Annotated in this window: 51 protein-coding genes and 1 tRNA gene (2 of these 52 cut by a window edge); 20 read left to right on the top strand and 32 right to left on the bottom strand. The window is 68.4% G+C overall.

Annotated elements, in window-relative coordinates; genetic code table 11:
- Both MAY35_RS16500 and MAY35_RS16495 read left to right on the top strand, forming a co-directional pair.
- Window positions 1-163 carry the final stretch of a DUF5703 family protein gene (locus tag MAY35_RS16500; protein WP_238422386.1) on the top strand. 170 nt of this gene lie to the left of the window's left edge, so the window shows 163 of its 333 coding nt (coding positions 171-333); its start codon lies beyond the left edge, outside the window; the stop codon is at window positions 161-163.
- Entirely contained in the window at window positions 157-1,284 is a 1,128-nt protein-coding gene (locus MAY35_RS16495; RefSeq protein ID WP_238422385.1) for a quinone-dependent dihydroorotate dehydrogenase, read from the top strand. Before MAY35_RS16500 ends, MAY35_RS16495 begins: the two co-directional genes overlap by 7 nt.
- Before the next feature lie 18 nt (window positions 1,285-1,302).
- Here the strand turns inward: MAY35_RS16495 and MAY35_RS16490 are convergent, their stop codons facing one another.
- On the bottom strand, window positions 1,303-1,863 hold the full coding sequence (locus MAY35_RS16490) for a YbhB/YbcL family Raf kinase inhibitor-like protein (protein WP_238422384.1): 561 nt from the start codon (window positions 1,861-1,863) through the stop codon (window positions 1,303-1,305).
- A 103-nt stretch (window positions 1,864-1,966) separates the two neighbouring features.
- Window positions 1,967-3,301: a M20/M25/M40 family metallo-hydrolase gene (locus MAY35_RS16485; RefSeq protein ID WP_238422383.1), complete on the bottom strand. Its 1,335-nt coding sequence runs from the start codon at window positions 3,299-3,301 to the stop codon at window positions 1,967-1,969.
- Between the two features lie 121 nt (window positions 3,302-3,422).
- Here MAY35_RS16485 and MAY35_RS16480 point away from each other — a divergent pair.
- Window positions 3,423-3,511: transfer RNA gene (locus tag MAY35_RS16480), tRNA-Leu, on the top strand.
- Between the two features lie 71 nt (window positions 3,512-3,582).
- On the opposite strand, the gene MAY35_RS16475 is transcribed toward MAY35_RS16480, so the two are convergent.
- Together MAY35_RS16475 and MAY35_RS16470 are read right to left on the bottom strand one after the other, a co-directional pair.
- Window positions 3,583-4,512 (bottom strand): mechanosensitive ion channel family protein, encoded by a 930-nt coding sequence (locus MAY35_RS16475; protein WP_238422382.1) that lies wholly within the window; start codon window positions 4,510-4,512, stop codon window positions 3,583-3,585.
- A 93-nt stretch (window positions 4,513-4,605) separates the two neighbouring features.
- Window positions 4,606-5,868, bottom strand: coding sequence for a M23 family metallopeptidase (locus MAY35_RS16470; protein ID WP_238422381.1), 1,263 nt, complete (start codon window positions 5,866-5,868; stop codon window positions 4,606-4,608).
- 112 nt (window positions 5,869-5,980) lie between these two features.
- On the opposite strand from MAY35_RS16470, the gene MAY35_RS16465 reads away from it, so the two are divergent.
- Both MAY35_RS16465 and MAY35_RS16460 read left to right on the top strand, forming a co-directional pair.
- Window positions 5,981-7,051 carry a nucleoside hydrolase gene (locus tag MAY35_RS16465; protein ID WP_238422380.1) on the top strand — a complete coding sequence of 357 codons (1,071 nt, stop codon included), beginning with the start codon at window positions 5,981-5,983 and terminating at the stop codon, window positions 7,049-7,051.
- Window positions 7,052-7,055: 4 nt separating this feature from the next.
- Window positions 7,056-8,006, top strand: coding sequence for an LLM class F420-dependent oxidoreductase (locus MAY35_RS16460; RefSeq protein ID WP_238422379.1), 951 nt, complete (start codon window positions 7,056-7,058; stop codon window positions 8,004-8,006).
- A gap of 8 nt (window positions 8,007-8,014) precedes the next feature.
- Here the strand turns inward: MAY35_RS16460 and meaB are convergent, their stop codons facing one another.
- The 3 genes from meaB to MAY35_RS16445 are packed head-to-tail and all read right to left on the bottom strand — an operon-like array spanning window position 8,015 to window position 13,244.
- Window positions 8,015-9,013, bottom strand: coding sequence for a methylmalonyl Co-A mutase-associated GTPase MeaB (meaB, locus tag MAY35_RS16455; RefSeq protein WP_238422378.1), 999 nt, complete (start codon window positions 9,011-9,013; stop codon window positions 8,015-8,017).
- Window positions 9,013-11,313, bottom strand: a complete 2,301-nt coding sequence (scpA, locus tag MAY35_RS16450) for a methylmalonyl-CoA mutase (protein WP_238422377.1) — start codon at window positions 11,311-11,313, stop codon at window positions 9,013-9,015. Before scpA ends, meaB begins: the two co-directional genes overlap by 1 nt.
- Window positions 11,310-13,244 (bottom strand): methylmalonyl-CoA mutase family protein, encoded by a 1,935-nt coding sequence (locus MAY35_RS16445; RefSeq protein WP_238422376.1) that lies wholly within the window; start codon window positions 13,242-13,244, stop codon window positions 11,310-11,312. The genes scpA and MAY35_RS16445 overlap by 4 nt, the downstream gene beginning before the upstream one ends.
- A 145-nt stretch (window positions 13,245-13,389) precedes the next feature.
- Here MAY35_RS16445 and MAY35_RS16440 point away from each other — a divergent pair, with 145 nt between their 5' ends.
- The 3 genes from MAY35_RS16440 to MAY35_RS16430 all read left to right on the top strand — a co-directional run bounded on the left by MAY35_RS16440 (window position 13,390) and on the right by MAY35_RS16430 (window position 15,565).
- Window positions 13,390-14,169, top strand: a complete 780-nt coding sequence (locus MAY35_RS16440; protein WP_238422375.1) for a TVP38/TMEM64 family protein — start codon at window positions 13,390-13,392, stop codon at window positions 14,167-14,169.
- A gap of 83 nt (window positions 14,170-14,252) precedes the next feature.
- Window positions 14,253-14,888, top strand: a complete 636-nt coding sequence (locus tag MAY35_RS16435; protein ID WP_238422374.1) for a hypothetical protein — start codon at window positions 14,253-14,255, stop codon at window positions 14,886-14,888.
- Complete coding sequence (locus MAY35_RS16430) at window positions 14,885-15,565, top strand: hypothetical protein (protein WP_238422373.1); 681 nt, start codon at window positions 14,885-14,887, stop codon at window positions 15,563-15,565. The genes MAY35_RS16435 and MAY35_RS16430 overlap by 4 nt, the downstream gene beginning before the upstream one ends.
- A gap of 13 nt (window positions 15,566-15,578) precedes the next feature.
- On the opposite strand, the gene MAY35_RS16425 is transcribed toward MAY35_RS16430, so the two are convergent.
- The 3 genes from MAY35_RS16425 to MAY35_RS16415 all read right to left on the bottom strand — a co-directional run bounded on the left by MAY35_RS16425 (window position 15,579) and on the right by MAY35_RS16415 (window position 18,207).
- Entirely contained in the window at window positions 15,579-16,805 is a 1,227-nt protein-coding gene (locus MAY35_RS16425; RefSeq protein WP_238422372.1) for an SPFH domain-containing protein, read from the bottom strand.
- Between the two features lie 46 nt (window positions 16,806-16,851).
- The gene (locus MAY35_RS16420) at window positions 16,852-17,280 is read right to left on the bottom strand and encodes an NfeD family protein (protein ID WP_238422371.1); all 429 of its coding nucleotides are present in this window, start codon (window positions 17,278-17,280) and stop codon (window positions 16,852-16,854) included.
- A 99-nt stretch (window positions 17,281-17,379) separates the two neighbouring features.
- The gene (locus MAY35_RS16415; RefSeq protein WP_238422370.1) at window positions 17,380-18,207 is read right to left on the bottom strand and encodes a DUF3097 domain-containing protein; all 828 of its coding nucleotides are present in this window, start codon (window positions 18,205-18,207) and stop codon (window positions 17,380-17,382) included.
- Window positions 18,208-18,351: 144 nt separating this feature from the next.
- Here MAY35_RS16415 and MAY35_RS16410 point away from each other — a divergent pair, with 144 nt between their 5' ends.
- Window positions 18,352-19,218 (top strand): serine/threonine protein kinase, encoded by an 867-nt coding sequence (locus tag MAY35_RS16410; protein ID WP_238422369.1) that lies wholly within the window; start codon window positions 18,352-18,354, stop codon window positions 19,216-19,218.
- A gap of 1 nt (window position 19,219) precedes the next feature.
- On the opposite strand, the gene MAY35_RS16405 is transcribed toward MAY35_RS16410, so the two are convergent.
- From MAY35_RS16405 to MAY35_RS16365, 9 genes are all read right to left on the bottom strand, one after another.
- The gene (locus tag MAY35_RS16405; protein ID WP_238422368.1) at window positions 19,220-19,849 is read right to left on the bottom strand and encodes a hypothetical protein; all 630 of its coding nucleotides are present in this window, start codon (window positions 19,847-19,849) and stop codon (window positions 19,220-19,222) included.
- Window positions 19,850-20,162: 313 nt separating this feature from the next.
- Complete coding sequence (locus MAY35_RS16400; RefSeq protein ID WP_238422367.1) at window positions 20,163-21,290, bottom strand: ferrochelatase; 1,128 nt, start codon at window positions 21,288-21,290, stop codon at window positions 20,163-20,165.
- Window positions 21,287-22,126, bottom strand: a complete 840-nt coding sequence (inhA, locus tag MAY35_RS16395; protein WP_238422366.1) for an NADH-dependent enoyl-ACP reductase InhA — start codon at window positions 22,124-22,126, stop codon at window positions 21,287-21,289. Before inhA ends, MAY35_RS16400 begins: the two co-directional genes overlap by 4 nt.
- Before the next feature lie 61 nt (window positions 22,127-22,187).
- Window positions 22,188-22,922, bottom strand: coding sequence for a 3-oxoacyl-ACP reductase FabG1 (fabG1, locus tag MAY35_RS16390; RefSeq protein WP_238422365.1), 735 nt, complete (start codon window positions 22,920-22,922; stop codon window positions 22,188-22,190).
- 87 nt (window positions 22,923-23,009) lie between these two features.
- Window positions 23,010-23,978 carry a VWA domain-containing protein gene (locus MAY35_RS16385; RefSeq protein ID WP_238422364.1) on the bottom strand — a complete coding sequence of 323 codons (969 nt, stop codon included), beginning with the start codon at window positions 23,976-23,978 and terminating at the stop codon, window positions 23,010-23,012.
- A 3-nt stretch (window positions 23,979-23,981) separates the two neighbouring features.
- Window positions 23,982-24,920 (bottom strand): DUF58 domain-containing protein, encoded by a 939-nt coding sequence (locus tag MAY35_RS16380; protein WP_238422363.1) that lies wholly within the window; start codon window positions 24,918-24,920, stop codon window positions 23,982-23,984.
- Window positions 24,910-26,109 (bottom strand): MoxR family ATPase, encoded by a 1,200-nt coding sequence (locus tag MAY35_RS16375; protein WP_238422362.1) that lies wholly within the window; start codon window positions 26,107-26,109, stop codon window positions 24,910-24,912. Before MAY35_RS16375 ends, MAY35_RS16380 begins: the two co-directional genes overlap by 11 nt.
- Before the next feature lie 206 nt (window positions 26,110-26,315).
- Complete coding sequence (locus MAY35_RS16370; protein ID WP_238422361.1) at window positions 26,316-27,827, bottom strand: NlpC/P60 family protein; 1,512 nt, start codon at window positions 27,825-27,827, stop codon at window positions 26,316-26,318.
- A 376-nt stretch (window positions 27,828-28,203) separates the two neighbouring features.
- Window positions 28,204-28,821 carry a DUF6676 family protein gene (locus tag MAY35_RS16365; protein ID WP_238422360.1) on the bottom strand — a complete coding sequence of 206 codons (618 nt, stop codon included), beginning with the start codon at window positions 28,819-28,821 and terminating at the stop codon, window positions 28,204-28,206.
- A gap of 371 nt (window positions 28,822-29,192) precedes the next feature.
- Between MAY35_RS16365 and MAY35_RS16360 the strand changes: the two genes are divergently transcribed.
- Both MAY35_RS16360 and MAY35_RS16355 read left to right on the top strand, forming a co-directional pair.
- A complete protein-coding gene (locus MAY35_RS16360; RefSeq protein ID WP_238422359.1) occupies window positions 29,193-32,015 on the top strand; it encodes an aconitate hydratase in 2,823 nt (940 codons plus the stop codon).
- Window positions 32,016-32,030: 15 nt separating this feature from the next.
- Window positions 32,031-32,597 (top strand): TetR/AcrR family transcriptional regulator, encoded by a 567-nt coding sequence (locus MAY35_RS16355; RefSeq protein ID WP_058250388.1) that lies wholly within the window; start codon window positions 32,031-32,033, stop codon window positions 32,595-32,597.
- Window positions 32,598-32,601: 4 nt separating this feature from the next.
- Here the strand turns inward: MAY35_RS16355 and MAY35_RS16350 are convergent, their stop codons facing one another.
- On the bottom strand, window positions 32,602-33,465 hold the full coding sequence (locus MAY35_RS16350; protein ID WP_238422358.1) for a hypothetical protein: 864 nt from the start codon (window positions 33,463-33,465) through the stop codon (window positions 32,602-32,604).
- Between the two features lie 91 nt (window positions 33,466-33,556).
- Here MAY35_RS16350 and MAY35_RS16345 point away from each other — a divergent pair, with 91 nt between their 5' ends.
- Together MAY35_RS16345 and MAY35_RS16340 are read left to right on the top strand one after the other, a co-directional pair.
- Window positions 33,557-35,170, top strand: a complete 1,614-nt coding sequence (locus MAY35_RS16345; RefSeq protein ID WP_374237971.1) for a GMC oxidoreductase — start codon at window positions 33,557-33,559, stop codon at window positions 35,168-35,170.
- 112 nt (window positions 35,171-35,282) lie between these two features.
- Window positions 35,283-36,827, top strand: a complete 1,545-nt coding sequence (locus MAY35_RS16340; protein ID WP_238422357.1) for an acyl-CoA synthetase — start codon at window positions 35,283-35,285, stop codon at window positions 36,825-36,827.
- Window positions 36,828-36,860: 33 nt separating this feature from the next.
- Here the strand turns inward: MAY35_RS16340 and MAY35_RS16335 are convergent, their stop codons facing one another.
- Window positions 36,861-38,489: an ABC-F family ATP-binding cassette domain-containing protein gene (locus MAY35_RS16335; RefSeq protein ID WP_238422356.1), complete on the bottom strand. Its 1,629-nt coding sequence runs from the start codon at window positions 38,487-38,489 to the stop codon at window positions 36,861-36,863.
- Window positions 38,490-38,589: 100 nt separating this feature from the next.
- On the opposite strand from MAY35_RS16335, the gene MAY35_RS16330 reads away from it, so the two are divergent.
- Window positions 38,590-39,402, top strand: coding sequence for an SDR family oxidoreductase (locus MAY35_RS16330; protein WP_238422355.1), 813 nt, complete (start codon window positions 38,590-38,592; stop codon window positions 39,400-39,402).
- Between the two features lie 57 nt (window positions 39,403-39,459).
- Entirely contained in the window at window positions 39,460-40,587 is a 1,128-nt protein-coding gene (locus tag MAY35_RS16325; protein ID WP_238422354.1) for a lycopene cyclase family protein, read from the top strand.
- On the opposite strand, the gene MAY35_RS16320 is transcribed toward MAY35_RS16325, so the two are convergent.
- The 10 genes from MAY35_RS16320 to MAY35_RS16275 form a co-directional block, all read right to left on the bottom strand.
- Window positions 40,584-43,145 carry a polynucleotide kinase-phosphatase gene (locus MAY35_RS16320; protein WP_238422353.1) on the bottom strand — a complete coding sequence of 854 codons (2,562 nt, stop codon included), beginning with the start codon at window positions 43,143-43,145 and terminating at the stop codon, window positions 40,584-40,586. The two genes, MAY35_RS16325 and MAY35_RS16320, sit on opposite strands and share 4 nt — an antisense overlap.
- Window positions 43,142-44,485, bottom strand: a complete 1,344-nt coding sequence (locus tag MAY35_RS16315) for a 3' terminal RNA ribose 2'-O-methyltransferase Hen1 (protein WP_238422352.1) — start codon at window positions 44,483-44,485, stop codon at window positions 43,142-43,144. Before MAY35_RS16315 ends, MAY35_RS16320 begins: the two co-directional genes overlap by 4 nt.
- 54 nt (window positions 44,486-44,539) lie before the next feature.
- Window positions 44,540-44,935 (bottom strand): DUF1992 domain-containing protein, encoded by a 396-nt coding sequence (locus tag MAY35_RS16310; RefSeq protein WP_238422351.1) that lies wholly within the window; start codon window positions 44,933-44,935, stop codon window positions 44,540-44,542.
- A gap of 21 nt (window positions 44,936-44,956) precedes the next feature.
- Complete coding sequence (locus tag MAY35_RS16305; protein ID WP_238422350.1) at window positions 44,957-45,352, bottom strand: metal-sulfur cluster assembly factor; 396 nt, start codon at window positions 45,350-45,352, stop codon at window positions 44,957-44,959.
- Window positions 45,349-45,816 carry a Fe-S cluster assembly sulfur transfer protein SufU gene (gene sufU / locus MAY35_RS16300; protein ID WP_238422349.1) on the bottom strand — a complete coding sequence of 156 codons (468 nt, stop codon included), beginning with the start codon at window positions 45,814-45,816 and terminating at the stop codon, window positions 45,349-45,351. Before sufU ends, MAY35_RS16305 begins: the two co-directional genes overlap by 4 nt.
- Before the next feature lie 2 nt (window positions 45,817-45,818).
- Window positions 45,819-47,114: a cysteine desulfurase gene (locus tag MAY35_RS16295; RefSeq protein ID WP_238422348.1), complete on the bottom strand. Its 1,296-nt coding sequence runs from the start codon at window positions 47,112-47,114 to the stop codon at window positions 45,819-45,821.
- Window positions 47,115-47,204: 90 nt separating this feature from the next.
- Window positions 47,205-47,978 carry a Fe-S cluster assembly ATPase SufC gene (gene sufC, locus MAY35_RS16290; RefSeq protein WP_238422347.1) on the bottom strand — a complete coding sequence of 258 codons (774 nt, stop codon included), beginning with the start codon at window positions 47,976-47,978 and terminating at the stop codon, window positions 47,205-47,207.
- 52 nt (window positions 47,979-48,030) lie between these two features.
- Entirely contained in the window at window positions 48,031-49,218 is a 1,188-nt protein-coding gene (gene sufD / locus MAY35_RS16285; protein ID WP_238422346.1) for a Fe-S cluster assembly protein SufD, read from the bottom strand.
- A complete protein-coding gene (gene sufB / locus MAY35_RS16280; RefSeq protein ID WP_238422345.1) occupies window positions 49,218-50,672 on the bottom strand; it encodes a Fe-S cluster assembly protein SufB in 1,455 nt (484 codons plus the stop codon). Before sufB ends, sufD begins: the two co-directional genes overlap by 1 nt.
- Window positions 50,669-51,523 carry a metalloregulator ArsR/SmtB family transcription factor gene (locus MAY35_RS16275; RefSeq protein ID WP_238422344.1) on the bottom strand — a complete coding sequence of 285 codons (855 nt, stop codon included), beginning with the start codon at window positions 51,521-51,523 and terminating at the stop codon, window positions 50,669-50,671. Before MAY35_RS16275 ends, sufB begins: the two co-directional genes overlap by 4 nt.
- Before the next feature lie 175 nt (window positions 51,524-51,698).
- On the opposite strand from MAY35_RS16275, the gene mptB reads away from it, so the two are divergent.
- The 4 genes from mptB to MAY35_RS16255 all read left to right on the top strand — a co-directional run bounded on the left by mptB (window position 51,699) and on the right by MAY35_RS16255 (window position 56,499).
- A complete protein-coding gene (gene mptB / locus MAY35_RS16270; protein WP_374237973.1) occupies window positions 51,699-53,525 on the top strand; it encodes a polyprenol phosphomannose-dependent alpha 1,6 mannosyltransferase MptB in 1,827 nt (608 codons plus the stop codon).
- 66 nt (window positions 53,526-53,591) lie between these two features.
- On the top strand, window positions 53,592-54,623 hold the full coding sequence (locus MAY35_RS16265) for an ABC transporter ATP-binding protein (protein WP_238422342.1): 1,032 nt from the start codon (window positions 53,592-53,594) through the stop codon (window positions 54,621-54,623).
- On the top strand, window positions 54,620-55,456 hold the full coding sequence (locus MAY35_RS16260; protein WP_374237970.1) for an ABC transporter permease: 837 nt from the start codon (window positions 54,620-54,622) through the stop codon (window positions 55,454-55,456). Before MAY35_RS16265 ends, MAY35_RS16260 begins: the two co-directional genes overlap by 4 nt.
- Window positions 55,453-56,499, top strand: a complete 1,047-nt coding sequence (locus MAY35_RS16255) for a heme A synthase (RefSeq protein WP_238422341.1) — start codon at window positions 55,453-55,455, stop codon at window positions 56,497-56,499. Before MAY35_RS16260 ends, MAY35_RS16255 begins: the two co-directional genes overlap by 4 nt.
- Window positions 56,500-56,512: 13 nt before the next feature.
- Here the strand turns inward: MAY35_RS16255 and MAY35_RS16250 are convergent, their stop codons facing one another.
- Window positions 56,513-56,920, bottom strand: coding sequence for a hypothetical protein (locus MAY35_RS16250; protein WP_238422340.1), 408 nt, complete (start codon window positions 56,918-56,920; stop codon window positions 56,513-56,515).
- Window positions 56,921-56,992: 72 nt separating this feature from the next.
- Between MAY35_RS16250 and MAY35_RS16245 the strand changes: the two genes are divergently transcribed.
- Window positions 56,993-57,671, top strand: the 5' portion of a protein-coding gene (locus MAY35_RS16245) for a quinone oxidoreductase (RefSeq protein ID WP_238422339.1). It continues 293 nt past the right edge of the window; the window shows 679 of its 972 coding nt (coding positions 1-679); the start codon lies at window positions 56,993-56,995; the stop codon falls past the right edge of the window.

Here is a 57,671-nt window from a genome sequence, read left to right as displayed (position 1 = left end):
CGAGTTCGGCGGATGGGAGCTGTCCCGGGTGCGCCTCTATTCCGACGGGACCCGCAAGGTACTGCTCAAGCGTCGCCGCCCGCCGCGGGGCAGCCGCGGACCCGAGGATCACGAGTCCACCGATCCGACCGGACACGACCCCCGGAGCGCCCGCGCATGTTGACCGCTCGACGCTCCACCGCCGTGCTCGTCGCACTCAACCGGTGGTTGTACCCCCTGCTGCTCACCGTCATGTTCCGGGTGCCGCCGGAACGCATCCATCACATCGTCTTCACGGGCCTGCGCGCGATCGGACGGTTCGCACCGCTATCCTTCGTGTCGGCACGACTTCTCGCACAGCATGATCCGGTGTTGCGCTCCCAGGTGTTCGGCGTCGACTTCCCCGCCCCCATCGGGCTCGCCGCGGGCTTCGACAAGACGGCGGGTGCGGTCGACACGTGGGGGCAGATCGGATTCGGGTTCGCCGAGGTCGGCACGATCACCGGAGAGGGACAACCCGGTAACCCGCAACCACGGTTGTTCCGGCTGCCCGCCGACCGCGCGCTCATCAACCGCATGGGATTCAACAACCCCGGTGCACAGGTGGCCGCTCGGCATCTGTCGGCGCTGCGCCGCGGCTCGGTTCGGGTGCCGATCGGCGCCAACATCGGTAAGACGAAGGTCGTGCCGGTCGACGCGGCCGTGGGCGATTACACGCGATCGGCCCGCCTGCTGGGCCCGCTGTCGGACTTCGTCGTCGTCAACGTGAGTTCGCCGAACACCCCGGGGCTGCGGGATCTGCAGGCCGTCGACTCGCTCCGGCCGATCCTCTCCGCGGTACTCGCGGAGGTGGAGGTGCCGGTGCTGGTCAAGATCGCACCAGACCTCGTCGACGACGACATCGATGCCGTCGCCGATCTCGCCGTGGAACTCGGTCTGGCCGGCATCGTGGCCACCAACACGACGATCGGCCGGGAAGGTCTGCGGACCCCGCAGGACCGCGTCCGCGAGATCGGCGCGGGCGGGTTGTCCGGACCGCCCGTGGCCGATCGCTCGTTGACCGTCCTGCGTCGGCTCTACGGCCGCGTGGGTGGGCGGATCGCGCTGGTCAGCGTCGGCGGGATCGAGAGCGCCGACCAGGCCTGGGAACGCATCTGCGCCGGGGCGGATCTGCTGCAGGTGTACACGGGCTTCATCTACGGCGGGCCGGTGTGGCTGCACGAACTCCATGCCGGGCTGGCCCAGCGGGTGCGCGAGGGCGGATTCGCCTCGATCACCGACGCGGTCGGCTGCGCGGCCCGCTGAGCCCGGGCCCGGCGGGACTCAGACGTTCTCGGCGGCCTGCTCGTAGGTGCCGACCAGGGTCGCCCGCGCGATCGCGTGCGAGAAGAGGTTGAAGCCCAGGTAGGCCGGCGTCGCGTTCTCGGGGAGACCGAGTGACTCGGTGTCCACGGCGTGCACGACGACGTAGTAACGGTGCGGGCCGTGTCCGGGCGGCGGCGCGGCCCCGATGTAGCGGCGCAGGGATGCGTCGTTGGTGAGGGTGACCGCACCGTCGGGCAGGCCGGAACCGTCCTCGTCGCCCGCCCCTTCGGACAGACTCGTGACCGACGCGGGGATGTCGGCGACCGCCCAGTGCCAGAATCCCGATGCCGTCGGTGCATCCGGGTCGTAGACGGTGACGGCGAAACTCTTGGTCTCGGCGGGGAATCCGGACCAACTCAACTGCGGGGAGAGGTCCGCGCCACCCGCGCCCATGATCCCGCTGACCTGGCCGTCGGCGAGTCCGGCGCCGTCGGTGAGGCTTTCCGAGGTCAGGGTGAAGCCGGGCAGGCTCGGAAGCGCCGCGTACGGATCGGGAGTTCGGGCTCCTGGGGACGACATGTGGTCACCTTTCTCACGTTTCGCGCATCAGATCGGTCGGAGAACACGGCGACGGGTGCGGTTTTCATCCGCCTCGACGCCTGCCGCCACTCTATGTGAGTGGTCAGCAATGCCGCAGAAAGTGCTCGAAGACCTTGGTACCGAACAGAACCGACTCGACGGGCACACGCTCGTCCACGCCGTGGAACAGCGCGGCGAAGTCGAGCTCGGGAGGGAGTTGGAGCGGCGCGAAGCCGAAGCAGCGGATGCCGAGCTTGGCGAAGGCCTTCGCGTCGGTGCCACCGGACAGCATGTACGGCACCGTCTTTCCCTGCGGATCGTGTTCGAGGATGGCGGCGTTCATCGCCTCGACGAGGTCACCGTCGAACGTGGTCTCGTACGAATCGAGATGGGTGATCCACTCGCGCCGCACGTTGGGCCCGATGAGTTCGTCGATCTCCTTCTCGAAGGCGGCCTGGCGCCCGGGGAGCACGCGGCAGTCGATGACCGCCTCGGCCTTCTGCGGGATCACGTTGGCCTTGTAACCCGCCTTGAGCATCGTGGGATTCGCGGTGTCGCGCAGCGTCGCGCCGATGATCCGTGCCAGATTGCCCAGTTTGAACAACGACGTCTCGAGGTCGGGCGCGTCGGGACTCAGGTCCAGGCCGGTCTCCGCGCTGACCTCGGCAAGGAACTGGCTGACCGATTCGGTCATCACGAGCGGGAAGGTGTGGCGACCGATACGTGCCACCGCGTCGGCGACCTCGGTGACGGCGTTCTCGTCGTGCAGGAACGATCCGTGTCCGGCGCGCGCCTCGGCGGTCAGGCGCATCCAGGCCAGACCCTTCTCCGCGGTCTCCACGAGGTAGAGGCGCTTCTGTGTCCCGTCCGGCCGGTCGACGGTGAGCGAGAAGCCCCCGACCTCCCCGACCGCCTCGGTGATGCCCTCGAACAGGTCCGGCCGGTTCTCGACCAGCCAGTGCGATCCCCAGGCGCCACCGGCCTCCTCGTCGGCGAGGAACGCGAAGACGATCTCCCGGGGCGGCACCGTGCCGTCGCGCTTGAACTGCCGGGCGAGCGCGAGGGCCATCCCGGCCATGTCTTTCATGTCGACGGCGCCGCGACCCCAGATGTAGCCGTCCTTGATCGCGCCGGAGAACGGATGCACGCTCCAGTCGGCCGGCTCGGCCGGGACGACGTCGAGGTGGGCGTGCACGAGCAGGGCGCCTCGATCGGAGTCCGGCGGTCCGGCCAGCCGCGCGAAGACGTTCCCGCGGCCGGGGCGCCCCGACTCGACGTACTGGGTGGTGTACCCCACCTCCTCGAGCTGTTGGGCCACCCACTTGGCGCAATCCTCTTCGCCTCTGGTGGTCTCGGGTTCACCCGTGTTGGAGGTGTCGAACCGGATCAGCTGGCTGACCAGATCGACGACTTCGTCGGTCGCAGACTGTGAAGACACCCCTCACTCCTACGGGATTTGGGATACGCGGGCAACCTCGGTTAGGGTTATCCCGCTGCAGCGAGACGGGGTCGAGAGACCATCGGCGGGAGACCGGCGGAGAAGCGCGAGCGGCGAGCAGGTCCGAGTGGCGGAATGGCAGACGCGCTAGCTTGAGGTGCTAGTGTCCTATTAACGGACGTGGGGGTTCAAGTCCCCCCTCGGACACCACGATCAACGTAGAAGACCCCGGCTACGGCCGGGGTCTTCTGCATTGTGCGGCAGGCGCTTTCGTCGCCTGCTCAGTTCGCTATCGCGTCGGCGAGGGATCCCCATGCCCGCGAGTACGGCAGGTCGATCGAGTTCTCGACGAAGGCCCGCAGGATCGCGCGGCGCAGGCGCCGCTGCACCGCCCACTGACCGTTCGGCTTGGTTTTCACCGTCAGGCGCAGGACGACCTGGTCCGAGGAGACCTCCTGGACACCGAGCATCTCGATCGGACCCAGGATGTCGGTGGCGTCCTCGGCGACGGCCGCGCGTGCGGCCTCGTCGGCCACCCGCTGCGCCTTGTCGATGTCGGCACCCGGCGCGACCGGGACGTCGACCCGCGCGACAGCGAACTCCTGACTCATGTTGCCCACGCGGGCGATCTCGCCGTTGCGGACGTACCAGAGGGTGCCGTCGATGTCACGAAGGGTGGTGACCCGCAGTCCCACCGACTCGACCTCGCCCACGGCTTCCCCGAGGTCGACGATGTCGCCCACCCCGTACTGGTCCTCGAGCAGCATGAACACACCGGTCACGAAGTCGCGCACCAGGTTCTGCGCGCCGAAACCGACCGCGAGACCCACGATGCCCGCCGAGGCGATGAACGGCGCGATGTTGACGCCGAGGACGCTCAACACCGAGAGCACGACCCACACCAGCAGCACGATCGAGACGGTCGACTTCAGGACCGACCCGATCGTCGCGGCGCGCTGGGCACGCCGAGCCGCGATCGTCGCCGTCCGTTCGGCGGATGCGGACTTGGCGCGAAGGCCGCGCATCAGAGCCGACCCGCGACCGTCGCCCCCGTCACGGGTCCGTGGCCGGGTGGCGCGGTCGATGGCACGGTGGATCACGAAACGGACGATCAACGCGACGACCACATAGGCCACGATTCGAACGGGATTCTCGATCAGCCATTCGCGGTTCGTTTCCGTCCATTCAAAGGCAGAGTCCTGAATCGACATGGGTCCGACCGTACGGACGATGGCATCGTTGTCCAGTCGGGACGCACCCCGTGTCGGTCTCCGAGTCGCGTGTGACGGGGTCGAAAACCGTTGTCAGCCTGCGGGGAACGTGACGATGTTCTGATCGAGGATCATCTGGTCCTCATGTGTGCTCTGGGTCACGCCGGGAGTGAGACGCAGCGGTACCCCCGTCCCCTCCGAGGCGTCGAACGCCGCGGTGTCGGCCACCTGCCCGGTGATCGTGAAAGCCTCGGTCACACTGGGCACACCTTGCGAACCGAGGAACTCCGGCCCGTTCATGACGTGTACGTGCAGGTGCGGTGCCACCGAGTTCCCTGTGTTGCCGACTTTGCCGATGACCTCACCGCGACGCACCCGGTCGCCCGCCGCGAAGCGGACCGAACCCGGTTGCATGTGCGCATAGTTCACGTAGAAGCCGTCGCCGATGTCGAGAACGAGGTTGTTGCCGTCGGCATCGTCGATCGGCAGGCCCGCCGGATACGTCCCGGGCGTCTGTTCGGGCAGATCGTTGCGACTCGCGGCCACGGTCCCGTCGGCGACGGCGAGCACGTCGTCGCCGAAGATCCGGTAGTTCGCGGGGTCCTTCGCCTCACCGACGAAGATCCGTCCGTCGGCGTCGGCCTGCTCCCAGTCCACCGCGTAGCGCTGCGCGAGGACCGGTGACCCGTTCAACGGAAGGATCGCCCGGGTGTGCCGGACCGCGTCGCAGCAGGCGTCGGCGGCGATGTAGCGCTCGCCGGCGAGCGGCGGTCCGAGGACCGGGACGACCGCATCGGAGACGGTGACGGGCGCGATGCGTTCGTCGACGTCGCGCATGGCGGGAGGTGCCCCGTCGGCGCGTACCGAGACCTTGTGGACCAGGTGCCGAGGAGCATCACCCGACAGGATCACGTGGAGGAACAGGACGCCGTTCTGTCCCGACGCCAACACCTCCGAGAACCCCTCCGGTGCGGCGGGAGCCGGCGGCACCGACGGGGTGCCGGTCGGCTTGAGCCGGTTGCGGACCCCGTTCCCGTCGAGTGCGAGAAGCGGCGGGTCGTCGGTGTCGGCATCGAGCACCTCCACGCCGGCGATCGCGACGGGTGTGCGCATGTAGTTGGTCAGCGAGATCTCGTAGACGAGGTGGGTCTTGCCGTCGGAACCGTCGAACGGCGTCGGGGCGAACATCACCGATCCGACCACCGGTGTGACAACGGGCTCCGCGGGCGCACCGCCGGCGACGGCCGTGCCACTCGTCGAGGAGGTGTCCGATGGCGAGGAGCTCCCGCCGCACGCGCCGACCAGCAGAACCGCCGCGGCTCCGAGAGCGACCAGCGCGAGTCGTGTCGAGGCCATCGGTTCCTCCGGGGACTCGTCGGGGCGACGACGTTCGTCCCCGGTTGCTGCGAGCGTAGAGGCCGGTCGGGGTGGTGATGTGCGGTTCGGGCCGGACCGGCACAATTGTGGGGTGACCCAGCGCTTGTTCTTCGACTGCGACACCGGCATCGACGACTCACTCGCGCTGATCTATCTGCTCGCGCGCGCCGACGTCGATCTCGTCGGCATCGCATCGACGGCCGGCAACGTGCCCGTCGACGTGGTCACCGCCAACAACCTCGCCTGGCTCGAACTGTGTGGACGGCCCGAGGTCCCCGTCCACACAGGATCGGCCACTCCCCTGGTCGCCGACCTGATGACGACCGAGGACACGCACGGACCGCTCGGCGTGGGATACGCCGAGCTGCCCACCCCCACCATCGCCGCGAGCCCTGTCGATGCCGCCGACGCGTGGATCGAGGCAGCGCGCGCACACGACGGCGAGCTGGTGGGCCTCGTGACCGGCCCGCTCACCTCGCTGGCCACGGCGATCCGCCGCGACGCGACCCTGCCCGCACGCCTGCGACGGCTCGTGATCATGGGTGGCGCATTCCATACCCACGGCAACACGACGCCCACCTCCGAATGGAACGTCGCCGTCGACCCGGAGGCCGCCGCAGAGGTGTTCACCGCCTTCGGCACCGGCGGTGCTCCCGGACCCATCGTGTGCGCACTCGACCTCACCGAATCGGTCGTCCTGACACCCGACCACGTCGTACGACTCGCCGCGGCCGCCGGGAGCACGCCGGTCGAGTGCCCGGATCCGGCCGACGAACGGGGACTCCGGTCCGCCACCGGCAACGAGATCATCCGGCACCTGGTCGATGCACTGCGCTTCTATTTCGAGTTCCACGACGATCACGACGAGGGGTACATCGCCCACCTCCACGATCCGTTCGCCACGCTCGTCGCGCTCGCGCCGGACACGGTGATGACCCGCCCCGCCCGTGTGGCCGTCGAACTCACCGGCACGCTGACACGCGGGATGACGGTTGCCGACGAACGTTGGATGTCCCCGTCGGGTCCGAACGCGCGCATCGCGACGTCGACCGACATCGAGGCGGTCTTCGACGAGCTCATCGAGACGATCGGTACGTTCGCCCGCGGCCGCGCACTCGACATCGTCGGCACCGCGCCGGGAGAGTCTGCGGGACTAGTCTGAACAGGTGACTCGACTCGGTTACCAGATCCCGAACTTCACCTACCCCGGCGTCGCCGCCGACCGGTTGTTCCCCACGGTGGTCGCGCAGGCGCAAGAAGCCGAGAACTCCGGCTTCGACACCGTCTTCGTGATGGACCACTTCTATCAGCTGCCGATGCTCGGCGAGCCCGGCGATCCGATGATCGAGTGCTACACCCTGCTCGCGGCACTCGCCCAGCACACCTCGACCGTGCGCCTGTCGTCTCTGGTCACCGGCAACACCTATCGCAACCCGACCCTGCTCGCCAAGACGGTCACGGCACTCGACGTCGTCTCCGGCGGTCGGGCCCAACTCGGCATCGGCGCGGGATGGTATGAGCTGGAACATGATTCCCTCGGATACGAGTTCGGGACCTTCACCGACCGGTTCGAGCGTCTCGAGGAGGCGTTGCAGATCATCCTCGGCATGCTCGCCGGGGAGGCACCGAGCCTCGACGGCAAGCGCTACCGGGTAGCCGACGCCCTCAATGTGCCGGCGCCGCTGTCGAAGATCCCGGTGATGATCGGTGGCGGCGGCGAACGCAAGACCTTGCGGATGGTCGCGCAATACGCCGACGAATCGAACCTGCTGTGCGCACCCGCCGACATCCCCCGCAAACTCGACGCCCTCGCCGAACACTGCGAACGGCTCGGCCGGGACCGTTCGGAGATCACCGTGACCGTGCAGACGTCGGCGTGCGTGGCTCCCACCGCCGACGAGGCCGCGGCCGAGCTGGAGGCCTACCTGCAGCGCACACCGGCAGCCGAGGTGCGCCGCGGGTCAACGATCGTCGGCGACCCCGACGAGGTCGCCGCCCGCTATGCCGACATCCTCGCGACCGGGGTCGACGGCGTCACGGTGAACGCACCGGCCAACGGCCATGTGGCGGGACGTGTCTCGCTGCTCGGCGAGACGCTGGCACCGCTGCTGGCCTGAACGTCAGCTCAGCGCTCGTCGAACGCGTCCACGATGCGCTGGGCCGCGAGCGCCGGCGTCAGCGACCCGTCACGCAGCTGCTCCTCGACCTCGCCGCGGATGCCGCGCACGGCGGGCGAATCACCGAGTCGGGACAGCACGATGTCGTTGACCATCGCCCAGGTCCAGTCGATCTGCTGCTGGTTGCGGCGCGCGGTGAACTCCCCCGCCTCGGTGAGCGTTTCGTTGTGCCGCACGACGGTCTTCCAGAACTCGTCCACCCCGGTGTTCTCGATCGCGCTCATCGTGAGGACCGGCGGCATCCACAGCGCGTCGTGCGGATAGATCAGCTTCAGCGCGTTCTTGAGCTCGCGTGCCGCGCTCTTCGCCTCGGTGAGATGCTTGCCGTCGGCCTTGTTCACGACGACCACGTCGGCGAGCTCGAGGACGCCCTTCTTGATGCCCTGCAACGAATCTCCGGTGCGGGCGAGGGTGAGGAACGTGAACGTGTCGACCATGTTGGCGACCGTCACCTCGGACTGGCCGACGCCCACGGTCTCCACGAGCACGACGTCGAAGCCGGCCGCCTCGACGAGGACGATGCTCTCGCGGGTGGCCTTGGCCACGCCGCCGAGCGTGCCCGATGTCGGCGACGGGCGGATGTAGGCGTTCTCGGACATCGACAACCGGCCCATGCGGGTCTTGTCGCCGAGGATCGAGCCGCGGGTACGCGTCGAACTCGGATCGACGGCGAGCACCGCGACCTTGTGACCGAGCTCCAGCAGGTGCATGCCGAGTGCTTCGATCGTCGTCGACTTGCCGACGCCCGGCACACCGGTGATGCCGACCCGGAACGACTTGCCCGCGTGCGGGGTCAGCTTCAGGAGCAGTTCCTGCGCGGCCGCGCGATGGTCGGCGCGCTTGGACTCGACGAGCGTGATCGCGCGCGCCAGGTCGGCACGGCGATCCGCCAGCACGGCGTCGGCCAGCGCGTCGACGTCGATCGGACGCCGAGGTTGGACCGCCATCAGCTCGCGGTCGCCCCGGGCAGCTCCAGGCCGAGCGTGTCCGCCAGCTTGCCGATGAGTTCGACGGCCGAGTCGGCGATGACCGACCCGGGCGGGAAGATCGCGGCGGCGCCGGCCTCGTACAGCTCGGCGAAGTCACCGGGCGGGATCACACCGCCGACGACCACCATGATGTCCTCGCGGCCGACCTCTTTCAACGCCTCCCGCAGGGCGGGGACCAGCGTCAGGTGCCCGGCGGCCAGCGACGACACACCCACCACGTGCACGTCGTTGTCGGCGGCCTGGGCGGCCACCTCCTCCGGCGTGGCGAACAGCGGGCCCACGTCGACGTCGAAGCCGAGGTCGGCGAAGGCGGTCGCGATCACCTTCTGGCCGCGGTCGTGACCGTCCTGGCCCATCTTCGCGACGAGGACACGCGGCTGCCGGCCTTCGGCCTCGGCGAACTGTCGGACGGCCTCGATGGCCGCGTCGATGTTGCTCACCTCGCCCGCCTCATGTCGATACACCCCGCTGATCGTCTTGATCTCCGCCTGATGGCGACCATAGACCTTCTCGAGTGCCTCCGAGATCTCGCCGACGGTCGCCTGGTGACGCGCGGCCTCGATGGCCAGCGCCATGAGGTTGTTCTCCAGACCACCTTCGGATGACGCGGCAGCGCGGGTCAGATCGGCCAGGGCCGCATCGACTGCTGCCGAGTCACGCTCTGCGCGAAGCCGATCCAACTTCTCCAGCTGCTCGGCGCGCACCTTGGAGTTCTCGACCTTGAGGACCTCGATCTCCTCGTCGTCGGCGACCTGGTACTTGTTCACGCCGACCAGCGGCTGCTGGCCCGAGTCGATGCGCGCCTGGGTTCGTGCCGCGGCTTCCTCGATACGCAGCTTCGGCAGGCCCTCGTTGATGGCCTGCGTCATACCGCCGGCCTCTTCGACCTCGCGAATGTGCTTGCGCGCCTTCTGCGCCAGCTGATGGGTGAGCCACTCGACGTAGTTCGAACCGGCCCATGGATCGATCGGGCGCGTGGTCCCCGACTCCTGCTGCAGCAGCAGCTGCGTGTTGCGGGCGATACGCGCCGAGAAGTCGGTCGGCAGCGCGATCGCCTCGTCGAGGGCGTTGGTGTGCAGCGACTGGGTGTGCCCCTGGGTCGCGGCCATCGCCTCCACGCAGGTGCGGGCCACGTTGTTGAACACGTCCTGGGCGGTCAGCGACCATCCGGAGGTCTGCGAATGTGTGCGCAGCGACAGCGATTTCGAGTTCTTCGGCTCGAAGTCGGCGACGAGCTCACTCCACAGCAGACGCGCCGCCCGCAGCTTGGCGACCTCCATGAAGAAGTTCATGCCGATGCCCCAGAAGAACGACAGGCGCGGCGCGAACTTGTCGATGTCCAGACCCGCCTCGAGGCCCGCGCGGATGTATTCGACGCCGTCGGCGAGGGTGTAGGCCAGCTCCAGGTCGGCCGTCGCACCGGCTTCCTGGATGTGATAACCGGAGATGGAGATCGAGTTGAACTTCGGCATCTTCTGGCTGGTGTACTCGAAGATGTTCGAGATGATCCGCATCGACGGCTTCGGCGGATAGATGTAGGTGTTGCGGACCATGAACTCTTTGAGGATGTCGTTCTGGATGGTCCCGGCCAGCTTCTCCGGCGGCACACCCTGTTCCTCGGCGGCCACGACGTAGAGAGCGAGGATCGGCAGCACGGCGCCGTTCATCGTCATCGACACCGACACGCTGCCGAGGTCGATGCCGTCGAAGAGCTGACGCATGTCGAGGATCGAGTCGATGGCCACACCGGCCATGCCGACGTCGCCTGCGACGCGCGGGTGGTCCGAGTCGTACCCGCGGTGGGTCGCGAGGTCGAAGGCGACCGACAGTCCCTTCTGGCCGGCCGCGAGGTTACGGCGGTAGAAGGCGTTGGATTCGGCGGCGGTCGAGAAGCCGGCGTACTGGCGAATCGTCCACGGCTGATTGACATACATCGTCGGGTAGGGCCCGCGGATGAACGGCGCCGCGCCGGGGACCGAGTCGAGCGGGTACGGATGCTCGGCGTCGTCGAGCACGGCGTCGCGCTCGGCACGGGTGTACACCGGCGTGACGTCGATCTGCTCAGGGGTGTTCCAGGTGACCTGGTCCACCGAGTAGCCGTGCGCCGACGCGAGTTCTTCGGTGACCGTCGCGCCGGAGCCGGGCTCGGCGACCGGCGCGTCACCGGTCAGCGGGACCCCGGCGAAGTTCGGGATCGCCCGGGCGGGGTCGCCCTGGACCGATTCCGGTTGCGACAGAGTGGGTTCGGTCTGCGTCATGCCGTCGCTCCCGCCGTTGAGGTCAGCTGATCGAGGAGATCGTCCAGAGTGCTCACCGCGTCGATGCCGACTCGCAGTGATCCGTCCGGACGGTCGTCTGCGTCGGGCCATTCCTTGTCCGGCCCGGCGAGCAGGACCTTCGACAATCCCGCCGCCCGAGCGGCGGCGAGTGCCGCGGGGCCCTCCTCGGCGTAGCGCGCCTTGGTGCCGCAGAGCACCGCGATCGGGGTGCTCGCACCGGCCACCGCGTCACCGATCTTGTCGGCGGTCAGCGGTCCGGGGTTGACCACGGTGATGCCGCCGGCCCCCAGGAAGTTCGCGATGAACGTGGTGCGCCCGTTGTGCTCGGCGACGCTGCCCAACGGTATGAGCAGGACCGACGGCCGCGCGCCCTGTTCGGCGAGGACGACGTCGGAACGATCCCGCAGGGCTTCGAAGGCACGGCCGATGCGGGCCAGCCTCGGGGTGCCGGTCACGACGTCGGTGGCCGCGGAGGCGGGAGCCCCCGGCGTCTCCGAGAGCGCCCGTTCGTCGATGTTGGGGAACTCGTTGACGCCCGTCACCGAGATCCGGCGATGGGCGACCTCGGTGTCGCGGCGGGCGAGCGAGGCGTCGACCTTCTCGGCGATCCAGCCGGTGTCGAGGGCTGCGCGATACCCACCCGCAGCCTCCACCTCGGTGAACACCGTCCACGCATTGGTGGCCATCTCGTCGGTCAGCGATTCGACGAACCACGAACCACCGGCCGGATCGAGGACGCGTCCGATGTTGGACTCCTCGAGCAACAACAACTGGGTGTTGCGCGCGATGCGGCGCGAGAACGACGCACTCGAGGTGCGCTTGTCGGCCGGGATCGTCGCGTCGTAACCCAGGACGGTGAGCTGATCGGCACCGCCGACGCCTGCACCGAACGCCGCGATGGTGCTGCGCAGCATGTTCACCCACGGATCCCGCTGGGAGTACATCGACAGATCGGTGACGCCGTGCGTCAGCGCGCCGCCGGCCTCGGGTGCGCCGACCACCTCGGCGACCCGCGCCCAGATCTTGCGGAGCGCACGGAACTTCGCGATGGTGGCGAACTGGTCGTCGTCGGCCGACACACCGAAGGTGAGCTGGCCCAGGGCCGCCTCGGGCGACAAACCGGCTGCGGTGAGGTCGCGCAGATGGGTGACGGCCGCGGCGACGGTCAGCGCGAGTTCGAGTCCGTTGTCGGCGCCCGCGGTGGCGAAGTCGCTTCCGTCGACGCGGAACGTGCGCACCCCGACGGGCAGACCGGAGGCCGCGAGGGCGGTCGCCTCATCCGGATCGACGGTCGGACGGCCGGAGAACGCCGCGGTCAGCGGGGACAATCCGAAGGAGTGGACGGTGGCGGCCGTGGGTGCGGCGGCGACCGGCGCGGCCTGCGCCTTCTCCTTGAGAGCCACGAGTTCGCGCGCGGCGGCGATCCCCTCGGTGCCGGCATCGAGCGTCACCGGGACCAGATCGAGGTAGACACCGTTCAGCACGGTCGCGAGGTCGTCGATCCCGAGCCCGTCGGCGGGCCTGCTCACCGAGAGCCACAAACCGCTGGTGCCGTTGGCCATGGCCTCGAGGACGAGCTCGTTGAGGTCCGCCGGTGAGGTCGCGTCGTCGCCGAATCGTTCCGTGACACGCCACCCGGTGGTGACGTCCCGGGCGGGGTCGGCGCCGCGGACGAACGGGAACCGGCCGGGAAGGCCGGGCTCGGCGATCTCGTCGCGTCGGGTGTAGAGCGGCCGGATGGTCAGCCCGTCGGCGGTGTCGGTCGAGAGCAGCGCCTCGGGAGTATCGGGCAGCTCGTCGACGTCGACGCGTCGCGACTTCGCCAGAACGGCCGCGGCGGCCGCAGACCAGGCCTGGTAGGCATGATCGAGTTCTGACTCGGAATTGGGCTGGTCAGTTTGCTGTGGCATGTGGGGAAGCACACCTCCGTCAATGCACTGTGATGAGCGCGTACAAGACACTAGCCGATCGCTCGCTCGGCCCGGTGTCGAGGTGGGCGTGACGTGGGACACTCGCAGACCCTGACCGCCGCGGGGTCCAGAGTAGAGTGTCCGGGTGCCCGATCCATCCACAGTCAGCGAGAACATCGCCGACCCGATCGGGACCGAATCCCTCGACGAACCGGCTGCCGGCGCCGGCCGTCGCCGACGATTCGACCGTCGGGTCGTGCGTCGGGCCCTGCTGGGCATCGCGCTCGTCGCCGCAGTTCTGGCCGCGTCGTACTTCGTGCCGTTGCCGTCGGTCGCGAGTGTGCGGGCCTGGGGCGACGACCTCGGCCCGTCGTTCGTGTGGCTGTTCTTCCTCTCCTATGCGGTGATCACCATCGCGCCGATCCCACGGTCGACGTTCACCGTCATGTCCGGGATCTTCTTCGGCCCGCTCGTCGGGTTCGCCGGGGCGATGATCGCGTCCTCGATCGCGGCCGTCGCCGCCTTCGCCCTGGTCCGGGCCATCGGGCGGGACCGCGTCCAGCCGTACCTGAAGAAGCCGGTCGTGAAGTCGGTGGAGTACCGACTGGAACGTCGGGGGTGGCTTGCGGTCGGTTCGCTGCGTTTCATCGCCGCCTGTCCGTTCTCCGTGGCGAACTACTGCTCGGCGCTGTCGTCGGTGCGGCCGCTGCCCTATGCTGCCGCGAGCATCATCGGCATGGCCCCGGGGACCGCAGCCGTGGTCATGCTCGGGGATTCACTCACCGGAGACACCCACCCGTTGCAGTTGGTGGTCAGCGGCGCGTTGTTCGCCGTCGGGATCGCCGGACTGGTGCTCGATTCCAGGCTGCCGGTGTCCCGGGTGGGGCGTTCGGCAGCGGACGGTGCGACAAGTACAGAACCTTGATCTGCTGCTCATCAAGCCCCCACAGCTGATCCCATCTAGTTCTCAGCCTTGATTCTTGTGAATCAAGGCTTTAGGCTTTACCGATGTTCGTCATGACCGTCGATCAGCGAGGCAGTCGCCGCGACGTCGACCGCGTGGGCGCCGCGCTCGCCCTGCTCGACTCCGTCGACACCGTGCGCCGCTTCGAACGCACCGCAGGGGACGAGATCCAGGGCATCCTCGACGATCCCGCCGTGACGGCGCGGATCGCGTTGGAGCTGACCGCGGACGGACACTGGAGTGTCGGTATCGGGACCGGCGCGGTCGACGAGCCCCTGCCCGCATCGACGCGAGCGGGCCGCGGCGCCGCATTCATCCACGCGCGCGACGCGGTCGAGGCCGCCAAACGCCAACGTATCCCGCTCTGCGTCCGCGGCCCGCACGAGCGGTGGTGCCGCCACGCCCAGACCGCGGGGCGGCTCATCGCCGACGTGATGAGCGGCCGGAGCGCCGCGGGCGAGGAGGCGGTGGGGCTGATGCGACGCGGCCTCACGCAGGCCGAGGCCGCCGCCCGACTCGACATCACGCCCCAGGCGATGAGTCAGCGACTCCGCGCCGCGGGATGGGATCTCGAGTCCGACTCCCTGGACCTCGTCGCCGACGCACTCGCCGAGGCAGACCGTCGACCCCAGAACGGAAAGACACAGAACGGAAAAGAGCAGAACGGAAGAACGAAGTGACCACCGCCGCGCTCGCCTTCCTCATCGCCACCGCACTCGCAGCACCGCTCTGGATCGTCGTGACCCGACGGACACGCGACCGGGCGTCGGTCGAGGCCACCAGACGTCTGGGTCTGATCGCGGCCACCGGGCTCCTCGTGTTGGCCGGCACAACTGCCGTCCTGGCTGCCGCGGCGGGACCGATCACCGGGTTGCCGGCGTCGGCGGCTCCGGTCGTCGCCGCACTGGCGGCGATCACCGGTGGTGGCCCGGTCGTGCGAGCGGTGCTGGTGGCCGGCGGGGTCGGCACGGCCGGGCAGCCGGGCCCGGCCCCAGCTCCGGACTCCGCGGACGGTCCTGCTCCCGAGTCCGACTCCCCCAGCCCCGATTCCACCAGCCCCGACGACCCCGGGTCCGACGACCCGAACGGTCCCGGCACGGAACGCCCGGGCGACAACGGTGACGCCGGTCCCCTACGCGGCGGACGGGTGATCGGCTACCTCGAACGTCTCGCGGTCGTGACGACTCTGATGGCCGGATGGCCCGAGGGCCTCGCCATCATCCTGGCGGTGAAGAGCCTCGCCCGCTACCCGGAACTGCGTGCCGCGAATGCGGCCGAGCAGTTCATCATGGGCACCTTCGCCTCGGTGATGTGGGCGGTCGGGATGGCCGGCATCGAACACCTCCTCACCCACTGATCCGCCGCGTCGTTCAGGAGGGTTCGGTCGGCGCGGATTCCGGTTGCTCGGGCGGGACCCAGCCGGTGTCGGCGAGTTCGGCGGGCTCGGAGACGAGTGGTGACGCATGCCGGGACGCTCGCGCCGCGCGAGAGGTGATCTCGGGCGCCACCGGTGTGCGGGCAACGGCCTCGGCCTCGGCGACGGCTTGCGCGACCTTGGGATCGGACGCCAGTGAGAACCAATCCTCGGTCTCGGACTCGTCGATCTCCGACGGCGGCGAGTCGACCGGCTCGTACCGGAACACCCCGTCGTCGCCCTGGACTCCGAAGGACTTCGCGAAACCCTGGAGCGCCGAACCGAAGTCGGAGGGCACCACCCACACCTTGCTTCCCTCGCCCTTGGCCATCTCGGGTAGTTGCTGCAGGTACTGGTAGGCCAGGAGTTCCGGGGTCGGCTTGGCGGCCTTGATCGCGGCGAAGGTCTTCTCGATCGCCTTCGCCTCGCCCTGGGCGTTGAGATACGACGCCGCACGGTCACCCTGCGCGCGCAGGATGCGCGACTGGCGTTCGGCCTCGGCGGCGAGGATCGCGGCCTGCTTGGCACCCTCGGCGGCGAGGATCTGCGACTGCTTGTTGCCCTCGGCGGTCTTGATGGCCGACTCCCGCTGACCCTCGGCGGAGAGGATCGTCGCGCGCTTCTCGCGGTCGGCCTTCATCTGCTTCTCCATCGACTCCTGGATCGACGGCGGCGGCATGATCGATTTGAGCTCGACACGGGCGACCCGAAGGCCCCAACGACCGGTCGCCTCGTCGAGGACCCCGCGAAGCTGGCCGTTGATGGAATCGCGTGACGTCAGGGTCTCCTCGAGAGTCATGCCGCCGACCACGTTGCGCAGCGTGGTGATGGTGAGCTGTTCGACGCCGGCGATGTAGTCGTCGATCTCGTAGACGGCCGCACGCGGATTGGTCACCTGGAAGTACACGACGGTGTCGATCGACAGCGTCAGGTTGTCCTCGGTGATCACGGGCTGCGGCGGGAACGACACCACCCGCTCACGGACGTCGACACGCGCCCGGATCCGGTCGATGAACGGCAGCAGCAACGTCAACTGGCCGGAAACGGTACGGGTGTACCGGCCCAGCCGTTCGATGACCGCGGCCTCGGCCTGCGGGATGAGGGCGACCGATTTGACGACCACCACCACCACCAACAGCACGAGCAGCACCAAGACGATCAGACCGAAGATCTCGTACTCCATGGTCACCTTCCAGCTTCGTCGTTTCCGGTCTCCGGCGCGCGGATGCTCAGGCGCGCCAGACCACCGCGGTTGCGCCGTCGATCTCCACGACGGTCACATGGGTTCCGGGTTCGAGCACCTGGGTCGGGTCCATGGCTCGGGCCGACCACACGTCGCCGCCGATCTTGACCCGCCCGTCACGGGCGTCGACCTGCTCGGTCACCACCGCCGGACGACCCTCGAGTGCTTCGGTGTTCATGAGCACCGCCGGACGATTCAGCAAGTGCCGCCGCGCGATCGGCCGCACCGCCGCCAACAACAGCACCGACACCCCGGCGAAGACCAGCCCGTCCACCCACAGCGGCGGATCGAAGGCCACGTCGACTCCCGCGGCGGCGAGCGCGCCGCCGGCGAGCATCAGCAGGACGAGTTCGCCACCGAACATCTCCGCGACCACCAGGACGATCGCGGCCGCCAGCCACAGGAGGGCGCTCATGCGTCCAGTCTGCCAGAGATGACCGAACCGCAGGCCGCACCGCGGACGGGGTCGGGCCGTTATCGAGCTCGGGCCGTTATCGAGCTCGGGCCGACACCGTCACCTGGGCTCCTCGGCGGCGGTCACGAAGTCGATGAGTTCCTCCACGGACCGCAGCAGGTCGACCTCGAGATCGCGGAAGCTGCTGACCCCGCCCAGCACCCGCCGCCACCCGTCGCGTGGGTGACCCCAGCCGAGCTCCGCGCAGACGCCGGTCTTCCAGTCGGTCCCACGGGGGATACGCGGCCAGGCGTCGATCTTCACCGAGGCGGGCTTCACCGCCTCCCAGACGTCGATGTACGGATGCCCGCACACGAGGACGTGTTCGCCCACGGACGCGGTCAGGTTCGCTTCCTTCGAACCGGCGACCAGATGGTCCACGAGAACCCCGGCACGCCGGTGTGGGGCAGGTGCGAAGTCGGCGAGCGCCTCGTCGAGGTTGTCCAGACCGTCGAGACTGACCACGACCACGCCCTCGGCGCGCAGATCGTCGCCCCACACCCGCTCGAGCAGGGTCGCGTCGTGCACGCCCTCGACGAAGATGCGGCTCGCGCGCGCGGTCCGGGCCCTGGTGCGTGGCGCGGCCCGGGAACCCGATGCGGTCATCGCGGGCTGCTGGGGTCCTCGCGTCCGGGGACGGACGAGCGTCACCGGGCGGCCGTCGATCAGGAAGGCACCGGGGTGCATGAGGAAGACCCTGGTCTGACCTCGCCGGTCCTCGAGGCGGACGAGGTCCCCGGAGTAGCTCTTCTCCAGGCCGACGACGGCACCGCAGAATCCGGTCGCGGCATCTTCGACGACGAGGTCCCGTTCCGCGGCGACCTCGGTGGGACGGGGCTTGGCCCGACGGGGCTGGGACAGCACATCGCGTCCGTATCGGTCATCCATCAAGCGCACCACCTTGTCGATCGGTCCCTCGCATCGCAGCGCACACACCGTATTCGTCCGGAGGTCACGATCCCGGTTGCCACGCCCGGCTCGCCCAGATCGGCGCCGGTATCCTGGCCTCTTGATGACAAGCGGTGAAGCCCCATGAAACGCAGTGAGATCCTCGCGTCCACGGTTGCGTGGCCGTCATGTGCCCTCGGCGCGTGGTCGGCGGCGTGGCTGGCCGGACGCTGCTCCCCCGATGACGTGATCGAGGCGCTGGCCGAATCCGCCGACCGGCACGAGGTCAGATGGGACCCCACCTCCACAGCGGGCGAATCGGGTTCGGCAGCACATGGTTCCGCGAACGGTGTGCTCGATCTGCTCGGCTTGCTCCGACCGGCACGGGGCCTCCTGGTCCGGCTTCCCTCCACCGGCGACCCACAGGGACTCCCCCCACACGCGGCCACGTCGGCGGCGCTGCTCGCGGGTGAGGTGATGCTCGTCGACGACGAATCGGCCTCCGGCACCCTCGCACTCGTCCCCGAGGTGTCCCTCGACCATCTGGACGCCCTCGGCGACGACCCCCGCCATCTCACCTGCCGGTGGACGGTGTACCGCTACGACGCGCCCCTCGACCTCGGCCACCTGGTGTCCGCGGGACCCTCGGCCGGCGACCTCGAACACGAGTTACGACAGGCGGTGCGCGACGCGGCGACCATCATCGGGGGCCTCAACGGGCGCCGGGCCGTGGATGCGACCGACCTGCGCGCGCATCTGGCAACGCTCACCGCCCGTCACCGGGTGACGATGCCGCCACACGCTCTGGACGCGCGCGCGACGCGGCTCATCGACACGGCCGCGCAGGTGGAGGCGATCGTCGACCTGGCGAACCTGCGCAATGCGGAGATCGGGGACAGTGCGGGCCAATGGGATTCGGGTGACTCGGCCTTACGCGGTCTGCAGACGCTCGCCCGGACGGCGCGGGCCGCCGCGGTGAACCAGACGATCGTCGAACTGCAGCGGCGCTGAGTCAGGCGGTGCGTTGCCCCCGGATTCGTGGGGGGCGTTCGGAAACGACGCCGTAGAGCTCGAGCCCGTTGCGATTCTCCGTTGCAAACGGCGCCGCACCCCATTCGTGCACGAACCAGTCGCGCAGCCGTTCGGAACCGGTCCAGGCATAGTACGGGCGGAGAGCCGACACGCAGAAGCGTTCCACCTCGCCCATCAATTCGGTCAGAACACTGCCGCCGCGGGCCTCGGGCATCACGGCCGCGATCCGCAGATCGACGGCGTCTTCGGCCGGCGGGGGGAGACGAGTACTGGTCAACAGTTGGATCGTGCGCTCGCGCAACCCGGGGACCGCTGCGACGGCCGCGAAGTCCGCCGGGACCAGCGGAGGTTTTCCTTCCGGTGACAAGGCGACGTCATGCGCTCGCCAGACCAGGATGCCGACCAGTCCCTTTTGTCGATGCGCGCCGACCACGCATCCGGCATCGACGAAAGGGCGGACCAGGATCTCGGCGAGCCATCTCCGAAGCGCGAGATCGCCGATGTGTTCACCCAGAACCCAGCGGTACAGAGGAATGTCGTCGAGTGAGCTCGCCAACAGTTCGATCGCGGATTCGAGATCGTCGGCGGCGAGTACTCGGACCATCGTCATCGACATGTGTATATGTCGGAGAACCACCATCGTGGCGGGTTGAACTTGCAACCCACCACGACGGCGAATCTAGTCCTACGTCGGGGTATCGCTGCCGCTGTCGGCCGAACCGGTTCCGAGGATGTCGAGGATGGGTCCGAGAAAGTCGATCTCGAGTTCGATGGGTCCTTCAGCCATGGCAATTCCTCTCAGACGGTCGTGCCCCTCTTCGGCCACGTACCCGTTGAGAGTCGCATTTCGATTGAGATGAGGATCACGTTTTGACCCTATCTGTGACCCAATCGTTACGACAAGATGCGTCCGTTCAGCGGGGTCACGACCGACTGGGAGGGCGCCCGACCGATCCCGGACGGGCCGCGGGCACGCAACAGTTCTCCCGGCAGGTGCGGCCGTTGTCCGCGCAGCCCATGGCGGTCAGATCGCCCCCGCCGCCCGCATACGACTCGACGAACTCACCGATCATCTCGATGAACCGCCGGTCGGGTCCGACGGTGCCTGCGCGCGCATAATCCATGCCGAGACGTTCGGCGACCTCTGCCGCCTCGTTGTCCAGGTCCCAGATCACCTCGAGGTGATCGGAGATGAACCCGACCGGGTACACGACCACCCGCCGGATTCCGCGTGCGGCAAGGTCTTCGAGATGATCACAGATGTCGGGTTCGAGCCACGGGACCTGCGGGGGCCCCGACCGCGACTGCCACACCTGGTCGAAGTCGGTGATGCCCAGGGCATCGGCGACCGCCTGCGAGGCGGCCATCACCTGACGTGAGTACAGGTGCCCGCCCTCGGCCGCCGGGCCCGATGCCGCATCGGCCGAGTCCGGCACGGAGTGGGCGGTGAAGACCAGCCGCGGCGCGTCGTCGCCCGGCCCCAGCGACTCGATGGCCCGGCGGACCGCGTCGGCACCGGCGGCGACGAACGCCGGGTGCGACCAGTACTGCGGCAGTTTCCGCAGCAACATCGCGGAGTCGGGGTCCGTCGCCGCGGGCACCGCGCGCGTCAGCGAGGTCAACGCGCGATCGATGTCCTCGTGATACTGGCGGCACCCCGAGTAGCCACCCCACGCCGACGTCGGGAACACCAGCACGCGGCGGTGCCCCTCCCGGTACATCTGCGCCACCGTGTCCTCGGCCATCGGGTGCCAGTTGCGATTGCCGAAGTAGACCGGCAGATCGAGGCCCCGCCGGTCGAGTTCGGCCCGGAGGGCGTCGATCATCTCGAGATTGAGGCGGTTGATCGGCGAGACACCCCCGAAGTGCAGGTAGTGCTCGGCCACGGATTCCAGTCGCTCACGAGGGATTCCGCGACCCCGCGTCACGTTCTCGAGGAACGGCATCACATCGTCCGGGCCGTCCGGCCCGCCGAACGACAGGAACAGGACGGCGTCGAAGGGCTCGGACCCGGCCGTCGCCGATCCACCCGCTGCGGCTGAGGAGCTCATGAGCCGGAGGTCATGCCCTCCGGGAACCAGGTGTTGTGGCTGGCTCCGCCGTCGACGTAGACGATCGACCCGGTGGTACCGGGCAGCCAGTCACTGAGCAACGCGCACACCGATTTCGCGACCACGGTCGGGTCGTCGACGTCCCAGCCGATGGGCGAGGCACCGTCCCAGTACTCGTTGAGCATGGTGAGCTGCTTGGCATCGTCGGTCGCGGTTCCGGCGATGGCCTTGGCGGCGAGCGTCTTGATCGGCCCGGCGGCCACCAGGTTCGAGCGGACGTTCTTGGCGTTGCCCACCTCGCGGGCGACATAGCGGTTCACCGATTCGAGTGCGGCCTTCGCCACACCCATCCAGTTGTAATACGGCATGGCGGTTCGCGGATCGAAGTCCATGCCCACGATGGAGCCGCCCTCGTTCATGGCGGGCAGCACGGCGCGCGCGAGCGATGCGTAGCTCCACGCCGAGATCTCGAAGGCCTTGGCGGCGTCGGGCCCCGGACCCTCCAGGAACGGCTTGGCCTCGGGCCCCATCAGGGTGCGGGGCGCGAAGGCGATCGAGTGCATCACGCCGTCGATGCCCTGCGGTGCCAGCTCGGTGAGCTTGCCGGCGAGCGCGTCGAGGTCGTCTTCGTTGGTGACGTCGAGTCCGATGGCCGGCGGCACCTCCTTCGGCAACCGCCTGGCGATCCGGTCGATCAGCCGGAGCCGCTCGGGGATGCCGGTGATGATCACCGTCGCACCCTGTTCCTGGGCCATGGCCGCCGCGTGGAAGGCGATCGACGCATCGGTGATGATGCCCGTGATGAGGACGGTCTTCCCGTCCAGGATTCCGCTCACGAAGTTGTGCTCCTGGTATCGACGTTGATGGGGTTGTCGGTGGTCTGGTGCAGCGGGCGGGTCAGTGACCCATGCCCATGCCGCCGTCGACCGGCAGGACGGCACCCGAGATGTAGCCGCCCTCGTCGGACGCGAGGAAGCTGATGGCCGCCGCCACGTCTTCGGGCTTGCCGGTGCGGCCGAGCGGGATGGCCTGCTTGGCCATCTCGATGTATCGGTCCTCCATCGAGGCCGTCATGTCGGTCTCGATGAACCCCGGCGCCACCACGTTGGCGGTGATGTTGCGCGAGCCGATCTCACGGGCGATCGACCGTGCCATGCCGATGAGTCCCGCCTTCGACGCCGCGTAGTTGACCTGGCCGGGGATGCCGGACATCGCCACCACCGAGCCGAGGAAGATCATGCGGCCCCACTTGGCGCGCTGCATGCCTTTGGTGGCGCGCTTGGCGCACCGGAAGGCGCCGGTGAGGTTGGCGTCCACGACGTTCTCGAAGGACTCCTCGGACAGCCGCATGAGGAGCATGTTGTCGGTGATGCCGGCGTTGGCCACCAGGATCTCGACCGGCCCCTGGTGCTGCTCGACCTCGGTGAACGCGCGGTCGACCGACTCGGAGTCGGTGACGTCGCACTTCACGCCGAACAGGCCCTCGGGCGCACCGGAACCGCGGTGGGTGACCGCGACCTTGTGGCCGTCGGCGGCCAGACGCTGGGCCACCGCGAGACCGATCCCGCGGTTGCCACCGGTCACCAGGACCGAGCGGGAGGGATTCTGCGCTTCGTTGCTAGCTGCCGTCATGGGTGTTCAACCTATCCGTTCTCGTTGCGGGGGTGACACGGCGGTCGCCGGGCAGGGATGTGTGTGCACCGGGCAGTACAGCGCACGTCAGGGCAGACGACGGTTGATCGCCAGCGCTGCGAACGCCGAGACCAGCGCGAACAACGTACCGGCGATGAGCCACGGCCGCGAATTGTCCCCGCGCCTGGTCTCGTAACCGATGTCGTCCTGCAGCTTCTCGTAGACCTTGTTGAGCTCGTCGAGACTCGCGGCGGTGAAGAACTCGCCACCCGAGAGGTTCGCGATCTTGCGCAGCGAATCGTCGTCCACCGGGACGGGGACGCGGTCGCCCTCGAGTTCGACGGTGCCGGTGCGGGTGCCGAAGGAGATGGTCGAGACCGGGATCTTCTCCTCCTTGGCCTTGCGCGCCGCGGTGAAGGCACCGCGGGGATCGTCCGGGTCGTCGGGCACGGTCTGCTTGCCGTCCGAGAGCAGCACGATGCGCGCCGGAGGTGCGCCCTCGGTGCCACCCAGGACCGCGTTCAGGGTGCTGATCTGTTGCATCGCCGCGAAGATCCCCTCACCGGTCGCGGTCTTGTCGTCCAGTCGGAGTTTGTCGACGGCGACCTTCGTCGCGTTGTGGTCCGGGGTCGGTGAGACCAGGCTGGCCGCTGTCCCGGCGAAGGAGATCAGGCCCAGGTTGATGCCCTCGGTCAGTTCGTCGGCGAACTTCTTGGCGGCTTCCTGTGCCGCCTTGATCCGCGACGGGGACACGTCGGTGGCATTCATCGACCGGGACACGTCCATCACGAGCACCACGGTCGCCTTGTTCCGCGGCACCTTCCGGTCGGCCTGCGGGCCCGTCAGCGCGACGGTCAGCAGCACCAGGGAGATCATCAGCAACGCGATCGGCAGGTGCCGCAGCCGATTGCGCTCGGCGGGGGCCACCGACTTCAGGAGGTCGAGGTTGGCGAAGGTCAGCGCGCGCTGCTTGCGCCGGCGCAGCATGTAGACGTAGGCGGCCCCGAGAAGCGCCACGACGAGCAGCAGTAGCAGCCACCACGGACTGGACAACATCGACTACCCCACCCCCGCCGCGAGTCCGCGTCGGCGCTGGGCGACGAACTTGACGGTGTCGGTGATCCATTCGCGGTCGGTGCGCAGCGTCAGCACCGCGCCACCGCAGCTGCGCAGGGTCCGGTGTACCCGCTGCTGATGCGCACGGGCCGCGGCCTCGAAGTCGCGTCGGAGGTCCTCGGTGATCGTGACGTCGTGGATCTCGCCGGACTCGGCGTCGGCGAGCGTCACCTCCCCGATGGCCGGGAGCTCGAGGTCGCGCGGATCGAGCACCTCGACCGCGAGGAGCTCGTGATGCGCGCCGATCGCGCGCAGCGACCGTTCCCAGTCGATCGGTCCGAGGAAGTCACTGATGACCACGGCGAGACCGCGGCGTCGTTGCGGCCTGCGCAGCGCCTCGATGCCGGCCTTGAGGTCACCGCGCACACCGGGAGCGCTGCGGCGGGTGGTGGCGATGGCCTTCAAGAGGTTCTGCGCGTGCGCGCGGCCGGCGCGGGCGGGGACACGCACCACGTCGTCACCGGTCACCACCAGTGCCCCGTGCCGGTTGCCGCCGCCGGATGTCAGATGGACCAGCGCCGCGGAAGCTGCGACGGCGAGATCGCGTTTGGTACACCCGACGGTCCCGAAATCCAGACTCGCCGATGCGTCCACGACGAGCCACGTCTCGAGCTCGCGGTCGGCGATCATCTGTCGCACGTGGGGTTGGGTGGTCCGGGCGGTCACCGACCACTCCATCCGGCGCACGTCGTCGCCGGGTTGATAGGCCCGGGACTCCCCCGGCTCGGACCCCGGCCCGGGGATCAGACCCAGGTGCTCGCCCTGCAGCACCCCGTCGAGTTTGCGCCGCACGGTGAGCTCGAGCATCTTCAGGGCCGCCGTCAGTTGCGGCTCGTCGAGCAGTCCGGCGCCGAGGCTCGGCAGGTCCCGATTAGCCGCCATACTGCGAAGAATTCCGGTTCACCGGCGCCTGGTTCGGGTTCACCGGACCGGCGGACTGCGGAACCTGTTGTCCCGCATAGCCGTTGGCGCCCTGCTGCGGACCGGGCGCGTGCGACTGTCCGGCCGGGTACTGCCCCTGGGCCATCGGCTGAGCGCCCACCTGCGGCAGTCCGACGGTCTGGAGCACACGGGAGATCACCTGATCGGCATCGATCTCGTCGGCCAGTGCGTCATAGGACAGCACCAGCCGGTGACGCAGGACGTCGGGCATGATCTCGACGACGTCCTGCGGGATGACGTAGTCGCGTCCGCGGACGAGCGCCAGCGCACGCGCAGCTGCGACGATGCCCAGGGTCGCGCGCGGCGACGCCCCGTAGGACAGCCACGACGCGACGTCGTTGAGACCGAGTTCGGCGGGCCGGCGGGTGGCGTTGATGACCCGGACGACGTAGTCGACGAGCGCGTGGTGCACGAAGACGTTCGCCGCGGTCCGTTGCAGACGTAGCATCGCCGCCGGATCGAGGACCTGCGAGGCGGTCGGCGGGACGTTGCCCATCCGGTAGACGATCTCGCGCTCCTCCTCGACCGACGGGTAGTCGACGAGGACCTTGAACAGGAAGCGGTCGCGCTGCGCCTCCGGCAGCGGGTACACGCCCTCGTTCTCGATGGGGTTCTGCGTCGCCATCACCAGGAACGGATCGGGCATGGGGTAGGTCTTGCCGCCGATGGACACGTGCCGTTCGGCCATGACCTCCAGCAGGGCCGACTGGACCTTGGCCGGCGCGCGGTTGATCTCGTCGGCGAGCAGGAAGTTCGCGACGACCGGGCCGAGTTCGGTGTCGAACTCCTCGCGGCCCTGTCGGTAGATCCGGGTACCGATCAGGTCGGTGGGAACGAGGTCGGGGGTGAACTGCACGCGCGAGAACGATCCGCCGACCACGCGCGCGAACGTCTCGACCGCCAGCGTCTTCGCGACGCCGGGAACACCCTCGAGCAGGATGTGACCGCGGGCGAGCAGGCCGACGAGGATGCGCTCGACGAGTTGGTCCTGGCCGACGATGACTCGCTTGACCTCGTAGATGGCCCGCTCGAGCAGGGCGATGTCGGCATCACTCAGTACCGAGGCGTCCGCTCCGGTCGTCCCGGGATCCCCCGTGGCCGCCTTGTCGAGGGAGTGCGATTCGGTCAACCCGTGCTCCTGTTCCTCTGAACTGCTGTTCGTCTGAACTGCGATGCGTCAGCTGGTGTGGGCGCGACCGGTCGGAAACGGCCACGCGACGCGCGCAGGCCGAGACCCCCGCGTGTGCTTGTGCCAGCCTAGCGGTGAGAACTGAAAAGGTGCCAAGAAGACCCGACCGGTGTCGTGCGTTCGGAAGGACGGTCGCCGGACCCCGATCAGAGCAGGCGCACGACGTTCGGCATCGCACCGTCGGTGCGCAGCGGCGACACCTTGACCACGTCGCCCGACTGCGGCGCCTCGACCATCTTGTTGTCGCCGAGGTACAGCGCGACGTGCGCGCTCGCGTTCGGGCCGTAGAAGATCATGTCGCCACGACGCATCTGCGACAACGGGAACTGCGGGCCCGAGGTGTACTGGTAACCCGTGTAGTGCGGGAGTTCGATACCCACGCCGGCGAATGCGTAGATCATCAGCCCCGAGCAGTCGAACCCGATCTTGTTGTAGTCGCCGTAGCTGTCGGCGACACCGCCGTCGCGGATGCCCTGCGTCGGACCGTTGGCGTCACCGCCGCCCCACGCGTAGGGGACGTTGAGCTGCGACAGCGCGCGGTTCACGGCGATCTCGACGGCCTGCGGCCCGCGCAGTCCGGGGCGGACCATCCCGCCTCCTCCGCCGCCGCCGGACGAACTGCCGAACAGAGTGCCCAGGCTGCCCGAACCGAGCCGTGCGCTGAGGGTGTCCCCGCCGCTGCTCCCGGTCAGGTCGGCGCCGCCGATGCCGAGTTCGTTCAGCAGTTCCGACTGGGGCAGCTGCTGCTGTCCGACCAGACCGGCCAGGACCGACTGGCCCACGTCGATCGCCAGCCGGGCAGCGGCTTCGGCCGCCACCGCGAGGGCCTGGTTGTCGGTCGCCGGGGTCTGCGGGAGCGCCTTGAGGACACCGCCCCCGGACGGGTCGGACGGGAAGAGACCGGCGAGCAGGTCACTCGCCGACGGCCCCTCGACGGTCTGCTTGGGCACATAACCGCGAATGGTGTTGAGTCGCTTCTGCACCCGGTCACGCTCGCCGATGAGCGTGGCCTTGCGCTTCTGCTGCGTGGAGATCGCGGCCTTCGCCTCGGTCACCGCGGCCATCGCGTCGTTCTTGCGCTGCTCGGCGCTCTTGGCCGCGAAGGACGCCTGCCTGCGAGTGGCCTCGACCGCGGCGAGCCGGTTGGCCTTCTGGTTGCGGGCGACCTGCAGCTTGCGGATCATCTCCTGCTGCTTCTTGCCGACCTGGTCGAGGAGTTTCATGCGGTCGAGCACGGCCTGGGGGTCGGTCGAGGAGACATAGTTCGACATGGAGACCTGTTCGGGCCCTTGCTGGTACGCAAGGCGAGCGAAGCGGTCGAACTCCTTTTGCGCGTCGACGACCGCGCGGCCGGCGCGGTCTAGTTCGGTGCGGGCACCGCGAGCCGCGACCGAGGCGAGGCGGCGCTGCGCCAGGGAGTTCTGGAAGTCGACGATCGACCGGTTGACCGTCTCCTGACGCGCCGCGAGCGCCTGATCCAGGTCGGCGATGTCCTGGTTGACCGACGCGATGCGGTTGATCAGACCGGACACCGGGGATTCGGGGGCCTTCTTCGGCGCCGCGGTGGCGTGACCGGCTCCGACCGCGCAGATGAGCACGACAGCAAGGGCTGCCGAGATGCGCGTCGGCCAGGACGCACCAGTTCTTCCTCGACTCACCGGAACTCCTCGCGGTTTCGTGCGGGGATGTTGGCGATCCCCGGCTGGCGATCGACGGTCGGGGGACCCGCGATCACACACTGCACTTCAGTAACAAGTGACCCTGTGGGACTCACAGGAAACACATGCGACTTCAGAACCGTACGTCACATCAACCACACGAGAAAACCTTGTCGCAGAATTACAAAGGCGTGATTACCTGCGAAAATGCCGTGAACTGGCAAAAGATCCACGGTTCGCCAAGGTCTCGAATCGGCAACAGAGCGCGGGACACGCGCCGCCGCACGTCACGGGCATCGTCGAGCTGCGATATGCGCGAGGCGTGGGGCCCGCCGGTGAGGCTCCGGCGGGGTCAGGTGTGAGGATCAGGCGCAGGTCAGCGGGACACGCTCGACGACGGTTCGGCCGCGGCCGCCTCGTCCTCGGGACGATCCGGTCCGGCGGTCGCGGCGACGGGCGCGAGCGGGCCCGCCGCATCGTGCCTGCGGGCCCGGGCGGTGCGCAGGCGGGCCAGCACCGCACCCACGAACACCACGAGGATCAGTGCGACACCGACGACGGTCCAGTCGACGTTCGGCCCGGTCATCGTGTCGATCATCTGCCGGGCCGCACCGGGCGGGTCGGTCAGCGTCAGACCGTCGGTCGCCTGCTCCTGGACGACCCGGCTGAAATCGGGTGACGAGCTGCCGACGGAGTTGGGACCGAGGACGATCACGGTTCCGCCGACCTGGTCCTGCAACTGGTTGGCGATGTCGCGATAGAGCGTGAAGCGCGGCTGGACCTGATCGACCACGACGAAGCTGACGTCGTGCCCCTTGGACCGGGCGTAGGCCACGACGTCGAGCATCGCGGGCAGCTGCTCGTCAGTGGCGCCGGCGACGCCGTCGTCGGCGATGTCCCTCGACAACTCGGTCATGTCCACGCCGACCAGGCCGGTGAGTTCGGTGTTCTCCGCGGGAGCTGCCAACACCAGAGTCGTCGCCTGCGGGCCCATCGCCACCCCTGCCTCTCGAGATCACCGGGTTTCCCGGACATGGACACACGGCGTCGAGCCGTGGTCGAGTTCCCACTCGCCGAACCCCGCCCTGCACCGTACGACACAATGGGATCGTCTGGGTATCCGGCCACCAGCCCTTCGGTCCGGCGTGTCCCGGGCACGAGCTTGGTAACAGTACGCTCGTACTGTTAGACTGGACGGTGTTGTCGCGGGTCGCCCTCGCGGACATCCGATGGCGCCGGTGCAGCCCACCGGCGCGGGACCTCGGCGGTGTGCACAAGCGACATGCAGAGAGGACGCAGCCGCCCAGCTGTCCCGCCCGACCGCAAAACCGATCATCGAGTATCGCCGGCGCAGCCCGCCGGTACATGAGGAGAGTGGATTTAGACGTGAGTATCAATTCCTTCGACGCCCGCGGCACGCTGGACGTCGGCGACAACAGCTACGAGATCTACCGTCTGAACGCGGTCGAGGGCACCGGCAAACTCCCCTACTCGCTGAAGGTCCTGGCGGAGAACCTGCTGCGCACCGAAGACGGCGCCAATATCACCAAGGAACACATCCAGGCGATCGCGAACTGGGATCCGAACGCGGATCCGAGCATCGAGATCCAGTTCACCCCCGCCCGCGTGATCATGCAGGACTTCACCGGCGTGCCCTGCATCGTCGACCTCACCACGATGCGTGACGCGGTCAAGGAACTCGGCGGCGACCCGGACAAGGTGAACCCCCTCGCGCCCGCCGAGATGGTCATCGACCACTCGGTCATCATCGAGGCCTTCGGCAACGCACAGGCCTTCGAGCGCAACGTCGAGATCGAGTACCAGCGCAACGAAGAGCGCTACAAGTTCCTCCGCTGGGGCCAGGGCGCCTTCGACGACTTCCGCGTCGTGCCGCCCGGCACCGGCATCGTCCACCAGGTCAACATCGAGCACCTCGCGCGCTCGATCATGGTCCGCGACGGCGTGGCCTACCCCGACACCTGCATCGGCACCGACTCGCACACCACCATGGAGAACGGTCTCGGCGTCCTGGGCTGGGGCGTCGGCGGCATCGAGGCCGAGGCCGCGATGCTCGGTCAGCCGGTCTCGATGCTCATCCCGCGTGTCGTCGGCTTCAAGCTGACCGGTTCGGCCAAGCCCGGCGTGACCGCCACCGACGTGGTCCTCACCATCACCGAGATGTTGCGCAAGCACGGCGTCGTCGGCAAGTTCGTCGAGTTCTACGGCAACGGCGTCGGCGAGGTCCCCCTGGCCAACCGCGCCACCATCGGCAACATGAGCCCCGAGTTCGGTTCCACCTGTGCGATGTTCCCCATCGACGAGGAGACCGTGAAGTACCTGCGGCTCACCGGCCGCAGCGAGGAGACGCTCGCCCTCGTCGAGGCCTATGCCAAGGAACAGGGCATGTGGCTGGAGAAGGACGCCGAGGAGGCCGTCTACTCCGAGTACCTCGAACTCGATCTCGCCGACGTCGTTCCCTCGATCGCCGGCCCGAAGCGTCCGCAGGACCGCATCGAGCTGTGGGACGCCAAGAACGCGTTCCGCAAGGACATCCACAACTACGTCGAGAACGGCAACTCGGCCCCGCAGACGAAGCTCGACGAGGCCGTCGAGGAGACCTTCCCGGCCTCCGATCCCGCGACCCTCTCCTTCGCCGACGATGGCGCCGAGCCGCTGCACTCCGCCGCGAACAACGCCGAGGGCCGCCCGACCAAGCCGGTCCGGGTCGACTCCGAGGAGCGCGGCTCGATGATCCTCGACCACGGCATCGTGACCATCGCGTCGATCACCAGCTGCACCAACACGTCCAACCCGTCGGTCATGCTCGGTGCGGCGCTGCTCGCCAAGAAGGCCGTCGAGAAGGGCCTGACGTCCAAGCCGTGGGTCAAGACCTCGATGGCACCCGGTTCGCAGGTCGTCACCGGCTACTACGACAAGTCCGGCCTGTGGCCGTACCTGGAGAAGCTCGGCTTCTACCTCGTCGGTTACGGCTGCACCACCTGCATCGGCAACTCGGGCCCGCTGCCGGAGGAGATCTCCAAGGCGATCAACGACAACGATCTGACCGCCACCGCGGTGCTCTCGGGCAACCGCAACTTCGAGGGTCGCATCAACCCCGACGTGAAGATGAACTACCTCGCGTCGCCGCCGCTGGTCATCGCCTACGCACTGGCCGGCACGATGGACTTCGACTTCGAGACCGACGCCCTGGGCCAGGACACCGACGGCAACGACGTGTTCCTCAAGGACATCTGGCCGTCCAACGAGGAGATCGAGGCGACCATCGCCTCGTCGATCTCGCCGGAGCAGTACGCCTCCGACTACGCCGACGTCTTCAAGGGCGACGAGCGCTGGCAGAACCTGCCGACGCCGTCGGGCAAGACCTTCGAGTGGGACGACGAGTCGACCTACGTGCGCAAGCCTCCGTACTTCGAGGGCATGCAGCGTGAGCCGGCACCGGTCACCGACATCAAGGGCGCTCGCGTCCTCGCGAAGCTCGGCGACTCGGTGACCACCGACCACATCTCCCCCGCGTCGACGATCAAGCCCGGCACCCCCGCCGCGCAGTACCTCGACGCCAACGGCGTGGCTCGCAAGGACTACAACTCGCTGGGCGCCCGCCGCGGCAACCACGAGGTGATGATCCGGTCGACCTTCGGCAACATCCGTCTGCAGAACCAGCTGCTCGACGGTGTCACCGGCGGCTACACCCGCGACTTCACCCAGGAGGGTGCACCGCAGTCGTTCATCTACGACGCCGCGCAGAACTACGCCGAGCAGAACATCCCGCTCGTCGTGCTCGGCGGCAAGGAGTACGGCACCGGGTCGTCGCGTGACTGGGCCGCCAAGGGCACCAGCCTGCTCGGCGTCAAGGCCGTCATCACCGAGAGCTTCGAGCGCATCCACCGCTCGAACCTCATCGGCATGGGCGTGATCCCGCTGCAGTTCCCCGAGGGCGAGTCGCACAAGTCGCTGGGCCTCGACGGCACCGAGACCTTCGACATCGCGGGCATCGAGGAGCTGAACAACGGCACCACGCCGTCGACCGTGCACGTCACCGCCACCAAGGAGGACGGTTCGACGGTGGAGTTCGATGCGAAGGTCCGCATCGACACCCCCGGAGAGGCCGACTACTACCGCAACGGAGGCATCCTGCAGTACGTGCTGCGCAACATGATCAAGAGCTGACAGGAGGCACGCGACGTGCCCAAGGTCAGCGATGACCGGCTTGCCGCGCGTCGTCGGGAGATTCTCGACGGCGCGCGGCATTGCTTCGCGGAGTACGGATATGACGGCGCGACCGTCAAACGCATCGAGGAGTCCACGGGCCTTTCTCGTGGTGCGATCTTCCATCACTACCGGGACAAGGAAGCGCTGTTCCTCGCGCTCGCACGGGAAGACGCCGAGCGGATGGCCGACGTGGCGGCCGAACAGGGCCTGGTGCAGGTCATGCGCGACATGCTCACCCGGCCGCAGGATTTCGACTGGCTCGGCACCCGGTTGGAGATCGCCCGAAAACTACGGACGGACAACGGCTTCCGGGCGGAGTGGGTGTCGTACGCGGCGGAGGTCGAGCAGGCGACCCTCAGTCGGCTGGAACGGGGCCGCCAGGCGGGACGCCTGCGCGACGACGTACCGACGGACGTCCTGCTGAACTATCTCGACCTCGTCCTCGACGGTCTGATCACCCGGTTGGCCACCGGCCAGCCCACCGACGATCTACACGCGGTGCTCGACCTGGTCGAGGAGTCCGTGCGGGCGCACGACTGACGCCTCACCCGGCGGTCAGTATCGCCACGACCTCCCGGATCGACCGGCCCGCCGACAACCGGTAGGCCCGGACCGCGTCGTCACCCGTCAGCTGGACGACCGGAGTGCCTCTGGTCGTCCAGCGCCTCGTCCCGGCGGTCCCCGACGCCATGGGCCAGAGCTCCGGCGCCGGCCTCCGGGGGTCGTCGTCGACGGGGGCCAGACCCCGTGCCTGCCGCGCCCGTTGTCCGGTGACGGCGACCAGCCAGCATTCGGCGACCGCGACGGGCCGAATCGACGACAAGACCCCGTTCGTACCGTCGAAGGTCATGGTCATGGTGTCGGCGCGCTGTACCCGCATCGATGACCCGAACAGTGTGAAGCGCGCCATGCGGTCGTTGTGCAGGTCGAACTCCGCGCCGAACCCACGCAACGCCTCGGTGCACTCGCCGGTCAGGTACCGAGCCGACGAGTCGCGTTCCCGGCGACGTTCTTCCTCCTCGCGTCGCCGGTCACCGAGAGGGCGGTAGTCGCGTTCCAGCGCGGGCCGGTTCGCTGCCGCGCCGTCGGCGAGCCGCCGATGCAACCATGCCGGATCGATCTGCAGGAAGTACCGGTAGTGGATTCGGTGCGGCGCGTCGGTGACCGACACCGCAGCGTCCTCGACGAGCATCTGCACGCCATGGTCCACCGACCAGACCGCGGCGACCCGGCCGTCGACATCGGCCACCCACGACCAACCGCGCGCACGGATCTCCGGCGCGGCCGCATCGAGCACGACGCTCAACAACGTGCCCGGTGTCACGGTGATCTGCCGCAGGTGGGACGTGACGTCGTCCCCCATCGCCACGCTGTCGCGGTCCACCTCGATCTGCACCGACGCCGTCACGCCGACAAGCCTATCGGGATGGTGATCCATTCCACACCGAGGTCGTTTGTTAGGAGTTCCTAACCTTAGTTGTGCGGGCTAAGGTTTCTCGGTGATCTTCGACAACATCTCGACGCCGCCGGTTTCGCGGCGGACCGTCATCCGTTCCGCAGTGGCTGCCGGGGCGCTCGGCGCCCTCGCCGCCGCCCCCGCGACCTCGCAGGCCGCCCCGGGCCGTACCGCCATCGTCATCGGAACCGGGTTCGGCGGCTCGGTCGCCGCGCTCCGCCTGGGACAGGCCGGATACCGGACCACCGTCTTCGAACGAGGCCGTCGCTGGCCGATCCGCCCCGACGGCAACACCTTCGCGGCGTTCTCGCGGCCGGACAAGCGTGCCGCCTGGTTCGGCAATCGCGCGGGCGCCAACAGCGCCACCTCGATCCCGGTCGAGCCTTATCCGGGAGTACTGGACCACGTCGTCGGCAACGGCATCGAGGCGGTCTACGGTGCCGGCGTCGGCGGCGGCTCGCTCGTCTTCGGCTCGTTCACACCCGTTCCGCGACGACAGGACTTCGAGCACGTCTTCCCGGCCGCGGCCGACTACGCCGAACTCGCCGCCACCTACTATCCGCGGGCCAAGCAGGGACTCGGGGTGTCGGGGATGCCCGCGGACATCCTGGCCCACCCCAACTATGTCGGCGCACGGAACTGGCTCAAAGTGATCGCCCGCTACGGTGCGTCGCCCCACTTCTTCGACTTCGCGATCGACTGGGACATCGTCCGGGACGAGATCGCCGGGCGCAAGAACCCGTCCGTCATCGCGGGCGAACTGAGCTACGGCGTGAACAGCGGGGCCAAGAAGTCCACGGACCGGACCTATCTCGCCGCCGCCGAGCGCACCGGCAACGTCACGATCAAGCCGATGCACGAGGTCTTCGAGATCCGTCCGCGTTCGCGGCGCGCGGGATTCGCGGTGACCGCGCGTGTCCGCGACGAACAGGGCCGGACCGTCCGGACGGTGACGGCTGAGGCCGACCACCTGTTCATGGCGGCAGGCTCGTTCCACACCACCCGGATGCTCGTCGAGGCGCGGGCCAAGGGAACGCTGCCCCGGCTGTCGCCACGCATCGGCGACGGTTTCGGCACCAACGGCGACTTCCTCACGATCCGCAGCAACCCGTCCGAGGACTTCGGCCTGGTGCAGGGCGGTCCCGGCTACGCACGGATCTACGAGGACCATCTCACCGACACGCCGGTGTCGATGGTCTATCAGGCGACGCCTCTGCCGGCCCCGCTCGGCAAGGCGGCCACCACCCACCTCGTGCAGGCGCTCACCGACGAGCGCGGGACGATCGACTTCGATCACGCCACGCGCACCGCGAAGCTCAGCTACCCCCACGCGGAGGGCACCAACGACGTCGATCGGCAGGCCACCGCCTTCATCGCACGCTTCCACCAACGTACCGAGGCCCGCTACGGCCGTCCGGCCAACGGCGTGCCGATCTACACCCGCGCGGTCGGATTCGGTTCGGCGGGAACGTATCACGGGCTCGGCGGCGTCGTGATGAACCGCGCGGCGTCCTATGACGGCGCCGTGCACGGCTACGACAACCTCTACGTCGTCGACGGGTCGTTCGCGCCCGGAGCCGTCGGCCTGGTCAATCCGGCGCTCACGATCACGGCGCTCGCCGAACGCACCATGGACCGGTTCCTGGCGTCGCACTGAGCCCCCGCGAATCGGACACGTCTCTGAGGTAGTGTGACTCACGACACCCCGAACGAGCGTTAGATAGCGCTCGTTCGGGGTGAACATCCCTTCGTTTTCGAGGAGTGCACCCTTGTTCCCAGGAGTCTTCGCGAAGTCCACTCCGGACAAGCCCGCGATCATTCGTGCCGCCACCGGTGAGCAGCTGACCTACCGGCAACTGGACGAGAATTCGACCCGGCTCGCCAACTACCTCGACTCTCTCGGGTTGACGCGCGGCGACAACATCGCGGTGGTCTCGGCCAACGACCTCCACGTGTTCGAGGTCTACTGGGCCGCGCTGCGCAGCGGTCTGTACGTCACGGCCGTCAACCACCATCTGACCGCGGCCGAGACCAACTACATCCTGGGCGACTGCAATGCGCAGGTCGTGTTCGCCGGCGCCTCCGTCGTCGACGCCGTGTCGGCGACGGGCGAGATCGAGGCGCTGTCGGGCGCGGGTCGGCGCGTGGTGCGGGGCGGCGAGCTCGACGGTTTCGAGAGCTACGACAAGATCCTGGCCGACGCCTCGGCCGAACCCCGTACCGATCAGCCGCGGGGCACCGACATGCTCTACTCCTCGGGCACCACCGGCCGTCCCAAGGGCATCAAGACACCGATGCCCGAAGGACAGGTCGACGAGGTTCCCGACGCCTACACGGCGATCTTCGCGCCGATGTACGGCTACGACGAGTCCGCCGTGTACCTCTCCCCCGCTCCGCTGTATCACGCTGCGCCACTGCGCTATTGCGGCATGACAAACTCGGTGGGCGGCACGGTGGTGATGATGGATCGCTTCGACCCGGAGGCGGCGCTGGCGGCCATCGAGAAGTACAAGGTGACCCACAGCCAGTGGGTGCCGACCATGTTCATCCGCATGCTCAAGCTTCCCGACGACGTCCGCACGAAGTACGACGTCAGCAGCCTCAAGATCGCCGTCCATGCGGCCGCGCCGTGTCCGGTGGAGGTCAAGCGGGCGATGATCGAGTGGTGGGGCCCGGTGATCCACGAGTACTACGCGTCGACCGAGGCCGCGGGAGCCACCTTCATCGGACCGCAGGAAGCGCTCGACCACCCCGGCTCGGTGGGCAAACCCCTTCTGGGCGTGGTCCACATCTGCGACGAGGACGGCAAGGAACTGCCCACCGGCGAGGTCGGTCAGGTGTTCTTCGAGCGTGAAGACGTGGCCTTCCAGTATCACAACGATCCGGAGAAGACGCGCAGCGCGCAGCACCCCGAGCACGAGAACTGGTCGACGACAGGCGATGTGGGCTATGTCGACGAGGAGGGGTATCTGTACCTCACCGACCGCAAGGCGTTCATGATCATCTCCGGCGGCGTCAACATCTACCCGCAGGAAGCCGAGAACGTCCTGATCAACCACCCGGCTGTCTTCGACGTCGCCGTCATCGGGGTTCCCGACGCCGATCTCGGCGAGGTGGCCAAGGCCTGCGTGCAGCTCGCGGAGGGCCAAGAGCCCACCGACGAACTCGCCGAGGACCTGATCACCTTCAGCAAGGACAACATCGCCGCATACAAGGCGCCGCGGTCGGTCGACTTCGTCGACGAGCTACCGCGGACGCCCACCGGAAAGCTCGTGAAGGGCGACCTGCGCAAGAAATACTGGCCCGCAACCTGATCCACCGGCCGACAAGGCGCGGGGCGGCGAGGATCAGGCCAGCTCGATGAGCTCCTGGTACTCGTCGCTCCAGTGGTCCTCGGTGCCGTCCGGCAGGAGGATGACGCGCTGCGGGTCGAGGGCGGCGGCCGCCCCGGGGTCGTGCGTGACGAGCACGACGGCGCCGGTGTAGCTCCGGAGGGCGTCGAGGACCTGTTCGCGCGAGATCGGGTCGAGGTTGTTCGTCGGCTCGTCGAGGAGCAGCACGTTTGCCGCCGACGACACGAGACCGGCCAGCGTCAGACGCGTCTTCTCACCACCGGAAAGGGTTCCGGCCGGCTGGTCGAGCTGCGGACCGGTGAACATGAACGCGCCCAACAGGCTCCGGAGATCCTGCTCGCCGGCGTCGGGTGCGGCGTGCCGGATGTTCTCCCACACGCTCGCCTGATCGTCGAGGGTGTCGTGTTCCTGCGCGAAGTAGCCGATCTTCAACCCGTAACCGGGCTCGAGACGACCGGTGTCCGGCTTCTCAACGCCGGCAAGCATTTTCAGCAGCGTGGTCTTGCCTGCACCGTTGAGACCGAGCACGACGACGCGACTGCCCTTGTCGATCGCGAGGTCGACGCCGGTGAAGATCTCCAGCGAGCCATAGCTCTTCGAGAGACCCGACGTCATCAGCGGGGTCTTGCCGCAGGTGGCGGGTTCGGGGAACCGGATCCGCGCCGTACGGTCGGCCACCCGCTCGTCGTCGAGCGCATCGATCATCCGCTCGGCCCGCTTCAGCATGTTCTGTGCCGCGGTGGCCTTGGTGGCCTTGGCACCCAGCTTCGCGGCCTGCGTGCGCAGTGCCGAGGCCTTCTTCTCGGCGTTGGCCCGTTCCCGACGACGCCGTTGTTCGTCGGTCGCGCGCGCGTCGAGGTAACGCTTCCAGGTCATGTTGTAGATGTCGGCCTCACCTCGGACCGCATCGAGGAACCAGACCCGGTTCACCACATCGGCGAGTAGGTCGACGTCGTGGCTGATCACCACGAGCCCGCCCTCGTGGTTCTGCAGGAAGCCGCGCAACCAGGCGATGGAGTCGGCGTCGAGGTGGTTGGTCGGCTCGTCGAGCAGCAGGGTGGTGTCGGACTTCCCGGACCCGTCAGACGCCGCGAACAGGATGCGGGCCAGTTCGATACGCCGACGCTGACCACCGGAGAGCGTCCGCAACGGCTGGTTGAGGACGCGGTCGGGCAGACCCAGGCTGTTGCAGATGCGGGCGGCCTCGGACTCGGCGACGTAACCGCCGAGGGACGAGAAACGCTCCTCGAGACGACCGTAGCGGGCGACCGCCTTGTCGCGGAGTTTGTCGTCGGCGGCCTCGGCCATCGCCGCCTGCTGCTTCTCCATGTCGCGGAGGATCTCGTCGAGCCCACGCGCCGAGAGCACGCGGTCCTTGGCGAGGACGTCCAGATCGCCTTCCTTGGGATCCTGGGGAAGGTAACCGAGCTCACCGGAGCGGCGGATCGAGCCCGCGTAGGGTTCGGTCTCCCCCGCGAGGATGCGCAACGTGGTGGTCTTCCCCGCGCCGTTGCGGCCCACGAGGCCGATGCGGTCGCCGGGCTGGATGCGCAGGGCATCGCCGGGCGCCGACAGCAGGGTCCGAGCGCCCGCTCGTACCTCAAGGTCGGTCGCGGTGATCACGACGTGCCAGTCTACCGGTGTCGCGCCACCCATTTGTCCACGCACTCGTCGTCCAGGGACGCCACCGACCGCGCCCGCGGGAACACGGTGGACCGATACGGTGAGGAGCGTGACGCAATCCACAACGATTCCGCAGAACTTCCCCCAGTCCTCCGACCTCACGGGCCGCTCGGCACTGGTGACCGGTGCCAGTCGTGGCATCGGCGAGGCCATCGCCACCGAGCTCGCCAGACGCGGCGCCTCGGTCGTCATCACGAGCCGCAAGGCCGAGCCGCTCGCCGAGGCCGCGGACCGGATCCGGGCGGCGGTCCCGGGCGCGACGGTCTCGGCATCGGCGGGCAACACCGGTGACGCCGACGATCGCGCGGCGGCCGTGGCGGCCGCGGTCGCGCAGGGCGGTGGGATCGACATCCTGGTGAACAACACCGGTATCGCTCCCCTCGCCGGCCCCTTGATGGACGCCGATCTCGCCGCATACCGCAAGACGTTCGACACCAACGTGGTCGCCGCCCTCGGGTTCGTCCAGGAGGCCTATCGCGCCGGGATGAAGGAGTCCGGCGGATCGATCGTCAACATCTCGTCGGTCGCGGGTCTGCGGTCGACCGGTGTCATCGCGGCCTACGGGACGTCCAAGGCCGCATTGATCCGACTCACCGCCGAACTGGCGTGGGAACTCGGCCCGAACATCCGGGTCAACGCGATCGCACCGTCGATCGTGCGGACCAAGTTCGCGTCGGTCTTCACCGAGGGCGACAACGAGGCGCGGGCCGCCGCGTCGTATCCGATGAAGCGCATCGGCGAACCCGAGGATGTCGCCCGCGCGGTCGCGTTCCTGGCGAGCGACGAGTCGGCGTGGATCACCGGGGAGACCCTCGCGGTCGACGGCGGCATGCTGGCCACCGGTGGTGCGTGACGGAACGGCTGTCGACGGTTGCCCGTCCGGACCGGCGCCGGTGACGAAGGACGGGGTGTGAGCTCCGGAGTCATCGTCGCGGGGGCCGGACCGGCCGGCCGCGCACTCGTCCACCGGCTGGTACGCGCGGGCGTGTCGGCCACGCTCGTCGACCCGAACCCCGAACGGGTCTGGCGATCGACCTTCGCCTGCTGGTCCGACGAGTTGCCCGACTGGCTCGACCCCTCCGCCGTTGCCGCCCGAACCGATCGCATCGGGGTCGCCGGACACGCACTGGAGGAGATCGCGCGCGGCTACACCGTGTTCGACACCCCGGGTCTGCAACGCTCGCTGGCTGTCGACGAAGCGCCGACGGTCACCGCCCGCGTCGTCGACATCGACGGCGGCCGTGTCCATCTCGACGATGGTTCAGTCCTGACCGGCGACGCCGTGGTCGACTGCCGCGGCGCACTCCCCCACGATGCGCCGCGCCAGACCGCATACGGGATCGTCGTCGACTCGGCCACGGCCGCACCGGTTCTCGCCGGACACGAGGCGTTGCTGATGGACTGGCGGGGCGGAGCCGCGGACCGCCGTGCGCTGCCGTCGTTTCTCTACGTGGTACCGCTGGGCGACGGCGAGTTCCTGCTCGAGGAGACCTGTCTCGCGGGGCATCCCGCCCTCGGACTCGACGAACTCGAACGGCGCCTCGCCGAACGACTCGGCGGTATGCCGAGCACGATCCGGCGGGTCGAACACGTCGACTTCCCGCTGACCGGCTCGTCTCCGCGACCGTGGCGCGATCCGACGTTCCGTTTCGGTGCCGCAGGCGGATTCAAGAACCCGACGACCGGTTACAGCGTCGCCAGTTCCCTGATGTGCACCGACGCGGTGGTCGCCGCGCTCGCCGCGGGCCGCGACCCCGCATCGGATCTCTGGCCCGCACAGACCCGCGCCGTGCACAATCTGCGTCTACGCGGGTTGAACGCTCTGCTGCAGCTGAGTCCAGCGCAGACCGTCGCCTTCTTCGAGGCGTTCTTCGCCATGCCCATCGCCGCACAACGCAGTTACCTGAGCGACCGCGACGACCTCACCGGGACGATGGGTGCGATGACCCGGGTCATCAGGTCCGTCGACATGCGGACACGCTCGGTCGTCGCCCGCGGCGCCATGTCGATGCCGGACTGGGCAGGCGACACGACCTAGAGCCGCGAGTCGACCGGCTCGGACTCCAGCGCGAGGACGGCGAAGACCGCTTCGTGAACCCGCCACAACGGTTCCCCGCCGATGTGGCGGGCCAGTGCCTCTCGACCGAGCTGGTACTCGCGCAACGCCATCGATCGCTTGTGCCGCAGATCCCGGCCGCGGAGTCGTCCGATGTCGTCGGTATACGACGGCCCGTAGACGATGCGAAGGTACTCCCGCCCACGCACCTTCACCCCGGGTGCGACCATCCGTCCTCGCCGGTCGCGGGTCATGTTCGCGGCAGGCTTGACCACCATGCCCTCTCCGCCGGCGTCGGTGAGATCGTGCCACCACAGAGCGGCCTCGGCGACCGCGGCGTCGTCGCCGAGGTCGACGTCGCGATGTGCGGTCGTCACGAACAGTTCCGGGTCGGCCGCGCGGAGCTGCCCGGCGACATCGAGATGCCATGCGTGCGGCAGTTCTTCGGCAGTGTGCGACCCGTCGGGTCCGCCGAACGCCAGCACCTCGAAGGGTGCGATGCGCGCTGCCGACACGGTCGCGCCGACCTGCACATGATCCAGATAGGCCCGGGTGAACGCGTCGATGTCCGCCCGCCGCGATGCGGCCGCGGCCACCGGCCCCGTCACATCGAGTCCCCGACCCGCCGCGACGGCGAGTTCGGACGCCAGCAGATCGAGTTCGGGGCCGGCGGCGGCCGCCACACCCGCGAACTCACTGCGGATCAGGCCTTCGCCCTTGATGTTCCATGGCAGCAGTTCCGCATCGAGGATCATCCAGCGACAACCGAGCGAGCCGAACACCGAACGCGCCGCCGACCCGGCCCGCTCGATGATCGACGCGGTGTCGTGGGGACCGAAGAACGACCTTCCGGTCCGGGTGTAGAGGGCACCGACTCCGCCGGTGACACCGAACACCTCCGTCGCGGTCGCCTCGCCGTCGCAGATCACGAGGACCGCGCGAGAGCCCATGTGCTTCTCCTCGCACACGACCCTCGCGACGCCTGAACGCCGGTAGAACTCGAAAGCCGCCTCGGGGTCCTCCAGCAAGCCGTCGGCGGTGCCGGTCACCGGGCTCATCGTCGGCGGCAGGTACCGCAACCACCCCGCGTCGACGGCGAACCGCGACATCACCTCGAGCGCGGCGGCGGCGTGGTCGTCACGCACCGTGATCGACGGTCCGAACCGGTTGCCCACCGCGCGCTTGCCCACGACGTCGTCGAGGCGGATCGTGGACCGCACACGCGCGTCGCCCGTGGTGTCGCCGTACCCCATGGGACGTTCGGACGGCCAGTGCTCCGTGCGCGCAGCCACATCGACGATGTCGGCTTCGGGATACCGCAGCGCGGTGAGCCGACCGCCGAAGACACAGCCGGTGTCGACACACAGCGTGTTGTTCAACCAGGCGGCGGTCGGTACCGGTGTGTGCCCGTAGACGACCATGGCCGTGCCGCGGTAGTCCCGAGCCCATTCCACCCGCACCGGGAATCCCCACCGATCCTTCTCACCCGTCGTCTCGCCGTACATGGCGAGGTTGCGCACGCGGCCCGATGTGCGCCCGTGGTAGCGCTCGGCGAGTCCGGCGTGGGCGACGACGAGGCGCCCGTCGTCGAACACATAGTGGGACACCAACCCGTCGAGAAAGGCGGTCACGTCGGCGACGAAGTCATCGGGCTCGTCGGCCAACTGGGCGATCGTCTCGGCCAGACCGTGTGTCAACACCGTCGACTCCGCGCCTCGCGCGGTGCGCTCGCGCAGGACGCGGAGCAGCTTCTCCTCGTGGTTGCCGCGTACGCACATCGCTTGTCCCGCCGAGACCATGGACATGACCAGACGCAGCACACCCGGGGTGTCGGGCCCTCGGTCGACGAGGTCGCCCACGAAGATCGCGCGTCGACCGTCGGGATGGTCACGCGCGGCGACCGCCCGTCCGTCGGCGTCGCGCACCAGCGACCATCCCAGCGCGGTCAGCAGGTCGGACAGTTCATCGGCGCAACCATGGACATCGCCCACGATGTCGAACGGGCCGTGGTCGTCGGTGCGATCGTTGAACAGGCGGGTGCGCACCAGCTCCGCCGCCTCGATCTCCGCCTGGTCGGACAACACATGGACGAACCGGAAACCTTCTCGTCGCAAGTTCTTTCCGTGCTGACGCAGCAGCTTGTGCTGACGTACGACGACGCCCTCGTCGATGTCCTCGCGGTCGGCCACCCGACCCACCAGCACCGCGACCGGCACGTCGAGCACGATTGCGACCGCGAAGACATCCTCGTCCTTGGCCAGGTCGACCAACACCTTCCGGTCCTCCGGACGGAGCGAGGTGGCATCGACGACGGTCAGCAGGCCGCGGCGCAACCGGCGGCGGGCGACGTCGATCAGCGCTTCGAACGCATCGGCCGTCGCGGTCTGATCGGTCGGGTCGTCGGCGACGAACCCACGGAACGCATCCGAGGACAACACCTCGGTGTCACTGAAGTGGGTGCGCGCGAAGGTGCTCTTCCCGGCACCCGCGACGCCGACGAGTACGACGAGTCCGAGCGAGGGGATCTCGATGCGGCTCATGCGGTCTCGTCCATTCCGGTCGCGGTGACGTCGCGGCGTGTGAAGACAGCGAACTGCGTAGGGGTGCCGTGGTCCGGGTGCGGGTCGCCGATACCGCCGATCTCGACGTCGTAGCGATACTCCACGGCCACCGAGTCGCACCACCGGGTGAAGTCGCCGCGGGTGAACTCGAACCGGTGGTCGGGATGCCGCACGTCGATCCCGTAGTGCGCGTTGTACTCCCGGTTGGGTGTCGTGACGATCACGACGCGAGGTGCCATCCCGTCGAAGACGGTGTGTGCGGCCCTCGGCAACCGATCGAGGTCGACGTGCTCGATGACCTCCATCAGGATTGCGGCGTCGTATCCGCGACATCGGGCGTCGGCATAGACCAGCGACGACTGCCACAACTCCACTCCCCGGACGCGCGCGAGAGCTGTCTCGGCACGACCCAGCGCGGCCATGGACACGTCGACGCCCGCCAGGACGAGGCCAGGGTCGGCGGCCAGGGCGGTGAGCAGCCGACCCTCGCCACATCCGACATCCAGGACCGAACGAGCACCGGACGATCGAACCAGCTCGACGACCCGCTCGATGCGCTGTTGCGCAAGGGATTCGCGCAGGGGCGACCGCGGAGTCGGATGCGGCGACGGGTCGTCGCCGCTCAGGCGGCCCAGCGCCCCGTCCACGAGTGGACGAATGCCCTTCAGGTAGCCCCCGACGATGGCCTCGCGCAGGGGATGGTCGGCCAGCCAGTCCGCGCCGAGCCGGTCCAGCTTCTCGATCTCCGGCTCGTGGACGAAGTAGTGCTGGTCGTCGGCCAGGACGGGTACGAGGATCGCGACGTGACGCAGCGCGTCGCGGACCGTGAACAGTCCGCGCAATGTCACGGTCGCGTAGTCGGAGTCCCCCCACTCGGACGGTCGCAGCTCCTGCGGCTCGACCTCCACAGCCCACCCGAGCGGGCCGAACAGGTCGGCCGGGGTCGCTCGCGCACGCAGCGGAACCGACGGGATGGTCAACGTCATCGACCACCGGTGATCGACGAGGTCGGGCTTGTGCTTGCAGCGTCCGGCGAGTGCGTCTCCGAAAACCTTGCCGATCGCGACGACGAGTCGCGATCCGGCGGCGTGTGCGACGTCGTTCACATAGCGTGCGGAATCGCGCGGCACCCGCGCGCCGGCCCCGTCGACATGGAGCACCGCCCGGCAGGCCGACGAGCCCGCTTCGGGGTAGAAGACCGTGGCACGGCCCTGGCTGGTCGGGAAGGTCTGCACGCGGTCCGGATGCTTGTGGAGCAGGAAGCCCAGTTCGGTGGCCGGGACGTCGCTGTCCCCGGCGACCTGCACGGAGAGGATCACCGTCTCACCGTACGGGCCGTGGCAACCGATTTGCGTCCGGTTGCGCGGTGCGGTTCAGCCCCGCAGCGCCCGCCAACGCCGGATCAGGTCGTCGACGTCGACGGTGTGGGCGACCACGCTGTGCGGCAACGCGATCTGACGTGACGCCAGATGCGCCTCGCGCACACGACGATTGAAGTCGATCAGGATGTCCCGGACCGCGTTCACGTCGGCGATGTCGCGGAGCGATTCCGGAAAATCCTGCGCTTCCCGTCGGAGTTGCAACGGAGCGGGTAACAGTGCCGACGAATCGAGGTTCTCGTCGCGGATCTTGCGCTTGACCCACCAGTCGGGGTCATCGCTGTCGGACAGGTCGAGCGGTTTCCCCGCACCGGGGAGGTTCTCGAACTCGCCGCGCTCGGTCGCCTCGCGGATCATCCGCTCGACGCGCGACTCGAACCAGGACGTCATGGCCGTCGGGCAGGAACCCGACTAGACGGTGAACCCAAGTGCGCGGAGCTGTTCGCGACCGTCGTCGGTGATCTTGTCGGGCCCCCACGGCGGGAGCCAGACCCAGTTGATCTCCAGGTCGGTGCACAGGCCGCTGCTGACGAGAGCGCCGCGCGACTGGTCCTCGATCACATCGGTGAGCGGGCACGCCGCGGAGGTGAGGGTCATGTCGATCTTCGCCACCGCATCGTCGGTCACCTCGATGCCGTACACGAGCCCGAGGTCGACGACGTTGATGCCGAGCTCGGGGTCGACGACGTCGCGCATGGCCTCCTCGACGTCGTCGATCGCGGGAAGCGACGTGGCGGGCGCCGGTGGCGTGCCGGTCACGCCGGTGTCGGTCGGTGTCTGTGCTGTGGTTGCGGTGTCGTCACTCATGCTGTCTCCACTCGTGTGTCATGGCTGTCTATCGTCTGCGCGAGTGCGTCTTTGAACGCCATCCAGCCGAGGAGCGCGCACTTGACGCGTGCGGGGTACTTGCTGACCCCGGCGAACGCGATGCCGTCGCCGATGGTGTCCTCGTCGCCGGGATCCTTGCCGCGTGAGGTCATCATCGTCGTGAAGGAGTCGACGGTCACCAGCGCCTCGGCGACCGGTTGTCCGACGATCAGGTCGTGCAGCACCGAAGTGGAGGCCTGCGAGATCGAGCACCCCTGCCCGTCATAGGAGACGTCGGCGATGGACGTACCGTCCTCGGACACGGCCACACGCAGCGTCACCTCGTCACCGCAGGTCGGGTTGACGTGGTGCACCTCGGCGCCGAACGGCTCGCGGAGGCCGCGGCCGTGCGGGTGCTTGTAGTGGTCCAGGATCACCTCCTGGTACATCTGTTCCATCCGCATGCTCAGACCGTCCCGAAGAACTTCTGCGCCTTGACGATCGCGGCCGCGAGGGCGTCGACCTCGGCGAAGGTGTTGTAGGCGGCGAAGGAGGCGCGAGCGGTCGCGGCGACACCGAACCGCCGGTGCAGCGGCCACGCACAATGGTGGCCGACGCGGATCGCGACGCCTTCGTCGTCGAGGATCTGTCCGAGATCGTGGGCGTGGATGCCGTCCACGAGGAACGCCACCGCGCCGCCGCGCTTCTCGGTGGTCGACGGCCCGATGATGCGCAGACCGTCGATGGCCGAGAGCTGATCCAGGGCCCGCTCGGTCAGCGCGTGCTCATGCGCCGCAACGGCGCTCATGCCGATCGTCTGGAGGTACCGGACAGCGGCGCCGAGCCCGACGACCTGCGAGGTCATCGGCACGCCGGCCTCGAACCGCTGGGGCGCGGGCGCGTAGGTCGAGACCTCCATGGTCACCGTCTCGATCATCGACCCGCCGGTGATGAACGGCGGTAGTGCGTCGAGGATCTCGGCCTTGCCGTACAGCGCCCCGACCCCACTCGGACCGAACATCTTGTGCCCGGAGAAGGCCGCGAAGTCTACGTCGAGAGCCGGAAAGTCGACCACCATGTGCGGAACCGACTGGCAGGCATCGAGAACGACGAGAGCGCCGACGGCGCGAGCACGGGACACGAGCTCGGGTACATCGGCGACCGCACCGGTGACGTTGGACTGCTGGGTGAACGCGACGACCTTGACCGAGTCGTCGAGGGTCAGTGAGTCGAGGTCGATCCGGCCGTCGTCGGTGATCCCGTACCACCGCAGCGTCGCGCCGGTCCGCCGGCAGAGTTCTTGCCATGGCACGAGGTTGGCGTGATGCTCCAGCTCGGTGATGACCACCGTGTCGCCGGGACCCAACGCCGACCCGCCCAGGACCGACGCCGACCGCGCATCACCGAGTGTGTAGGCCACCAGGTTCAGCGCTTCGGTCGCGTTCTTGGTGAACACCAGTTGGTCCGCCGACGCACCCACGAACTGCGCGATGACCTCACGTGCGTCCTCGTAGGCGTCGGTCGCCTCCTCGGCGAGCTGATGGGCGCCCCGGTGCACGGCCGCGTTGTGGTGGGTCAGGAAATACCGCTCGGCATCCAGAACCTGGAGCGGCCGTTGTGAGGTCGCCCCGGAATCGAGGTAGACCAGCGGCTTCTCATCGCGCACCGTGCGGGACAGGATCGGAAAATCAGCCCTCAGTGCGTCGACGTCCAGCGCCGCCGCGGTTGTCCCGTTCGAGGGTGTTTCAGTCGAGAGTGTCACCTACGTACACCTCCTGTGTGCGGACTCTGATGAGCGGACTGTGCTGTGCCGACTCTGGTGTGCAGTACTCGGGCTGAACCGGAAGGCGGCTCAGACGGCCTTGGCCGCCGAGGTGAAACGCTCGTAGCCGTTCTCCTCGAGCACGTCGGCCAGCTCGGAACCGCCGGACTCGACGACGCGACCGTTGACGAAGACATGCACGAAGTCCGGCTTGATGTAGCGGAGGATGCGCGTGTAGTGCGTGATCAGCAGGACGCCGCCGTTGTCGCGCTCCTTGTACCGGTTGACGCCTTCGCTGACGACGCGCAGTGCGTCGACGTCGAGGCCGGAGTCGGTCTCGTCGAGGATGGCGATGCGCGGCTTGAGGAGATCGAGCTGCAGGATCTCGTGGCGCTTCTTCTCGCCGCCGGAGAATCCTTCGTTGACGCTGCGCTCGGAGAACGACGGATCGATCTCCAGCGCGGTCATCGCCTCCTTGGTCTCCTTGACCCAGTGGCGCAGCTTCGGAGCCTCGCCACGCACGGCGGTGGCCGCGGTCCGGAGGAAGTTCGACATCGAGACGCCCGGCACCTCGACGGGGTACTGCATCGCCAGGAACAGACCGGCGCGGGCGCGCTCGTCGACGCTCATCTCCAGGACGTCCTCACCGTCGAGGGTGATCGACCCGGAGGTCACCTCGTACTTGGGGTGGCCGGCAATGGCGTAGGACAGGGTCGACTTGCCCGAACCGTTGGGTCCCATGATCGCGTGCGTCTCACCGGACTTCACGGTCAGGTCGACACCTTTGAGAATGTGGATGGGCTCGGCGTCGGAGTCGGTCTGGGCGACATCGACGTGCAGGTCACGGATTTCCAGTGTGGTCATGGTGTGTTCTCTCTAACAGGCTGTGGGAGTTCGGAGTCGGACGCGGCGAGGCTCAGGCGCCGGAGTGTTCGAGTTCGCGCTCGACGGCGGCGGACAGTCGTTCGCGCAGTTCGGGCACACCGATCTTGGCGATGACCTCGCCGAAGAACCCTCGGATCACCAGACGGCGCGCCTGGTCCTCCGGGATGCCGCGAGCCTGCAGGTAGAACAGTTGCTCGTCGTCGAAACGTCCGGTGGCGCTGGCGTGTCCGGCGCCGACGATCTCGCCGGTCTCGATCTCCAGGTTCGGCACCGAGTCCGCACGGGCGTTGTCGGTGAGCACCAGGTTGCGGTTCAGCTCGAACGTGTCGGTGCCCTCGGCCTCGGCACGGATCAGCACGTCGCCGATCCAGACGGTGTGCGCTTCGCGGGCGCGGTCGCCGGACGGGTCGCCCTGCAGCGCACCCTTGTACACCACGTTCGAGCGACAGTTGGGCTGGCTGTGGTCGACGAGCAGGCGCTGCTCGAGGTGCTGGCCGGCGTCGGCGAAGTAGAGGCCCCACATCTCGACGTCGCCGCCGGGTGCGTCGTAGTGCACGATCGGCGAGAGCCGGACGAGGTTGCCGCCGAAGCTGATCGCGAAGTGACGGACCACGGCGTCTCGGCCGGCGCGCACATGATGCGCGGCCACGTGAACGGCGTCGTCGTCCCAGTCGTGGACATTGACGACGGTGAGCGCGGCGCTGTCACCGACGACGAACTCGACGTTCTCGGCGAAGGTCCCGCCGCCCTTCTGGTCGAGCACCACCACGGCGCGGGCGAACGCCTCGAGCCGGATCTGGATGTGCCCGAAAGCGGTCTCGCCCTCACCGGGACCGGTGACCGTGACGGTCACCGGCTCGGCGAGCTCGACCTCACGGCCGACGGTGATGACCGTCGCCTGGGTGAAGGACGAATATGCCTGTGCGGCAATGCGATCAAAGGGGACACCGCCCTGACCGAGGCGCTTGTCGTCGCGGCCGACGGTCTCGACCGTCACGCCGTCGGACGTCCCGGTCACAGTCGTCGTAGCCTCCGCGGTCCGCTGAGCGGAACCGTCGTGGAGCCCGCGCAGCCGACGGAACGGGGTGAACCGCCACGCCTCTTCGCGGGGACCGGGCACCTCGAAGGCGTTGACGTCGAAGGAGGTGAAGAGCTCACCCTTGTTGACGACAGGGGCGTGCGAACCCGGTGCGGACACCGGGAGTGTGGGATCGGCCATCAGCCGACGGCTCCTTCCATCTGGAGCTCGATCAGGCGATTGAGCTCGAGCGCGTATTCCATCGGCAGTTCCTTCGCGATCGGCTCGACGAAACCACGCACGACCATGGCCATGGCCTCGTCCTCGGTCAGACCGCGGCTCATCAGGTAGAACAGCTGATCGTCGCTGACCTTCGAGACGGTCGCCTCGTGCCCCATCGTCACGTCGTCCTCACGGATGTCGACGTAGGGGTAGGTGTCGCTGCGGGAGATCGTGTCGACGAGCAGCGCATCGCATTTCACCGTCGACCGACTGCCGTGGGCACCGTTGTTGATCTTGATCAGACCGCGGTACGACGCGCGCCCGCCACCACGTGCCACCGACTTCGACACGATGTTGCTGGAGGTGTTCGGCGCAAGGTGCACCATCTTGGAGCCGGTGTCCTGATGCTGGCCCGGGCCTGCGAAGGCGACCGAGAGGACCTCGCCCTTGGCGTGCTCGCCGGTCAGCCAGACCGCCGGGTACTTCATGGTGACCTTGGAGCCGATGTTGCCGTCGACCCATTCCATGGTGGCGCCGGCCTCGGCCTTGGCGCGCTTGGTCACCAGGTTGTAGACGTTGTTCGACCAGTTCTGGATGGTCGTGTAGCGGCAGCGGCCGCCCTTCTTGACGATGATCTCGACGACCGCGGAGTGCAGCGAATCGGTCTTGTAGATCGGCGCGGTACACCCCTCGACGTAGTGCACGTAGGCACCCTCGTCGACGATGATCAGCGTCCGCTCGAACTGGCCCATGTTCTCGGTGTTGATCCGGAAGTAGGCCTGCAGCGGGATGTCGACGTGCACGCCCGGCGGCACGTAGATGAACGAACCGCCCGACCAGACCGCGGTGTTCAGCGCGGAGAACTTGTTGTCGCCCGCGGGGATGACGGTCCCGAAGTACTGCTGGAAGATCTCCGGGTGCTCCTTGAGAGCGGTGTCGGTGTCGAGGAAGATCACGCCCTGCTTCTCGAGATCCTCACGGATCGAGTGGTAGACGACCTCGGACTCGTACTGCGCGGCGACACCGGAGACCAGGCGCTGCTTCTCCGCCTCGGGGATGCCCAGCTTGTCGTAGGTGTTCTTGATGTCCTCGGGCAGGTCGTCCCAGGTGGCGGCCTGCTTCTCGCTGGAGCGCACGAAGTACTTGATGTTGTCGAAGTCGATGCCCTCGAGCCCCGCGCCCCAGCCCGGCATCGGCTTCTTGTCGAAGATCTTGAGTGCCTTGAGGCGCTGATCGAGCATCCACTCGGGCTCGCTCTTCTTGGCGGAGATGTCGGCGACGACCGCAGGCGACAGGCCGCGCTTTGCGCTCGCACCGGCGACGTCGGAATCGGCCCAGCCGTATCCGTACTTGCCCAGGGCGGCGATGGTCTCCTCTTGCGTGAGCGGCGTCGGAGCCGACGGTGTTGTCGTGGCCGGATCGGTGACAGTCATCGCGTGGCCTTTCGGGTTGTCGTGGTCATCGGGTTCGGGAGTGGGGTGCGCCGGTCGGATACGGGCTGGGTATCGGTGATCGGTTCACCCCGGGGTTGTTCGGGTCTGTCCGTGCGGGTCCCGCCTGGCGGCGGATGGATCGGCACGTGGGTGGTGCACGCGCAGTCGCCGTTGGCGATGGTCGCCAGACGCTGGACGTGCGTGCCGAGCAGTTCGGTGAAGACCGCGGTCTCCGCTTCGCACAGTTCGGGGAACTCGGTGGCGACGTGCGCCACCGGGCAGTGGTGCTGACAGATCTGCAGACCCGTCCCGACCTGACGTGTGTTGGTGGCATAGCCCGCACCGGTCAGCGCGTCGGCGATCTCGCCGACGGTCGCGGCCACGGTGTCGGGATCCGTACTCGGTGCCACGTCGGCGACGATGCGCTCGACACGTTCGCGGGCGAACTCGGCCACGGCATCGGAACCGCCGAGATCACGCAGCTTGCGCATCGCCGCGCCGGCGAGGTCGTCGTAGGCGTGCCGCATCTTGCCGCGCCCCGAGGCGGTGAGCTGGAACCATTTCGCCGGACGTCCGCGACCGCGTTGACCGAATCCCGGCGACGCGACTTCGATGTCGCCCGCGCTGGTGAGCGCGTCGAGGTGCCGCCGGACGCCGGCAGCCGAGATTCCGAGCCGCTCACCGATCTCACCCGCGGTCAGCGGGCCGTCCTCGACCAGGAGATTCACGACGGCCTCGCGTGTCTGGCCGTCATGGTGCGGGTCGGCGACACCGGGAGCCGGGTGGGCGCCGTTACCTGCGGAAGGCACGGCGCTGCCGCTGTCTGAAGACAGCACAACATCGTTCCGCATGGTTTTCACAACACGAGTGTGACGTAATTGATTCCGCGCTGCCAGCAAGGGTGCCCTTAGCCTCGGGGCCCGACGCGCCCATCCGGCGCCTCGGGAGGCGGTAAAGGGTGGTCGCGAGCCGTCCGGTCTCGGCCATTACAGTCGTCGTGTGCCCGAAACCACAGCTCCGCGCCGTGTGCCGGACTACTTCGGACTCGTGTGGAACCGGTTCGTCGCCCTCTGTCACCAGCTCGGTGACTACCTCGGCCTGCGCAGACAACGGCCTGCCCGCCCCGAACGCGGCGAGTACGGCAAGACCGTCGCCCGACTGCACGACGACGAGCGCGAGGTCGGCCCCCTCAACGACGAGGAGACCCGACGGCTCCGCCGGATCAAGCTGTTCGGTGCCACCGGATCGGTTCTGATCCTCGTCGGCGCACTCGGGACCGGCGCGGTCCCCGTGCTGCAGAACCCGGTCGCCGGGATGCGGGTCCTGTCGCTGCCGTCGCGCATGTTCGGCACCGCGCTCGCCCTCTCCATCGGCGGCGCGATCACCCTGGTCGTGGCGTGGCTGCTGCTCGGCCGCTTCGCGGTGGGACGGTTCAGCGTCGAGGTCCGCCACGGCCGCAGTCCCGAACGCCGCATGAGCCGGCGCCAGGCCGACCGGACGCTCATGCTGTGGATCGCGCCGATCATCGTCGCTCCCCCGCTGCTCAGCAAGGACATCTACTCGTATCTGGCCCAGAGCGCGATCGCCTACCGCGGCATGGATCCGTACTCGATCAGCCCGGTCGGCGGACTCGGTGTCGATCACATCCTGACCCGCTCGGTGCCCAACCTGTGGCGCGACACCCCCGCGCCCTACGGCCCGCTGTTCCTGTGGATCGGCGAGGGCATCACGAAGGTGACCGGCGCGAACATCACCGCCGCGATCTTCCTGCACCGGGTCGTGGCGCTGGTCGGCATCGCACTCATCGTGTGGGCGCTGCCCCGCCTCGCACGCCGGTGCGGGGTGTCCTCGGTGGCCGCCCTGTGGCTGGGCGCGATGAATCCGCTCGTGATCCTCCACCTCGTCGGTGGCATCCACAACGAGGCGCTCATGCTCGGCCTCATGCTCGTCGGCCTCGAACTGAGCTTCCGGGCGATCTACGGCGCAGACCGCCTCCGCAGACCCGGGACCCTCGTCCCGACCCGTGCCGGGTGGCTGCTGATCCTCGGGGGTGCCGTGCTGGCGGCGTCGGCGATGGTCAAGGCGACGTCGATGCTGGCCCTCGGTTTCGTCGGCATCGCCCTGGCCATGCGCTGGGGGGCGACTCTGCCCGCGCTACGCCACGCGCCGGTCCGTGAGTGGTGGGCCCGCTCTCGATGGTCGGTGTACGCCCTGGGCGTCTCGGCGATCTTCTATGTGGTCATCCTCGGCATCGTGACGGCCGGGATCTCGCTGGCCACGGGTCTCGGCTTCGGCTGGACCGGCACCTTGTCGACCGGCGAGATCGTGCGCTCGTGGATGTCCATGCCCACCCTGCTGTCGGTGACCACCGGACGCATCGGCGTCACCCTCGGTCTCGGTGAACACACCCAGGCGATCCTGGAGGTGGCCCGGCCGATCGCGCAGCTCGTCGCCGCGGTGTTCGTCGTTCGGTGGATGCTGGCGACCGTGGGCGGACGTCTGCACCCCCTGGGTGCACTGGGTGTGTCAATGGCCACAGTCGTGGTGTTCTTCCCGTTCGTGCAGGCCTGGTATCTCCTGTGGGCCGTGATCCCACTCGCGGCGTGGGCGACCGGTGCGTGGTTCCGCATCTCGGCCATCGCGGCGTCGGCCATCATCGCCATCGTGGTGATGCCGACGAGCTCGAACACCAGTGGAGTCGTGCTGGCACAGGGCCTTCTGGCAGGCGTGATCATGGTCGCGGTCCTGACCGCACTCTTCTTCGAAGACCTGTCCCCGGGGCGCCGGCGGCGCCGCGACAACGGCACCGGTTCCGACAAACCGGCCGTCGAGTCGTCCTCGGCCGGCTCGTGATCGTGACCGTGGTGGGCCTGCTCACCGTTTTTCGTCCCTGGGCTACGAGCGCCTAGTCTGACCAGTGTGCGGAGCACGACCTCTCGGCGGATCAACGACGACGATCGCGTGAACGATCGTCGACGCAGCGATCCCGAATCCACCGCCGCGGGCGAGCCGTCTCGAACGCCCTCGTCGGACCACCCGGCCCTCGAGGTGACGGGTCTGGTGAAGCGGTTCGGTGACCGCACCGCCGTGGACCGGCTCGACCTCACCCTTCGACGCGGCGAGGTCTTCGCCCTTCTCGGACCCAACGGCGCAGGCAAGACCACCACCGTCGAGATCTGCGAAGGGTTCACCACCCCCGACGCCGGGACGGTCCGGGTCCTCGGCCTCGATCCCATCGCCGACAACGACGCCCTGCGCCGCCGGATCGGCGTCATGCTGCAGGGCGGCGGCGCGTACCCCGGGGCACGTGCCGAGGAGATGCTGCGCCTGGTCGCGGCGTACTCGGCGAACCCGATCGACCCCGACTTCCTGCTCGAGGCCCTCGGTCTGACCGACGTACGACGCACCTCCTACCGTCGCCTGTCGGGTGGACAGCAGCAGCGCCTCGCCCTCGCATGCGCGGTCGTCGGACGGCCCGAACTGGTCTTCCTCGACGAGCCCACCGCCGGCCTCGATGCCCACGCCCGACTCGTCGTCTGGGAGCTCATCGACCGTCTGCGTGCCGACGGTGTGTCGGTACTGCTCACGACCCACCTCATGGACGAGGCCGAACACCTCGCCGACCACGTGGCGATCATCGACCACGGCCGAGTGGTCGCCGATGGCACCCCGGCAGATCTCACCAGCACGGGAGCCGAGAACGAGCTGCGCTTCACCGCTCCGCGCGGACTCGACCTGTCGATGCTGGTGCTGGCGCTCCCCGAGGGCTACCACTGCACCGAGCCCAATCCAGGTGCCTACCTGGTCATCGGCCCGATGACCCCGCAGGTGCTGGCCACCGTGACCGCGTGGTGCGCCAAGATCAACGTGCTCGCCACCGATCTACGCGTCGAGACCCGCAGTCTCGAAGACGTCTTCCTCGATCTCACCGGACGGGCTCTCCGATCGTGACCTCACCTGCTCCCGCCGGCCTCCCCCGGCCCGCATCCGACGCGCCGACTCCCGGTGTCTTCCCCGACGGCCTGTTCCGTCCGGCACCGCGCGCCGCCTCGCTGCCCGCGATGATCGTCGCGCAGTCCACCCTCGAACTGAAGTTGCTGCTGCGCAACGGGGAGCAGCTGCTCCTGACGATGTTCATCCCGATCACCCTGCTGGTCGGTCTGTGCCTGCTCCCGATCGACACCGGCCTGGGCGATGGGCCGGCCGAACGCGCGACCTTGTTCGTGCCCGCCATCCTGACCGTCGCCGTGATGTCGACCGCCTTCACCGGTCAAGCGATCGCGGTGGGCTTCGATCGCCGCTACGGGGCGCTGAAAAGACTTGGCGCGACGCCGATTCCACGCTGGGGGATCATCGTCGGCAAGTCGGTCGCGGTGCTGCTCGTCGTCGTGGCGCAGTCGTTGATCCTCGGTGGGATCGGCGCGGCGTTCGGCTGGCGTCCGAGCGCGATCGGCTTGTTGATCGGGGCGTTCGTCCTCGTGGTGGGCACCGCGTGTTTCGCCGCACTCGGCCTGTTGCTCGGCGGCACGCTGAAGGCCGAGGTGGTGTTGGCTCTCGCGAACCTGCTGTGGTTCGCGTTCATCGGCCTCGGCAGCCTGGTCGTCGTCGACTCCAACGTTCCCGACGCCGTGCACTGGATCGCGCGGTGCATCCCGTCGGGGGCGTTGAGCGAGGCGCTCGAACTGGCGGCCGAGGGTTCGTTCGACGCCTTCGGGGTGGGCGTTCTGCTGGTGTGGGCCGCGGTGGCCGGCACCTTGGCCGTGAGGTGGTTCCGATTCCGATGACATCCGATACTTCGAAGGCCCCGGCCCCGGTCCGCGACCGGACGACAGCCACGGGCGACCGGCCGGCGACCGGGTTCTGGCGCCGCGTTCCGGGATTCGGACGGCCGACCGCCCGCTTCGTGCACCGATGGGCGATCGCGCTGCTGATCGCGAACGTGGGCATCGTCGCCACCGGCGGCGCCGTGCGCCTCACCGGCTCGGGACTGGGCTGTCCGACCTGGCCACGGTGCACCGACGAGTCCTTCGTGCCGCACGGCGAACTGGGCCTGCACGGCGCGATCGAGTTCGGCAACCGCCTGCTCACCTTCGTGCTGATCGTCATCGCCATCGCGACCTGGGTGGCCGTCCTGCGCTTTGTCGGGTCCGCGCGCCGCGACAAGTGGCTGGTCACACTGATCGCGCTCGGCATCCCCTTCCAGGGCGTCATCGGCGGGATCACGGTGCTGACCCAGCTCAATCCGTGGGTCGTCGCGCTGCACTTCCTGTTGTCGATGGTGTTGGTGTCCGCGGCGACCGTCCTGGTCTTCCGGATGCGTCCGTATCCGACGCCGGCGGCGCCCGATCCGGCCGACTCCGATGCCCCGCCCACCGCGACCCGTCGACTCGGCATCTACCTCGCCTGGCTCGTCTACATCCTCACCTGGGGGACGATCTATCTCGGCACGGTGGTGACCGGATCCGGGCCGCACGCCGGCGACGCCGATGCCCCGCGCAACGGTCTGGACCCGGGCAACGCGACCCAACTGCATGCGGATGCCGTTTTCGCCCTCGTCGGACTGGCGATCGCCGCGTTGATCTACGCGCGCGTCTTCGCGCGTCCGCAACAGCGGTCCGCGGTGGTGTTCATGCTCCTGCTGCTGCTCCAGGGGTTGATCGGGTTCGTCCAGTTCGCCACCGATCTACCCATCGCGCTCGTCATCGCGCACATGTTCGGCAGTGCAGCATTGCTCATCGGCGCCACCTGGCAGCTCCTGGTGGCGAAAGACACCGGCGCGAAGGACGCAGGCACGAAAAAGGCAGACCCGCTGCGCGAGTCTGCCTGATCGGCGCCGGAGGTCAGAGGATGGCGCGATTGCGCGCCTTGGGGAAGCGCTTCTGACGAGCGACCCAGCCGGCCATCTTCCGGTAGTGCGACGGCGAGACGGTCGTCTCCGAGGTCAGATCGCGGTCCCACTCGGCGATCTCGAGGCCGTCCACCGCGTCCACCACGGCCTGTGCGGCGGCGAGGTCGGGCACGACCCGGTCCCCGAGGATGCCGTTGGCATCTCCGACGAGGGTGATCCGGACCCCGGCGTCGCCGATGGCCTGCAGGACCACCTTGGCGCTGCCGCCTTCGCGTGCGACGAACTTGCGGACCGAGGCCACGACCTCGCTGGGCGCCTCGACCGTTTTCTGGCTGGTCGAGTTCTCGTCGGGCGTGGTGCCCGACTTCTCGTCGGTGGTGTCAGTCATGGGGGTCAGCATACCGGTCGCAACCGACGCGTCCGCCGCCAGACGTGCCGAATCGCGACCTCGTCGGACGTGTAGAACGGTGTGGTGCGAGCGATTCAGGTGACCCGCCACGGCGGACCGGACGTCCTGGCCTTCGGCAGCGTCGACGACCCCATTCCGGCCGCAGACGAGGTCGTCGTCCGTACGACCGCGGTGGGTGTGAACTTCATCGACACCTACCTGCGGCGTGGTCTCTACCCGTCGACGCCGCCGTACATCCCCGGCACCGAGGGCGCCGGTGTCGTCGTCGCCGCAGGCCCCGAGGTGACCACCCTGCACGAGGGACAGCGCGTCGCGTGGTGCGCCGCGCCCGGCTCGTACGCCGAACTCGTCGCCGTGCCCGAGTCGAAGGCCGTGCCGGTCCCCGACGGCGTCGACGATGCGGTCGCCGGGTCGTCGCTGCTCCGTGGACTCACCGCGCACTATCTGCTCGACGGGAGCGCCCACCCACGATCGGGCGATGCGGTCCTCGTGCACGCCGGAGGTGGCGGGGTGGGTCTCATCCTGACGCAGCTGGCCGCACGGCGCGGCCTGACCGTCATCACCACCGTCAGCTCGGACGAGAAGGAAGCACTGTCGCGCGCGGCGGGCGCCGACCACGTCCTGCGCTACGGAGACGATCTGGCCGCGCGGGTCCGCGAACTCACCGACGGCCACGGGGTCCAGGTGGCCTACGACGGCGTCGGCGCCGACACCTTCGAACAGTCACTCGCCTCGACCGCGA

It is taken from the genome of Gordonia sp. 'Campus', assembly GCF_022206305.1.
Lineage (GTDB): Bacteria > Actinomycetota > Actinomycetes > Mycobacteriales > Mycobacteriaceae > Gordonia.
Note: the sequence above shows the minus strand (reverse complement) of the source record. Positions and strands in the feature narration are given on the sequence as shown.

Coding starts and splice junctions, on each gene's coding strand:
- MAY35_RS16380 (WP_238422363.1), bottom strand. CDS start 24,920: ATGGCGGCTAATCGGGACCTGCCGAGCCTCGGCGCCGGACTGCTCGAC.
- MAY35_RS16400 (WP_238422367.1), bottom strand. CDS start 21,290: ATGAGCTCCTCAGCCGCAGCGGGTGGATCGGCGACGGCCGGGTCCGAG.
- MAY35_RS16415 (WP_238422370.1), bottom strand. CDS start 18,207: ATGGATGACCGATACGGACGCGATGTGCTGTCCCAGCCCCGTCGGGCC.
- MAY35_RS16490 (WP_238422384.1), bottom strand. CDS start 1,863: ATGTCGTCCCCAGGAGCCCGAACTCCCGATCCGTACGCGGCGCTTCCG.
- MAY35_RS16250 (WP_238422340.1), bottom strand. CDS start 56,920: ATGCTGACCCCCATGACTGACACCACCGACGAGAAGTCGGGCACCACG.
- MAY35_RS16495 (WP_238422385.1), top strand. CDS start 157: ATGTTGACCGCTCGACGCTCCACCGCCGTGCTCGTCGCACTCAACCGG.
- MAY35_RS16470 (WP_238422381.1), bottom strand. CDS start 5,868: ATGGCCTCGACACGACTCGCGCTGGTCGCTCTCGGAGCCGCGGCGGTT.
- MAY35_RS16420 (WP_238422371.1), bottom strand. CDS start 17,280: ATGAGCGCCCTCCTGTGGCTGGCGGCCGCGATCGTCCTGGTGGTCGCG.
- MAY35_RS16305 (WP_238422350.1), bottom strand. CDS start 45,352: ATGAGTGACGACACCGCAACCACAGCACAGACACCGACCGACACCGGC.
- fabG1 (WP_238422365.1), bottom strand. CDS start 22,922: ATGACGGCAGCTAGCAACGAAGCGCAGAATCCCTCCCGCTCGGTCCTG.
- MAY35_RS16425 (WP_238422372.1), bottom strand. CDS start 16,805: ATGGAGTACGAGATCTTCGGTCTGATCGTCTTGGTGCTGCTCGTGCTG.
- MAY35_RS16255 (WP_238422341.1), top strand. CDS start 55,453: ATGACATCCGATACTTCGAAGGCCCCGGCCCCGGTCCGCGACCGGACG.
- sufD (WP_238422346.1), bottom strand. CDS start 49,218: ATGGCCGATCCCACACTCCCGGTGTCCGCACCGGGTTCGCACGCCCCT.
- meaB (WP_238422378.1), bottom strand. CDS start 9,013: ATGGCGGTCCAACCTCGGCGTCCGATCGACGTCGACGCGCTGGCCGAC.
- sufC (WP_238422347.1), bottom strand. CDS start 47,978: ATGACCACACTGGAAATCCGTGACCTGCACGTCGATGTCGCCCAGACC.
- MAY35_RS16385 (WP_238422364.1), bottom strand. CDS start 23,978: ATGTTGTCCAGTCCGTGGTGGCTGCTACTGCTGCTCGTCGTGGCGCTT.
- sufB (WP_238422345.1), bottom strand. CDS start 50,672: ATGACTGTCACCGATCCGGCCACGACAACACCGTCGGCTCCGACGCCG.
- MAY35_RS16435 (WP_238422374.1), top strand. CDS start 14,253: ATGTTCGTCATGACCGTCGATCAGCGAGGCAGTCGCCGCGACGTCGAC.
- MAY35_RS16275 (WP_238422344.1), bottom strand. CDS start 51,523: ATGCGGAACGATGTTGTGCTGTCTTCAGACAGCGGCAGCGCCGTGCCT.
- sufU (WP_238422349.1), bottom strand. CDS start 45,816: ATGCGGATGGAACAGATGTACCAGGAGGTGATCCTGGACCACTACAAG.
- MAY35_RS16445 (WP_238422376.1), bottom strand. CDS start 13,244: ATGCCACAGCAAACTGACCAGCCCAATTCCGAGTCAGAACTCGATCAT.
- MAY35_RS16310 (WP_238422351.1), bottom strand. CDS start 44,935: ATGACGTCCTGGTTCGAGTCGCGCGTCGAGCGGATGATCCGCGAGGCG.
- MAY35_RS16405 (WP_238422368.1), bottom strand. CDS start 19,849: ATGACGATGGTCCGAGTACTCGCCGCCGACGATCTCGAATCCGCGATC.
- MAY35_RS16365 (WP_238422360.1), bottom strand. CDS start 28,821: ATGGGCCCGCAGGCGACGACTCTGGTGTTGGCAGCTCCCGCGGAGAAC.
- MAY35_RS16475 (WP_238422382.1), bottom strand. CDS start 4,512: ATGTCGATTCAGGACTCTGCCTTTGAATGGACGGAAACGAACCGCGAA.
- MAY35_RS16410 (WP_238422369.1), top strand. CDS start 18,352: ATGAAACGCAGTGAGATCCTCGCGTCCACGGTTGCGTGGCCGTCATGT.
- scpA (WP_238422377.1), bottom strand. CDS start 11,313: ATGACGCAGACCGAACCCACTCTGTCGCAACCGGAATCGGTCCAGGGC.
- MAY35_RS16320 (WP_238422353.1), bottom strand. CDS start 43,145: ATGAGCCGCATCGAGATCCCCTCGCTCGGACTCGTCGTACTCGTCGGC.
- MAY35_RS16360 (WP_238422359.1), top strand. CDS start 29,193: ATGAGGAGAGTGGATTTAGACGTGAGTATCAATTCCTTCGACGCCCGC.